The following is a 55,640-nucleotide window of genomic DNA, read 5'->3' as shown; positions in this document are numbered from 1 at the left end:
TTTTTAATGCAGATTTAGGCAAACCTTGATTTTCAAAATCATTGACTTGTTTCCATAACTCAGAATACTCTTGAGGAGTTTGAGCGTTTGAAAAATGAGCAAAGCAAAATATCATTAATAGACTTATAAATGGTTTCATATTTTATTTTTTTGGAAATTTAATCCCATAACTTAGACAATAAAATAACAAATGAGTTATCCTTTCGTTTGGTTTAGGGAAGTTAATAATTTTAACTGTAAACCTGTTATATTTGCTACTTGAAAATCAAAAACAATACCATTTCTTAATATAAAACTTTTGGTATCTTTTTTGCGTACATATTAATATGAGATATCTTATATTTTTTTTACTAGTTCCGTTACTAACGTTTGGTCAGTCTTCGCTCGCTGAGGCAGAACAGTTGCTCAAAGAAAAAAAGTTTGCCAAAGCTGAGCAGATGCTTTCCGAATATATCAAAACACATAAAAATGACGTACAAGGTCTAGAACTTTTAGGAGATGCTTATGGTCATCAAAAAAAATGGGATGACGCGATTACCTTTTATAAAAAGCTCACAATACTTGAACCTAGCAATGCAAATTTTCACTACAAATACGGAGGCGCTTTAGGGATGAAAGCGTTAAGCGTTAGTAAAATAAAAGCGCTTGGGATTATTGGAGATGTAAAAGCTGCATTTTTAAAAGCCGCTGAGTTGGATGCCACTCATATAGATACACGCTGGGCTTTAGTGGAGTTGTACATGCAACTGCCAGGAATTGTAGGAGGAAGTAAGAGTAAATCTTTTAAATATGCCAATGAACTAGAAGCACTTTCAAAAGTGGATGGTTATTTAGCTAAAGGTTATATTTATGAATATGATGATGAGCCCGAAAAGGCCGAAAAATATTATAAACTGGCTATAAATGAAGGTGGTTCTCTAACCTGTTTTGACAAGCTGACAAATTTATATGAAAACTCAAAACAACCCGAAAAAGCGATTTCAAATTTAGAAGCATCTGGAACCAAACATCAAAGAAATGCGATGCATTATCAAATTGGAAAAGTCTGCGCCGAATATAATATTCAATTAGATAAGGGTGAAAAATGCCTAATGGTTTACATTGAAAATTATTCAGCTAAAGATGGTGTTCCTAAAGCCTGGGCTTATTACAGATTAGCTCAAATACAAAAGCATAAAAAAAATAAAGATGAAGCGCTTAAATGGGTAGACAAAGCCATAAGTAACTTACCGAAAATTAAAGTTTTTAAAGAAGAAAAGGCAGATATAGAACGCTTGTAAGTGATACTTTGTTAGATGTCAAATCAGCGTATTTCTATAAAATAAACTTCAGTTTTAGATTGAAAAAATAGTCGTGAGTTCTTCGTAAAACTACTATATTTGAAGGTCTGCAAAATATAAATAATGAATGTACATTTTATAGCTATTGGTGGAAGTGCGATGCATAATCTAGCTTTAGCATTACACAATAAAGGATATCGAGTTACAGGAAGCGATGATACTATTTTTGAACCTTCAAAATCAAGATTAGAAGCGAAGGGTTTACTACCAGAAAGCTTTGGATGGTTTCCAGAAAAAATTAGCTCAAGTTTAGACGCCATTGTTTTAGGAATGCATGCTAAAGCCGATAATCCAGAACTATTAAAAGCTCAGGAACTCGATTTAAAAATTTATAGTTATCCCGAATTTTTATACGAACAATCCAAACAAAAAACACGTGTCGTTATTGGAGGAAGTCATGGAAAAACGACCATAACCTCAATGATTCTGCATGTTATGCATTATCATGATCGAGATGTCGATTATATGGTTGGAGCTCAGTTAGAAGGCTTTGATGTCATGGTGAAGCTCACTGAAGATAATGATTTTATTGTGTTAGAAGGAGATGAGTATTTAAGTTCACCAATTGACAGGCGTCCAAAATTTCATTTATACAAACCTAATATTGCATTGTTGAGCGGGATTGCCTGGGATCATATTAATGTGTTTCCAACCTATGAGAATTATGTCGAGCAATTCTCCATTTTTGTAGATAGTATTGTTCAAGGCGGAAGCATTAATTATAATGAGGAAGATCTTGAGGTTAAAAGAGTTGTTGAAGCCAGTGAGAATCCTATTCGAAAATTAGCTTATCAAACTCCTGACTATCGTGTTGAAAACGGACAAACATTATTAGCAACTCCTGAAGGAGATTTACCTATAGAAATTTTCGGAAAACATAACCTTAATAATCTGGCTGGTGCTAAATGGATCTGTCAGCATATGGGTATTGATGAAGATGATTTTTATGAAGCAATTTCAACATTTAAAGGCGCCAGTAAACGTTTAGAAAAAATAGCAGAGAGTCCGCAAAGTGTTGCTTACAAGGATTTTGCACATTCACCAAGTAAAGTTGAGGCTACTACAAAAGCAGTTAAAGAGCAGTATGAGGACAGAACTTTGGTGGCTTGCTTAGAATTACATACGTATAGCAGTTTAAATGCCGAATTTTTAAACGAATATAAAGGTGCTCTAGATGCTGCTGATGTTGCTGTAGTGTTTTATTCGCCTCATGCTGTGGAAATTAAAAAACTTGAAGAAGTTACTCATGAGCAGATTTCCAATGCCTTCAAACGTGATGACTTAATTATCTACACCAATCCTGAGGACTTTAAAAACTATCTCTTTTCGCAAGATTTTAATGATAAAGCCTTACTACTGATGAGTTCTGGTAATTATGGCGGTTTGGATTTTGATGAGGTAAAGGACTTGATTACGTAAGTGTCGTTTCGGTTTGGCTAAGGATTTGTTTTTATTAGTAAAGCAATAAACATTTGTGTGTAGCGTTATTCTTGCAGTTAACCAAGCCAAACTATTCTATAGTACATCTTTACGTTTATTAATCAATTAACCTTAAACCAATTATTATGAAACGTATTTTGCTTTTTGTATGTACTCTTTTATTCGCTTTTTCTTGCTCAAATGATGATTCGACTTCACCAGAAACACTAGAGGCTAACTTTTATGCTTTAACAGTTGGAAATTCCTGGGTGTATAAAAATTATAGGTATAATATGAATACGCAACTTTACGAAGACACTGGTGTTATTGATTCTGTTAGTATTGTATCTACTGAAAACATATCTGGAGAAACCTACTTTAAATTTAGACGTTTAACTACGGGAAATGAAGATGGTATTACTTTTTGCAATCCAAATGGGGAACATTTTGAATATTTAAGAGAAGACAACGGAAACCTAGTTAGAAGTGATGGTAATGTTAAATTTACCAATAATGATTTTTCACTTCGGGTTTTAAGTCAGAACGTTTGGGGAATTATTGTAGAGCAATTAATTGAAGGAGAAAGTACGATGAATGTAGAAGCAGGAAGCTTTACCTGTGTCAACTCCGAACGTTATGCCTTATTATCACCAAACAATGATCCGTCTCCAGGATTAGATCGCTTTTATTATTCGGATGGTTTTGGATTAATTTACGACACGTCTTCCTATGTAAGCAATGATATACCATCAATTATTAGACGTTTAGACACGTATGTTATTCAGTAGTAAGCTGAAATCGTAATACCGTTATTAGTTTTTCAGGCGCTACTTTTCTAAAATCGGAAATATAGATTTCACGATGTATTTTAGACAGTCTTGAAAGCTTATGGACTTCAGCAAAGGCTTCCATAATTTGAAAGCTAGCAGGCTCATCGTCATAACTACCAATATGCATCATTTGAATACACTTCCCTTCGGAAATGGTCTCAAATTTAACTTGGTCTAAAAGAGGATTTGGCTTTTTCTTTTTTGTGACTTCAAGCATCTTGCTGAAGAATGTGTCATTCACAAAATCAGGTTGTCTTATCATTAAGGTAAACACCAGGTCGTCTTTATTAAGTTGGCCGTTGTAGTGTTTCTTAGCCTCGTCATTAATATCCCAGACACCTTCCAAAGGATACACCGTATAATCCGTATAACCTTTAGGTTGAGTTTGTAACGTTTTGAGATTCATTTTAATAGCATATGCGATGCTGTAAAGTGCTTCAATGTGCTTTTTAAAATGGTCTGTATTTGGGTTGCCTTCACCACTAATCGTAACAAATTTAAAGTCAGGAACATCTATAACTTCAGGTTTTGATTTAGGTAAATAGATGTTTTTTTCTGTCTTACGCCATTCGTGTTTCATAGCACTACCATATTTATAACGTATCTAAACTTCTAAATGTTTTTTAAAAAAAGCAATGGTTCTTTCCCAGGATAGATTTGCTGCATCTTTATCATAACGAGGTGTTGTATTGTTATGAAATCCATGATTTACACCAGGATAAATATAAGCCTCATATTCAATAGTATTAGCTTTTAAAACAGCTTCAAAAGCAGGCCATCCAGCGTTAACTCTTGAGTCTAACTCTCCGTACTGTAATAGTAAAGGACTCTTTATTTTAACAGCGTCTTCGTCAGAAGGTTGTCTGCCGTAATAAGGTACTGCAGCGCCTAAATCGGGTAGACGTACAGCCATCATATTAGAAATCCAGCCACCAAAGCAAAACCCTACGACACCAACTTGACCATTACAGTCTTTATGAGATTTGAGATACGTATAAGCCGCAATAAAATCTTCAAGCATTTCATTTCTATCACGTTTCTTTTGTAAGGTTCTTCCATCATCATCATTCCCAGGGTATCCGCCTAAAGGTGTTAAGGCATCTGGTGCTAAACTTATAAAGCCTTCTTTTGCAGTACGTCGACCAACATCTTCTATGTAAGGGTTTAGACCTCTATTTTCGTGAACAACCACAACACCAGGTAACTTTGTTGTGATGTCTTTTGGTTTGGATAACAAACCTTTTATGGAGCCTCCTCCCTTAGGAGAATCATAGTGTATGTAGTTTGAATCTAATGTTGGGTCATCAGGTTCAACCAGTAAATTATCTATATAATTTGGAGATATAAAGCTTAAAAGTGATGCAACTGTAACTCCACCAACAGCATATAGCGATAGTTTTTCAACAAATTGCCGACGATTAAGTTTGTTATGCGCATAATCATCATATAAATCGAAAACCTCTTGACTGATATGTTCTTTTTTTAATTCTTTCATGATTTCTAGGTATTAAACCATTAATTTACAAATTATTAAATACGTTATCTAAAAATTGTTTAATACTTTCCTGATTTGATTTTAATAATTCTTCCCTTGCATTATTGATGTCTTTAGGTTTCTTGTCTTGCGAGAGCTTAAACTTTCCTTCCCAATTTGAAATCGTAATTTCAAACATTGTAATGTAGTCTAAGTTTCTGTCTAACCTAGGGTTTTTAGGATCTAAGATGTATTTGTGATTCGGAGCTTCTAAAAATTCAGTCATAGTAATCAATGACTGCTTTAAAGATGCTTTACTTTCAATAGCTTTGACATGTCCTTTGAGATGTACCTTGATGTAATTCCAGGTTGGTAATTGAGTAGTACTGTAAATACTGGGTGAAATGTAACATTGCGGACCTGAGAATATCACAGTAACATCATTATCATCTTTTAGTAGCCTCGCTTGAGGATTGTAAATATCTATGTGGCCAATGAGTTTTCCAGAATCAAAGATTAATGGTAAATGACTAATAAAAGGCGTGTTGTCAGCAATAGAAATTACTGTAGCTAACGGATAAGCTTTAATGACTTCAATCATGTGATTTTGGTCATTATCTTGATGATGAGGTGGCGGATATTTCATAAGGCCCATTATGTTAAAAGCGTATTGTGCTTTAACTTGTTTTTATTAGGTTTGATTTACTGTTATACGCCAAATTGTCTAAAATGATGATCTAAATGTTTATACTGCATTTGTCCCCATTGATCGGCTGTGAAATAGCCAAATCCAGGATGAGGTTTCCATTCGGTCTTATCACGATGCGAATAGGCTTCATTGATAAGTTCGGTCAATTTTCTTTTTTCAGTGCTAAAATCTTTGTCCTCTTTAGGTTTTAAAAACTTAGCTGTAGGAAGGTTTTTTCTCCATGATTTATCATTATATAATGATTTTTTGAAAAAAACCTTTGCGAACCAATTTGGCTTTAATCCGTAATCATTTTTTTCTAACATGATGTTTAACGGACCTTGACAATGCCATGTCATCTGACCAACATTCATTTTTCCCCAATTGGCCTGAGCAGCCTCATCGAGTTGTTCTAATCGGTTCATGATTTCTTCATGTGTTTCTTGTTGAAATAAAGATTTCATAATTGTATAGTATTTTTTCTATATAATGATTTAAATTTATTGACAAGAAAGTTACAATATATATTTTTATAATATGACAAAAAAAGCAGCTACGTTTTCAATAAAACACTGGTCACAAGATGATCAACCGAGAGAAAAATTAAGAGACAAAGGCAAGTCAACCTTGAGTGATGCCGAATTATTAGCAATTTTAATTGGTTCTGGTAATAAGGAAGAAAGTGCTGTTGCTTTAAGCAAACGTATTTTGGCCAGTGTAAATCATAATCTTAATGAACTTGGAAAACTATCATTAAAGCAACTAATACAATTTAAGGGTATTGGAGAAGCTAAAGCTATTTCGATTACTGCAGCCATGGAATTAGGTCGACGTAGGCGAGGAGAAGCAGCTATAGATAAACAAAAAATTAACTCAAGTGTTTCAGTTTTTGAACTTATGCAACCTCTCATTGGAGAATTACCTCATGAAGAATTTTGGATTATTTACCTTAATAATTCTAATAAAGTAATTCAAAAACACCAGTTGAGTAAAGGTGGTATTACAGGCACATTAGTTGATGTACGTTTGGTTTTTAAAAATGCTTTAGAGTTAGGAGCAGTGGGTTTAATTTTAGTTCATAACCATCCATCGGGTACATTAAAACCAAGTGAAGCAGATAAAAATTTAACCCAAAAGTTAAAAGGTGCAGCGCAAAGTTTAGATATTAAAGTTTTAGATCACCTTATTGTCACCGAAAAAGCATATTTTAGTTTTGCCGATGAAAATATCTTGTAATAAAAAATAAAAACTTGCTATTAGTTTATACTCATAAAATTACTCCAAGACTTAGATATACGTTTAAGCATTTGTGTACCCGAATTTTGGGAGTTCCTGTATCGTTTACAACCACTATTGAAGAGTTTATAGCGCACGACAGTTTAAAAATGTCTTATACAAAACAGCCTTTGAGTAATGAGGTTTTTATAAGAAATCACGATTTACTTTTTGAACAGGGATTATCAGATGTTGATATCAATGTTCAAAGCTGGAACCACACTAAATGTTTTTTTCCAACAGGAGAAAAGAGTGCATTGCCATTCGATATTTTTGCTGCATCGTTTTATTTATTGAGTCGTTACGAAGAGTATTTGCCGCATGTAAAAGATGAGTACGGACGTTTCACAGCTACAGAAAGTCTGGCATATAAAGAACATTTCTTAAAGCAGCCTGTGGTCGATATTTGGGCTTATGAACTCAAAAACCTTTTAGAACAGCGGTTTGAAGGTTTTACATTTCCTAAACGTAATTATAAAATAGCTCCTGTGATAGACGTACCAATGGCATTTTATTTTAAGCAAAAGGGATTGTTGCGAACTGTTGGAGGTGCTCTTAACGATTTATTTCAACTTAAACTAAGACGTTTTTACCAACGCTTCTTGGTATTATTTGGTTTTAAGCGTGATCCCTATGATACCTTTAAATGGATTATTAATAAGCAAAAACAGTTTAAATTTAAATTTGTTGTCTTCTTTTTAATTGGCGATTATTCAACTTATGATAAAAATATTAACATCAATAAAAAGAAGTTTGTCTCACTTATCAAGTCTGTCGCAGATTATAGTAAAGTCGGTTTAAAAGTGTCCTATTTTGCTTTAGACGATATTTCTATCCTAAAAAAAGAAAAGAAAAAAATAGAGAACATAACCAATTATGAGTTAGAGTCTACAAGGCATTCATTTTCAAAAATTAATCTTCCTACATCCTATCGAAATTTAATAGAATTAGAAGTAAAGCAAGATTTCACAATGGGATACCTTAACCAAACAGGATTTAGAGCTGGTACATGTACGCCGTTTTTATTTTATGATTTAGATTATGAAACACAAACACCATTACTTGTCAATTCATTTCACTGTATTGATCATGCCCTTTTAAAACATCAGTCGCAATTAGATAAAAAACAAGAGTTGCAACGATTAATGAGTTCGGTTAAGCAAGTAAACGGAATATTTACACCGGTTTTTCATAACTATTCCTTCGGAAATGAGCCTAAATGGAAAGGCTTTAGAAAATTATTCACACAAATATTAGAATCGGTAGATGAAGGAAAAAGAGATTAAACACGTTTTTTTTGATTTAGATCATACACTTTGGGATTTTGACAAAAATTCGGCCCTAACGTTTGAAAAGATTTTTGAAGTTCATAAGCTCAATATAGAATCTGCCCTGTTTTTATCAGTGTATGAGCCTATAAATCTTAACTATTGGAAACTTTACAGAGAGGAAAAGATAGATAAAGTAAGTTTGCGATATAAGCGCTTAAAGGATACATTTGATTCTATTAATTATAAAGTGTCTGATGATATTATAAACAAGCTTTCTGATGATTACATCACATACCTAACAACCTTTAATCATCTTTTTGATGATACCATAGAGATTTTAGACTATTTAAAACCCAACTACAAACTTCATATCATTACGAACGGGTTTGAGGAGGCACAACAGAAAAAAATGGATAATGCTAATATCACTCATTATTTTGATACTATAACCAATTCGGAAGCGGCTGGCGTTAAAAAACCAAATCCTATAATATTTAATCATGCTTTACATCTTGCAGACGCAATTCCTGAAGAAAGTTTAATGATTGGAGATAATTACGAAGCTGATATTTTAGGTGCTGAAGCCATAGGTATGGATGTCATTTTATTCAATTATCATAATGACAATGCAGACAAGCATATTAAGCAAGTGAAATATCTCAGTGAGCTGAAAAATTACCTATAACATACTTAATCTGTATCTTAGTCGTTGTTATACTAAGTTATAAGCATTATGAAAACATTAAATTTCGTTGTCTATTGTCTTTTGTTTTTCTGTGTTATGCTGGTAACATCTTGTGTTAGCGATACCGATTTTGAGCAGGCTGAAGATATTTTACCTACACCAACTTTTGAATCTAGTTTGATTTTCTCAAACTTAACAGCATCCAATTTTGTTGATAGTGAGACACAGCAAGAAGTTGTTGTGTTGACTGATACAACACGTTTGGAATATATTAATTCTGATTTTTTTGTAGATCAACTTTTAAAAACTAACCTGACATTTCAATTCACAAATAGCTTAGATAGAAATTTCAATATTGATTTCGAATTTGTTAATGATGCTGACGAATTAAAGTATTTAGCTCAGGTACAAGTACCATCAGGTCAAATTGATAACCCAGTTTTTGTTGAAGCTAACTTTCTAATAGAAGAGCCAGAGCTGAGTACATTTGAAGATGCTACAACTTTGATTTATAAAATTACATTACCTCCAACTACAGCACCAATAGAAGCTGAAACACAAGGCCTTTTGAAATTAGAATCAAAAGCCACTTTTTATTTTGAACTCTAAGTGAATGCGTAAAATCACTTACATAGTATTATTTTTAGGTGTATGGGTTCACAGCCAGAATAAAGAGTTGCTATACGATTTTAATGATGTGCCACAAGCGCTTAACCAAAATCCGGGCGCTTTAGTGACCTTCGATAAACACTTTGGTATTCCATTACTTTCGCAAATTCATTTCAACTTTGGGAGCTCAGGTGTGTCTGCCTATGATATTTTTAAAGATGATGGAGTAAGCATCAATACTAAAATTAGTAATGTTATCATGTCATTATCCAATCGCGACTATGTAGCGTTCAATCAACAGTTAGATATCATAAATGGTGGATGGCGAAAAGATGAAAATACCTATTTTTCCTACGGAATTTACGAAGAAGCGGATTTTATCTCCTATATCCCTAAAGATATAGCAGTATTGCTATGGGAAGGTAATGCCGATTATATCGGACGCTCATTTTCATTAGGTGATGTTAACTTTAAAGGCGAGCTATTATCAGTATTTCACTTCGGTATAAATAAAAAGCTTAGTAAAAAATTAACCGTAGGTGCAAGAGGTAAAATTTATTCTAGTATAGCCAACGTGAACAGTACTAATAATTCAGGAACTTTTACAACTCGATTGAGTAGCACAGGAGATAATATTTATGAGCATGTGTTTCAATTTTTAGACGGAACCCTTCAAACATCTGGTATTGCGTCTCTTTTAGAAGATGATAATTCAGACTTCAGTAAAGACATTAAAACACTCCGGAAGCGTGTATTATTTGGTGGGAATTTGGGACTTGGGATAGATTTAGGTTTTACATATCAACCAGAAGATCAACATGTGATTACTGGAAGTTTACTCGATATAGGAGCTGTTTTTCACTCTAAAGATGTTGAGATGTATCACTTAAATGGAAGTTATACAACTGAAGGTATAGGTCTGGTGTTTCCTCAATTGATTAATGAAAATGGAACGACCCCTTACTGGGAAAATTTAGAAGATGAGTTTAATGGAAGTATTAAAATCGACACCTTAAAAAGCAATTATACGACCTGGCGCTCTACTAAGTTTAATGCGTCTTATCGCTATAACTTTGGAAAGACTAGTGGTGATGACTGTGATTGCTACGCTGGAAGCAAACCATATCTCAATAGTGTTGGTTTACAAGTGTTTTCCATATTTAGACCACAACAACCTCAGTTTGCAGCTACCGCATTTTATTACAGGCGTTTATTCGATTTTTTAAAACTCAAAGCGACTTATACAGTAGATGACTTTTCGTATCACAATATTGGTTTTGGTGCTTCAATGCATTTTGGTAATTTTAATATGTACCTCATGGGAAATAATTTGTCTGAATTACAAAATATTTCTAGAGCACAAAGTGTATCTTTACAATTTGGAATGAACTTAATTTTTGATTCAGATGAATAAATTTTGCTACCTATTATTACTTTTATTGATTACGCAATCTTATGTGACTGCTCAAAACTCTGTTAACGACTACAAGTATATTGTTATACCTAAACAGTTTGAATTTCAGAAGTATGAAGATCAATATCAACTTAACTCGCTTACCAAATTTTTATTTAATAAATATGGATTTACCGCTTTTTTTGAAGACGAAAGTGTGCCAGCTGATTTAAATCAAAACCGATGTTTAGGATTGAAATCTGTAGTTAAAAAGGTTAAAGGTTCATTTTTGAGAACTAAGGTTCAAATTGATTTAAAAGACTGTAAAGGCAATATCGTCATGAGCTCTCAAATTGGTGATACCAAAGAAAAAGATTTTGCAAAAGCATATAACTTAGCCATAAGAGAAGCATTTCAAACTTTTCAGTTAATGGATTATTCATACGTGCCTAATGAAAATATATTGCAAGAGTCAACGACATCAATAGCCGTTAAGATGTCCGAAGAAAAAGAACGTGAAGCTCAAAATGAAATTGAACGTTTAAAAAAGGAAGTAGAAGCACTAAAGGAAAAAGAAAAACTTGAAGCGGTTGAGGTTGAAACTAAACCGACTGAGGTTACAAATAGTGAACCTAAAAAGGAAGACACTAAGAAAGCAGTAGAAGCATTACAACCTATCGAAGCTGTTGATGCAGTAAAAGAAGATATGTTGTATGCTCAACCTATTGTTGGCGGATTTCAAGTGGTAGATACTGAACCTAAAAAAGTGATGATTTTACTGCACTCTGGAATTCCAGATACGTATCTCGTTCAAGGAAAAGATGCTATGGTTTATAAGCAAAAAAATACCTGGGTTTATGCTGAAAATGATGGAAAAAACCTTGTTGTTAAAGGTGTAAATCTGAAATTTTAATAATCATATTTATCTTTCCAGCGGGCTTTTAAAAATGCTCTTTGTGCCTGTTCTCTTGTATTGTTTCCTGGTTCATAGAGTTTGGTGTTTTTAATTTCATCAGGCAAAAACTCATGCGCCACAAAATTATTTTCATACTTGTGAGCATATTGATAATTATCACCATAGCCCAATTCTTTCATAAGTTTAGTTGGTGCATTTCTTATAGATAGTGGTACTGATAAATCACCCGTTTCTCTAACCAGTTGCTGAGCTTTTCCTATGGCTTCATAAGCAGCATTGCTTTTAGGAGAAGTCGCCAGATAGGTGGTACACTGACTTAATATAATTCGAGATTCAGGATGTCCTATGACCGACACTGCTTGAAATGCATTGTTTGCTATAACCAAAGCTGTCGGATTCGCATTACCAATATCTTCACTGGCTAAAATTAATAAACGTCGAGCGATAAATTTCACATCTTCACCACCTTCAATCATCCTTGCTAACCAGTACACTGCAGCATTTGGATCACTACCTCTTATCGATTTGATAAATGCCGAGATAATGTCATAGTGTTGTTCACCAGTTTTGTCATATCTCACTGTATTACTTTGAACACGTTTAGAGACTATATCATTGGTGATTATAATGTCCTCATTTTCATCAAATGAGGTCACTATAAGTTCGAAGATATTTAGAAGCTTTCTGGCATCGCCTCCCGAAAGTCTTATCAAAGCTTCAGTGTCTTTAAGTTGTATTTTACGCTTTGATAATTGATCATCGGTTTTAAGCGCTCGATGCAATAGGGCTTCTAAGTCACTTTTCTCAAAAGAATTTAAAATATACACCTGACAACGTGAAAGCAGTGCAGGTATGACTTCAAAACTCGGGTTTTCTGTTGTGGCTCCAATTAAGGTGACCCAACCTTTTTCTACAGCTTGCAACAGTGAATCCTGTTGAGATTTACTAAAACGATGGATTTCATCAATAAATAGAATCGGATTTTTTGTGGTAAATAGTCCGCCACTTTGTTTGGCTTTATCGATAACCTCTCTAATGTCTTTAACACCAGAGTTTATAGCACTTAATGTGTAAAACGGACGCTTAGATTCATTAGCAATAATTGTTGCTAATGTCGTTTTTCCAGTACCTGGTGGTCCCCAAAAAATCATTGACGCAATCACTCCTTGTTGTAACTGCTGAGTTAAAACACCAGTTTTACCAACTAAATGCGACTGACTCAAATAATCGTCAAGGGTTTGTGGACGTAATCGTTCTGCTAAAGGTTCGTTCATAATGTAAAATTACAAAAAACGATGTGACAATATTTCATAGTTTTGATAAATGGAGAGCAATTTGCTAATTAAGTTTTTAATATGAGTAATAATCAACAGCAATTTAGATATTCTACAGGAGTCATTGCTTATCCTTTGTTTTTTGTACTTTCTATATGGATTGTATTTTGGATACAGGTACGCTTTTTTCCGTCCATTAAGCGATTAGGTGTTTACCCTCAAAAGCTTGAAGGTCTTCTAGGAATAATTACAAGTCCGTTTATCCATTCCGATATAGAACATTTGTATCATAATAGTATTCCTCTGTTTATACTGTCTGTAGCCTTATTTTATTTCTATCGAAAAATCTCATGGAAAGTAATTCTCTATGGCATATTACTTTCTGGTTTATTTACATGGATTATTGGGCGACCAGCTAACCATATTGGTGCCAGCGGATTGGTATATGTTTTAGTGAGTTTTATTTTCTTTAAAGGCATTTTTGCAAAGCATTACAGATTAGTGGCTCTATCTTTAATTATCGTTTTTCTCTACGGAAGTATGATTTGGTATGCATTTCCTGTTAAAGAAGGAATGTCTTGGGAAGGTCATTTAGGCGGTCTTATTTCAGGATTTATATTTGCACTAATATTCAGAAAAGCAATCGCTAAGCCTGAACGCTATGTATGGCAACAGCCCGATTATAATGAAGATGATGATCCATTTCTCAAACATTTTGATGAAGATGGAAATTTTATTGAAAACATTGAGCCCGAAGTAGAGGAGGAGCCACTTTCCGAAGAACAACATCCTAATATTACGTATACGTTTAAGGAGAATAAAGATTAGCGACGTTGTCTTATAGCTTCATATAAAAATGCACCACAAGCTACAGAAACGTTTAAAGATTCTATCTCGCCAAGTAACGGAAGTTTTGCTTTTTCATCTACCACTTTTAAGACAGAAGGATTAATCCCTTTTCCTTCAGAACCCATTATTATGGCACATGGTTCGGTAAAAGAAACATCATAGATGGTGTTATCAGTTTTTTCGGTAGCAGCAATGACCTTTATTCCACTGGCTTGCATGTAAAACACAGCGTCTTTAATATGATCTACTTTGCAAATAGGCATTTTAAAAAGCGCACCAGCACTGGTTTTAATGGCGTCTCCATTTACTGGAGCACCTCCTTTTTTCTGAATTATAATACCCGAAACACCAGTACATTCAGCCGTGCGAACAATAGCACCAAAATTACGAACATCACTTAGTTGATCTAATAATAGAAATAAAGGCGTTTTTCCAGATTCTATAACCTTAGTTACTAAGTTTTCAATGCTGTGAAAAGTAATTGGTGCAATTTGAGCAATAGCGCCTTGATGGTTCTTTTTAGATAGTCTGTTTAGTTTTTCAACAGGAACATAAGAACTATTCAAGCGTTCTTTTTTTAAGAGTTGCTCTAGTTCTGAAAATAACTCACCTCTAAGCCCTTTCTGTAAAAATATTTTGTCAATATTTTCACCAGATTTAATAGCTTCAATAACTGCTCTAATACCAAAAATGGTAGTTTCTTTTTCCATGGCTCAAAGGTATAAAAAAACCATTCTACTTTTAGAATGGTTTTAATCAATTCTGTATAGTACTAATGCTTGATTATTTTTTTACTTATGCGTTTATGTTTAAAATGTATTTGTAAAAAATATACTCCAGATTTTACTGCGGAAACATCTATAGAATTACTTAATGTCACCTCATGAACTTTCTTGCCTAAAACGGAATACAACTCCAATTTATCTACAGGATATTGTGATGTGATATGGATGTAATCGGATGCTGGATTAGGATAAAGAGAAATAGAACTTATATCAATATCTGTAGTGCTTAAGTTTTGACACGCTGTAATATTAGGGTTAAACTCAAGTGGAGGACTAGGGCTGAGGTCTCTTCCTGCAAATGCTGGGAAATCAGGAGCATATTTTGTTGCTCTAAATAAAGAATTAATACTTGGTCTTTCGCCTCCTTGCATACTAGCCGTTCCATCTACGCCATCGATAGGGTTTATGTATTCCCAAACAATATTTTCGTTGTCATCAATTTCAAAAATTTCTCCAAATCTGCCTTCGCAAACTAATGTGTTGCCGTTGGGTAAACGTTGCGCACTACTCAAAATAGAGGAGTAAAACTCTGAAGGATCCGTAGATTGGTCAGAGTAGGAATAATCACTAGATGTTGGTCCGTATGCTGTATTGGTAGTGTAGCTGTAAAATCCGGGAGAGGATGTAGGTGGATTTACTATGAGAACTTCAGAATATTCTGGAGTTCTTCCATTACCATTATTAAAAATCATAAGTTTTCCAGCGTCATTCAGACCATCTGGGATATAATGCGGATAATGTTGTCCGTATAAAACTCGGTCTGTCTCAGAACCTTGACGATATGCCTGAGGATTTCCCCACCGATATAAAAAATCTCCGCCACGTCCATAATTACCACCAGAATCTGTTGCAGCTTCTGCAGTAGTTGTAGAATGGTCGATGATATAAATTTCACTCAAATTACGTGAACTGATTACAATTTGATCTAGATTTTGATCGTATTGAATTGAATTAACATGCAGCCAGTTTGAACCACCATTGCCACCATTTAAAAAGTTGATGTCCAGCTTTCCAGGAGTTAAAGCAACATCTCCAAAGTTAGCTTTAGTATTGTCAAAATCTTGAATTAGATGATCTTTAAAGTTCCATTCCCAAACAATATTACCTTGATTGGCGCCAATGGGTTCAACTTCAATTATTTGTTCGTTAAAAAGTCTGCTTTGACTTAATAAATTTGGATCTCTTCCAGCAGCTATAGCCTCAGCTTCAGTAAGTACAGTAGCTGCAAGAATTAATATGTTGCCATTTGTCATTGGAAATACATCATGATGCTGTCTGAATTCATTGGTACTGTAAGTGTATGACCATATAATATTTCCGTCCCAATCAAACAGTTCAATAATACCACCTAAACCTCCAAATATAATGTTGCTACTTCCGTCTTCTAGTCGACCGGCTCTAAGCAAATTTCCGTTGGGTAAAAGGTATACAGCATTTCCGGGTAAATAAGAACTATTCCATTCGTTAATTACTTCACCACAATTATTAATGAGGTAAGCTTTCGTGTGAATGCTAATAAGCGTATAAGCTTCAAAAGCTTCTTCAGTTATAGAAACAGTTCCTACAGTATTTTGAGCAACACTTAAGCTAGAGATAAATAGTGAAAAACCAAACAGTAGCTTTTTTATCATAATTACAGTTTTAAGCAGTTTAACAAATGTAACATTTCTATAATTGAGAAGTGTTTTGTAGTTAAATCGTAAAGAATAAAAATAAAAAAAGCCTCTTATATGAAAGAGGCTTTTTAAGCTTATTTAAAATGAACGATATTATTCATTACATAAATTAATTGCAATTGGACCAGCAGAAGCTCCAGCAGCACCAGATGCTACTAAGTTACCACTAGGTGCATAAATCTGGAATGACATTTCTCCCCAGAAATCACCAGCGAAAAAGAAATCGGCAGATTCAGTTCCTTCAGGAATTTCAAAAGTTTGAGTACCACTACTAAATTCTGGAACACAGTCATAACCAGGATCTTCGTATGGTGTACAAAGTCCTAACTCAATCACTTCTCCAGTATTTAAAGTAATGATAATTCCTGGTCCACCACCATCTCCGGTAAGTGGTTGCCATCCATCACCATAAGAATCGGCCATATCTACCGACCATGTTCCTGCTGGAGGAGGAGCGATACAAACTACAGTAGATCCAAATGTATGATCAGCAGACTGATTATCAAAGTTAGCACTAACATCACTAAAGGTGCCATCTTCATTAGTAAACGCTAATCTATAGCTAAACACATCACCACCTTCTAAGGCTGTTTGTGGTAAGCTTAGCGCAGCTAAAATATCAGCTCCGTTATAATTAATTGTTACTTCAGGATTTGTACCACCATTATCAAAACTTGATGGATCAATTGAATACAGTAAAGCTTCGTCTGCAGTTGTTGTTAATCCTGCAAAACTTACAAATACTGATAAATTTGTAACGTCAAAGCCATCATCTAAAGAAAATAGTTGGTATGTCTTTGAGAAACTAGAAGAGGCTGGATCTAACTTATTGATGTTAGTTGAACCTTCAGAACTAATTTCTGTTGCAAATGGCTGACCTGTCACATTAAGATCATCGAAATCAACAGGTAATTTGTCATCATCTGAGCATCCAGTAATTCCTACTGAAATGAGCACAGACATAAAAATTGTTTTTAATATTCTATTTTTCATAATTTAATTTTTTATTGAATGAAACCTGCAGGGTTATTATCCCAAAATACTTGTACACCTAAACCAGGTTTTTGATTGATGTTCGGGTTTCTATCTACAGATACACTTGGATATAAAAATGATCTAGGGAATTCTCCTGTACCTAAATATGTAGGTTGTAAATTGATAGGAGTACCAGTTCTTCTGTAAAGGTTGTAACCTTCAACACCATTACCATACATAGCAATCCAGTATTCTTTAGCAATTACAGCCATTCTTTCGTCTGGTCCTGTAGCAGCATCATATAAAGATAAAACTTCAGCTACGTAATCATCAACATCACCACTGTCAGGTACATTGTCAAAAGAACCTGGATTAGGAAGTGTTCCCATCACAGTTGATATAGAATTTCTAACACCTTCTTCAAGCATAGCACGAGGATCATCAGTAGTTCCTAAGTAGATAGCAGCTTCAGCTCTCATAAAGTATACAAATGAATTCATCATTATTGGCCAGATTCCTGCACCATTTAGTCCATCTCCGGCATCAATACCAGAAGCTTGTCCGTCATCAAAAATACCTCCAGCTGGATACGTACCAAATGTCATTCTTTTATCATTATCAGGTGGAATACCATCATTTTCAGAATGATCTCTTCCCCAATATCCATCACCTCTATCAAAAAGAGAACAGAATGGTAACGGAACTGCAGATATTGCATCAATAGGAGCGTAAGTGTCAGGTCGTGGATCATTCCAGCAATCAATCTCATTGTTTAATACAGCTGGATCAGAAGGGAAAGCACTCACTTGTCTGTAGATGTAGTATCTCAGTCTTGGATCATCAATTCCTTTTTCTTCTGTTAAAGCCCAAGCTAAGTAGTTAGGAATATACTCACCTGTATTAGCTGCTTCATACTCTTCAACATAATATTGGTGCTTACTTTGTGGGTTATTTGATGTTCCAGCTTGCCAGAAGAAATCATCTGAACTGTCAGAGATAAAATTATCTTCCATCAAAATGGCAGCAATACCAGCAGTAGCACCAGCTTCATCAACTAATCGTCTAGATAAATGATATTTTAACTTTAAACTATTAGCTAGACGTGTCCATTTGCTAACATCTCCGCCGTAGAATAAATCTGAAGCGTCTGGTGTTAAATCATCGTCAATATTACTAAAATCAACTAAAGCATCATTTAAATCATTAAAAGCTTGAGTATATACATCAGATCCAGCATCAACAGTTGGGAAGTTGTCTCCTCCATTTAATGCATCTGAGTAAGGAACATCACCAAAATAATCTACAAGTGTCATCAATGTATACGCTCGCATTATTTTTAATATTCCTAAATGTTGAACTCTTCCTGTTTCAATAAGAGTAGGTTCAATTTTGCTAATTTCGTTAAGGATATCAGTGTATGCGATTGTCCACATGCCACTCAGGTTAACATTAGCATTGTTGAAGTTTACCTGATAAGTGTCAAACATGTACTCTAAACGTACAGCTTCTCCACCTGCTTCGGTAGCTTCTTCAAAAAATTCTGATAAGCTATATGCTACAAAATTTAAATTTGTATCTGGGTCTAGGCTTTCAGCAGAAGGTAAGTTAGGGTCAACTAACAAATCTAATTCTGTTGTTTCACATGATATGAATAAAATCAGTGATAACGCCCAAAATATTTTAATATTTATTTTTTTCATTGTTTTCTTTTTTTAGAATGTTACTTTAACGCTCATACCATATCTTCTTGAATTCCAAGATGTAAGATAATCAAACCCTTGTGAATTCCCTACACCTAAACTGTTAAGCTCTGGATCATAATTAGTTTCTTTAGGAACATTGAATGCTCTAACGAAAAGGTTTTGACCAGCTAAAGTAAGTGATACGTTTCCAAATGGTGTTTTGTCTAACCATTTTTTAGGTAAATTGTAGCTTAGAGAAGCTTCTCTTAATCTGATATGAGATGCATCATAAACTAATAATTCATCAACACCAAAACCAATATTGTTAAAATAAGCTTCAGTAGCAGTTAATTGAATATCATTTGGTAAGCCAGTACTTTGACGTACACCAGGAAGGATGATTCCTTGAGAACGATCAAAATCTCCAACAACACCTCTACCTACTAAGGCACCTACAGTAGTTGCAAGAATATCTCCACCACTTTGGTATTCCCACTGCATGTTAAATGTCCAGTTTTTATAGCTAAAGCTATTATTGATAGTTGAGAACCAGTCTGGGTTTGGATCACCGATGATTCCGTTTTCAGGATCTTGAATCCAGTATCCATTTTCATCAACTAAACGATTTCCTTCGTCATCTCTTAATATACGAGTTCCGAAGATGACACCTAATTGCTCACCATTGATTGCTGCGTTAGCTGGTGTTGAAAAGATACCACCATAAAGAATTTGCTCACCATCATCTAAACCTTGCACTTCACTTTTGTTTTGTGAGAAGCTACCAGAGATTTTCCAGTTGATGTCATCAGTTCTAACAGGTGTGATATCAGCTGTGATTTCAAAACCTTTGTTGATAACATTACCAATGTTTGTGAATTGACTAGTGTATCCTGTTTCAGGTGCTAGAGGTCTTAAGATAATTTGATCTTCAGTATCTCTGTTGTAATATGTAAATTCAAATCCAACACGATTGTCTAATAATCTTGCATCAACACCAAATTCGAATTCTTTTGATAATTCTGGTTTTAATGCAGGGTTTGGTAAGAAGTTAGGAACACTAGTTGTTGTTGTTCCATTTCCAGCAGCATTTTGGAAAACGTTAGGTACTAAAGATGTTACACCTCTTGTATTATAAGGACCAGGGAAACCAGGAGAGGTTCCGTAACCAGCTCTTAACTTTAAATAGTTTAACCCATTAGTAGATCGGATACCTTCAAATGCACTTGTTGGAATAAATGAAGCACTTATTCCTGGTGAGAACTGAGATCTATTCTCTGTTTCTAGGGTAGAAGTCCATTCATTTCTTAATGATGCATTAAGATATAAGAAACTTTTGTACCCAACAGTTGCAGAAGCGTATAATGCGGCATTATTTTCTTCACTAAATTGTTGGTATGCAGTATTGTTACTAGCGAATAGTGTACCTTCAATGATTGTACTTGAGTTGACAAAATTTAAGTGATTTTGAAGACCGAATATAATTTGGTCTCTACTTTCAGATCCATCTCTTGTGAATTCTCTTCTTTGAGTTGTTGCACCTACAGTAGCTTGTAAATTAAAGTCCTCAGATAATTGAGCATCAATGTTTGCTAATAATGAATGATCCCAAATAGTAAATCTAGACGATGTCGTTTGTAAATAACCATTTGGATGAATACCATCATTAGCACCTTTATTGATAACTCTCATGGTTCTGTCATTAGTGTTATCAATACCAAGTCTGTAACTAAGCTTTAGCCAGTCGGTAAAATCATAAGAGGTAATGAAGTTACCAAATACTCTATTTGTATTGTTTTCATCTTTAGTATTATCAACTACCCAAAGTGGGTTCATACGATCGTTTCCACCTCTGTACCATAAACTTTCACCTGTTGTAGGGTGTTGGTAAGGTGTATCTAAGGTAACACTACGTGGTACGTATAGTACATTCCATACAGATGCAATACCACCTGTACCTGCAGTAGAAATTGATACATCACTACCAGTAGAAGCATCAGTAAAAGGTGATACTAAATCGGTAACAGCAAAACTAAGTTTACCACTTACTGTAAATTTGTTATCCATTTTATAAGATCCACCAAGTGAAAAGTTATTTCTATTTAAGCTGTTTCCAGGTATAAAAGATTCATCATCAACATGACTGTACGCTAAACTAATCGTTCCTTTATCTCCAAGTCCACCAGCAACAGTTACAGATGTATTAGAAATAACTCCAGTTCTGAAAAAATCTTCCTGGCTATCAATAGGTCTGTATGGAACAGTAGGTGAATCTAGCTCAGGTCTGTTAGGAAATAATACTGAAGGTTCAACTCCAAAATTATTTAAGAGCATAGTTCTAAATGCATTGTCAATTGTTTCTTGACTACTAAATGGTGCTCCCCAATTACTAAAGAAAGGACCATACACATTTTGGAAACCACCACCATAAGTGTCTTGGTAATCTGGCAAGTTAATTTCATTAAAAAATACAGATTGACTAACTGTAACTTCAGTCTTTTTTGATGCTTCATTACCTGATTTTGTTGTAATTAAGATTACACCATTTCGTCCTTCTCCACCATATAATGCTGTAGCACTTAAACCTTTTAAGATACTAACACTCTCAATGTTGTTTGGGTCTATATCTGCAAATCCACTTCTAACGTTTCCAGATTGAAAGGCAGATGAACTTGAAGATTGGTTTGCTCCACCTGTAGAACCATCAAAAGGAACACCGTCAACAATAAATAACGGTTGGTTTCCACCAGTAATAGAAGAGAAACCTCTAATAATAATGTTAGATCCACTTCCTGAAACACCTCCAGTTCCTGTGATTCTAACACCTGCAGCTTTACCACGGAGAATTTTACCAATATCGGTATCTGCTTTTTGTTCTATATCTTCACTAGAAACAGTAGAAACAGCATAACCTAATGCTTTTTTCTCTTTTCTAATACCTTGTGCAGTTACAATAACCTCGTCAAGCACAGAGGCATCCTCCTGCATTGTAACATTTATGGTGTTGTTAGCACCGACGGTTACAGATTGGTTTTTCAAACCTACGTAGGAGAATACTAATACATCTCCTTGGTTAGCATTGATGGTGTATTTCCCATCAAAGTCAGTTTGAGTACCATTTGTGGTTCCTTGCACCACAATGTTAACTCCAGGAAGGGGTAGGCCTGATACGTCAGACACGATCCCTGAAATCGATTTTTCTTGCGCAAAGCATATTTGCACAGCGAACACTAGAATTAGTGTCAAAATTCCATTAAACTTTGTTTTCATACTTTAATTAATTTGAATTAGTCTCAACCAAATATCTTAATTAAATGTTAAGAAAACAATATTATGTGTTAAAAATTTAAGATATTTTTAATCATTCTTAGTAATGGTTTTTATGGTTTTTTTATAAAAACTTGATTAATAGAAAATAAAGAGGCTTAATTATATCAAAACCTTGTAGTTAGACTCAAGTGTATTTTAGAATCAGATAACCTGAATTTTTGATTTTCAGTTTTTCCACTTGTATAATTAAACCGAAATAATCCTGCCTTTGTGAGCAGGCCAAATCCGAACCCAAACCCAAAGAGTTTTTCCTTTTGATTTGCGATTTGATTTTCAAAATAGGCCGCATCAATTACTGAGTGTATATATATGGTGTTGTTTAGTTTGTATCTATACTCTGTATTGAGTACAGCATATAGATTAGCAACAAGACTATTTTCTTCAAAACCTCTGATGGAATTTATCCCGCCAAACCGAGGTAGTTCGTTCTCCAAATAACTATCTGAAACTAAATATTGAGAACTTACCCTTGTGTAAATGCTGTTTTTATCATTTAAATTAAAAATTTTAAATGTATTCAGAGAGAAATTAGCTTGACGCTCATCTGTGTTTTCGTAACTTCTATTTCCAAATCCAGTGCTAATATCAAACACAAAGTTTAAAGGAAATAAGAAATCATAATTTTGTCTTCTAGTGAAAGTGTAATTTATGAGGTATTGATTGGATTTATAATCGGTAATTGTAGCGGTACTTAAGTCTAGTAAATCTGTAGAGGTTACAGTGTTTATTCCTGCAGAAACAACATGTTTGCTGTTAATTTGGTAGTTGATTTTTGCAGCCTGGCTCACGGTGATAAATGACGAATCTCTTTTGAAAATATTTAGGTTTAAATCCACTCCTACTGGAGAGTTAAATATATATGGTGCATTTAATTTTAAATCAAATGTTTGTTGTTCGTTTTCATCACTCTTGTACAAGAGTTTTAACGACTCGCCATAATTAAGGTTATTTGTTAGATTCAGGTCTAAATAACCATCAAACTCAATTTTATTTGTCGTTTCATTTGTTCCAAAACCTAAAAAGCCATCAAAAGTATTACTTCTGGCTTTTTCAATATACATATATAATATGGTAGAATCTTGAGTAAAAAGCACTTCGGGATCTTTAATTTGATTGGCAAAAACTAAATCATTTAGAGCAGCTGTTTTTTCTTTTATCTTTTCTAAGCTGAAAGTTTGTCCCGTTTTGATTTTTAGATAGCGTTTTACGAATGACTTTGGAAATTTTTCATAGCCTTTCAATATGAGTTGGTCTATAGTTCTCGATTTTGGGTCTGAAATCGACAATGAGCCACTCAGTGTGTCCTTGCTGATTTTTGTAATATTATTTAGTGTTAGTGAACTAAAGGGGTTGCCGCGATTTGCTATTTCAGAATTGATAGATTGTAATGTGCTTTCTACATTTTCAATAGGAATAATTAACTGTTGTTTTTTGTTTAAATAGCCCGTTAATTTTAAGATTGACAAATCGACTAATCCACGATGTTCGACAATGATAGATCTGTATTTTTGTTTTAAACTGAAATTTGCTACATAGGAAGAATCGTTATTTTTTTTTAAATCTATCAACTCGTTTTCAATATAGCCTATAGAAGTTAATCTTTTATGAAGGTTTTTAACTTCAAGGTCAAGTGAGGTGAAGTTTTGAAACACACTTTGATATCCTAGAGAGTCAATTGTTTTAGTTTCTTTTTCTGAAGCACCAATAGCAGTTAAAGATAAATTTTGGGCAAACAATTCCGTAGACCATAATATATATAGGAGTAGTAAAAAAGGACTAATTTTTCTTGACATTAATAGAAATATTATTCAAATCTAACGGAAATTAATCAGTAAAAATATCTGACACTAAAAATAAATTGTAAAACTTTGAAAAATTAATCGTTATGGGTTTGAATAATTGATATTTATTTCTACCTTTGCAGCCCTCTAAAGAGAGGGTTTAATAAAAATTATATAGTAATATATGCCAACAATTTCACAATTAGTACGAAAAGGAAGAGCCAAAATAACCAAGAAGAGTAAATCGGCTGCTTTAGATTCGTGTCCACAAAGACGTGGTGTGTGTACTCGTGTTTACACGACGACTCCTAAAAAACCTAACTCAGCAATGCGTAAGGTAGCAAGGGTTCGTTTAACAAACGGAAACGAGGTTAATGCATACATCGGTGGGGAAGGACATAATCTACAAGAGCACTCGATAGTATTGGTTAGAGGTGGAAGGGTAAAAGATTTACCAGGAGTTAGATATCACATCGTTCGTGGTGCTTTAGACACAGCAGGTGTTGCAGGTAGAACACAACGTAGATCTAAGTATGGTGCAAAACGCCCTAAGAAGTAATTTAAAACTTTAAGAAGAAGACATGAGAAAAAGAGCAGCAAAAAAGAGACCGCTTTTACCAGATCCAAGATTTAACGATCAGTTAGTAACTCGTTTCGTTAATATGATGATGTGGGATGGAAAGAAGTCTGTCGCTTTTAAAGTATTCTATGATGCAATTGATATCGTAGAGTCAAAAAAGACTGATGACGAAAAAACAGCTTTAGAAATCTGGAAAGATGCCTTATCTAACGTTATGCCTCACGTAGAAGTACGTAGCCGTAGAGTTGGTGGAGCGACATTCCAAATTCCAATGCAAATTCGTCCAGACCGTAAAGTATCTACAGCTATGAAATGGTTGATTAGTTACTCAAGAAAAAGAAACGAAAAATCTATGCCTCAAAAATTAGCTGCTGAAATTTTAGCTGCAGCTAAAGAAGAAGGAGCAGCTGTTAAAAAGAGAGTTGATACTCACAAAATGGCAGAAGCAAATAAGGCATTCTCACACTTTAGATTTTAATTTAAGATGGCAAGAGATTTAAAATTCACAAGAAACATAGGAATTGCTGCACATATTGATGCAGGAAAAACGACAACTACTGAGCGTATTCTTTATTATACAGGAGTTTCTCACAAAATTGGTGAAGTACATGATGGTGCTGCAACAATGGACTGGATGGAACAAGAGCAGGAAAGAGGTATTACAATTACTTCTGCTGCAACAACTTGTACATGGAACTTCCCAATGGAGAATGGTCAGCCAACTCCAGATACTAAAGGATACCACTTTAATATTATTGATACTCCAGGTCACGTTGATTTTACGGTTGAGGTAAACCGTTCTTTACGTGTACTAGATGGTTTAGTATTTTTATTTAGTGCAGTTGATGGTGTTGAGCCACAATCTGAAACTAACTGGAGATTAGCTGATAACTATAAAGTACCTAGAATTGGTTTTGTTAACAAAATGGACCGTCAGGGATCTAACTTTTTAGGTGTTTGTCAGCAAGTAAAAGATATGTTAAAGTCTAACGCAGTGCCAATTGTATTAAATATTGGTGATGAAGCAGATTTTAAAGGTATCATTGATTTAGTAAAAAACAGAGCTATCGTATGGCATGACGAAACTCAAGGGGCAACTTTTGATGTTATCGATATTCCAGAAGAAATGAAAGCTGAAGCGCGTAAGTATCGTGCCCTTTTAATTGAAGAGGTTGCAACTTATGATGAAGATCTTTTAGAAAAATTCATGGAAGATGAAGATTCAATTACAGAAGAAGAAGTGCATGCTGCACTTAGAGCTGCTGTAATGGATATGGCTATCATTCCAATGATTTGTGGTTCTGCATTTAAAAATAAAGGTGTACAGTTTTTATTAGATGCTGTATGTCGTTACTTACCTTCTCCAACAGATAAAGAAGGAATTAGAGGAATCAATCCAGATACAGAAAAAGAAGAATTACGTAAGCCAGATGTAAAGGAGCCATTTGCTGCTTTAGCATTTAAAATTGCTACAGATCCTTTCGTAGGTCGTTTAGCATTTTTCCGTGCTTATTCTGGTCGTTTAGATGCAGGTTCTTACATCTTGAACAATCGTTCAGGTAAAAAAGAACGTATTTCACGTATCTACCAAATGCACTCTAACAAACAAAATGCTATCGATTTTATCGAAGCAGGAGATATTGGAGCAGCAGTTGGATTTAAAGATATTAAGACAGGAGATACAATGTCTGATGAAAAACATCCTATTGTTTTAGAATCTATGGACTTCCCAGATCCAGTAATTGGTATTGCGGTTGAGCCTAAAACTAAAGCAGATGTTGATAAGTTAGGTATGGCTTTAGCGAAATTAGCTGAAGAAGATCCAACATTTACAGCAAGAACTGATGAGGCTTCAGGACAGACGATTATTTCTGGAATGGGTGAGCTTCACTTAGATATTATTGTTGACCGTTTGAAGCGTGAGTTTAAAGTTGAAGTTAATCAAGGTCAACCTCAAGTAGAGTACAAAGAAGCGATTACTCAACGTGCTGAACACAGAGAAGTTTATAAGAAACAATCTGGTGGACGTGGTAAATTTGCTGATATCGTATTTACATTAGAGCCAGCAGAAGAAGGAAAAGTTGGTTTAGAATTCGTTTCTGAAATTAAAGGTGGTAACGTTCCTAAAGAATTTATCCCTTCAATTGAAAAAGGATTCAAAATGGCAATGGTTAACGGACCATTAGCAGGATATGAAGTTGATGCTATGAAAGTAACATTAACTGATGGATCTTACCATGATGTAGATTCTGATCAATTATCGTTCGAATTAGCAGCGAAGCTCGGATTTAAAAATTCGGCAAAAGCAGCTAAAGCGGTAATCATGGAGCCAATCATGAAACTTGAAGTTATTACACCTGAAGAAAACATGGGTGATATTGTAGGTGACTTAAACCGTCGTCGTGGTCAAGTAAGTGATATGGGTGATAGAGCTGGAGCAAAAACTGTAAAAGCTACTGTACCATTATCTGAAATGTTCGGTTATGTGACAACATTAAGAACATTATCATCAGGTCGTGCAACATCAACAATGGAATTTTCACATTATGCTGAAACTCCTTCTAACATTTCAGAAGAGGTTATCAAAGCAGCTAAAGGCGTAGAAGCTTAAAACTAAAAGAAAATGAGTCAGAAAATTAGAATAAAATTAAAGTCTTACGATCATAATTTAGTTGACAAGTCTGCTGATAAGATTGTAAAAACAGTAAAAAGTACTGGTGCTGTTGTAACTGGACCAATTCCATTACCAACACACAAAAAGATTTTCACTGTATTACGTTCACCACACGTAAATAAGAAGTCAAGAGAACAATTTCAATTAAGCTCTTACAAGCGTTTATTAGATATTTACTCTTCATCTTCTAAAACAATTGATGCCTTAATGAAACTTGAATTACCAAGTGGAGTTGAAGTAGAGATTAAAGTGTAATGAAACTCCTGCTTACGTAGGAAGTAGAAATGTCCCACCGATGCGGTCGAGGGAAAAACGGTAAAAATACAATTCAAGGTCGAATGTATTTTCGGCCTTGAATTTTAATAAATAGTAATAATAAATAAATTAATAATTATGTCTGGGTTAATAGGAAGAAAAATCGGTATGACCAGCATTTTCGATGAAAATGGAAAAAACATTCCATGTACAGTAATCGAAGCTGGACCATGTATCGTTACCCAAGTCAGAACCGAAGAGGTCGACGGGTACAATGCCCTTCAACTTGGTTTCGATGACAAGACAGAGAAAAGTGCTACAAAAGCCGAAATTGGTCACGCCAAAAAAGCTGGTACTTCTGTTAAAGCAAAAGTCGCGGAATTTCAAGGATTTGAAGGAGATTACAAATTAGGAGATGCTATAACAGTAGAGCACTTTATCGAAGGTGAGTTTGTTGATATTGCAGGAACTTCTAAAGGTAAAGGTTTCCAAGGTGTTGTAAAACGTCATGGATTTGGTGGAGTTGGACAAGCAACGCATGGTCAACACAACCGTTTAAGAGCTCCAGGTTCTATTGGTGCTGCTTCATATCCTGCGAGAGTATTCAAAGGAATGAAAATGGCCGGAAGAATGGGTGGCGAAAGAGTGAATGTTGAAAATTTAAGAGTCTACAAAGTAGTTCCTGAAAAGAACTTACTTGTGGTTAAAGGATGTGTTCCAGGACACAAAAACTCTTATGTAATTATTCAGAAGTAATGAAAGTAGCAGTTTTAGATATAAACGGAAAAGACACAGGTAGACAGGTAGACCTTTCTAAAGATGTGTTTGCTATTGAGCCTAATAATCATGCGGTATACTTAGATGTTAAGCAATATCTTGCTAACCAACGTCAAGGAACGCATAAGGCTAAAGAAAGAGCAGAAATTGCAGGAAGTACACGTAAGATTAAAAAACAAAAAGGTACTGGTACTGCAAGAGCAGGTAGTATCAAATCTGGTGTATTTAAAGGTGGTGGACGTATGTTCGGACCAAGACCTAGAAACTATAGCTTTAAATTGAATAAAAACCTGAAGCGTTTAGCACGTAAATCAGCGTTAACTATGAAAGCTAATGATAAAGATATCGTTGTATTGGAAGACTTCAATTTTGATGCTCCAAAAACGAAAAACTTTACAGCAGTATTGAAAGCACTTGATATTCAAGACAAAAAATCATTGTTTGTGTTGGGTGCGTCAAATAATAATGTATATTTGTCATCACGAAATTTTAAAGGCTCTGAAGTTGTAACTAACTCGGAATTAAGTACTTATAAAATTTTAAACGCAAATAAATTAGTTCTTTTAGAGAGTTCTTTAGAAGGAATTGAATCGAATTTAAGTAAATAAGAAGACAATGAGTATCTTAATTAAACCTATCATCACTGAAAAAGCGACAACAAATAGTGAGTTGAATAACTGCTTTACATTTCAAGTGAACACCAAGGCGAACAAGGTAGAAATCAAAAAAGCAGTTGAAGCTGCTTATGGTGTCTCTGTTGAAAAAGTTCGTACTATAAATGTCCGTCCAGATCGTAGTACCCGTTACACAAAAACAGGTATTCAACATGGTAAAACAAATGCTGTTAAAAAAGCAATTGTACAACTGGCGGAAGGTGAAGTAATTGATTTATACACTAACATGTAATTAGACTAGAATGTCAGTAAGAAAATTAAAACCAATCACATCAGCTCAGCGTTTTAGAGTAGTCAATGGATTCGATGCCATAACTACTGATAAGCCGGAAAAGAGTTTGCTCGTTCCGAATAAAAGATCTGGTGGTAGAAACAATCGAGGAAAAATGACCATGCGCCAAATTGGTGGAGGTCATAAGAGAAAGTATCGTATTATCGATTTTAAACGTAACAAAACAGGAATTCCTGGTGAAGTTAAGTCTATCGAGTACGATCCAAACAGAACAGCATTTATCGCATTATTGAATTATCAAGATGGAGAAAAGCGTTACATCATTGCACAAAATGGTTTACAAGTTGGGCAAAATGTAGTTTCTGGAACAGAAGGAATAGCACCAGAAATTGGTAATGCTATGCCATTAAGTGAAATTCCATTAGGTACAATCATTTCTTGTATAGAATTACGTCCTGGACAAGGAGCCGTTATGGCAAGAAGTGCTGGAGCATTTGCTCAATTAATGGCAAGAGATGGAAAATTTGCTACTGTTAAATTACCATCTGGAGAGACAAGAATGATTCTTTCAGAATGTTTGGCTACTATTGGAGTAGTTTCTAACTCTGATCATCAATTGACAGTATCTGGTAAAGCAGGTAGAAGTCGTTGGTTAGGTAGAAGACCAAGAGTAAGACCAGTAGTAATGAATCCAGTTGATCACCCAATGGGAGGTGGTGAAGGTAAGTCTTCAGGAGGACACCCAAGATCAAGAAATGGTATTCCAGCTAAAGGTTATAGAACACGTTCTAAGTCTAAAGCGAGTAATAAGTATATTGTAGAACGTAGAAAGAAATAATTGAGATAATATGGCACGTTCATTAAAAAAAGGACCTTACATCCATTATAAATTGAGTAAAAAAGTTGAAGCAAATGTAGCTTCTAACAAAAAGACAGTAATCAAAACGTGGTCTAGAGCCTCTATGATTTCTCCAGATTTTGTTGGACAAACAATTGCAGTACACAACGGACGCCAGTTTGTTCCAGTTTACGTAACTGAAAACATGGTAGGTCATAAGTTAGGAGAATTTTCACCAACACGATCGTTTAGAGGTCACGCAGGTGCAAAAAATAAAGGAAAAAAATAGTAAGCTATGGGAAGTCGTAAAAAACAAATGGCAGACGCTATTAAGGAAGACAGAAAAAAAGTTGCATTTGCAAAACTTAATAACTGTCCTACCTCACCAAGAAAAATGCGTTTAGTTGCAGACTTGGTAAGAGGAAAAGAAGCAGAAAAAGCATTACAAATCTTAAGATTTAGCCAAAAGGAAGCGTCTAGACGTTTAGAAAAGTTGTTGTTATCAGCAATTGCAAACTGGCAAGCTAAAAATGAAGATGCTGATATGGAAGAGGCAGATTTATTTGTTCAAGAGATTAGAGTTGATGGCGGATCTATGTTAAAAAGATTACGTCCAGCACCTCAAGGTCGTGCTCACAGAATTAGAAAAAGATCTAATCACGTAACTGTTGTGATTGGAGCTAAAAATAACACACAAGCTTAAATAGAGATATGGGACAAAAGACAAATCCAATCGGAAATCGTTTAGGAATTATCAGAGGATGGGAATCTAACTGGTATGGTGGAAATGATTATGGAGATAAACTTGCTGAAGACGATAAAATCAGAAAGTATATCCATGCTCGTTTATCAAAAGCTAGTGTATCTAGAGTTATTATTGAGCGTACGCTTAAACTTGTAACCGTTACTATCACTACTGCTAGACCTGGTATCATTATCGGAAAAGGTGGTCAAGAGGTAGACAAGTTAAAAGAAGAGCTTAAGAAAATTACTGGAAAAGAAGTTCAGTTAAACATCTTTGAAATTAAAAGACCTGAACTTGATGCGTTTTTAGTAGGATCAAGTGTTGCTCGTCAAATTGAGAATCGTATCTCTTACAGACGTGCAATCAAAATGGCAATTGCTGCTGCTATGCGTATGAATGCTGAAGGAATAAAAATTCAAATTAGTGGTCGTTTAAACGGAGCTGAAATGGCACGTAGCGAGCACTATAAAGAAGGACGTATTCCTTTATCTACATTTAGAGCCGATATTGATTATGCTTTAGTTGAAGCACATACTACTTATGGTAGATTAGGTGTTAAAGTATGGATCATGAAAGGTGAAGTGTACGGAAAAAGAGAACTTTCTCCATTAGTTGGCTTGTCTAAGAAACAAGGTGGCAAGTCTGGAGGACGCGGTGGGAATAATAACAAGTCTCGTCGTAGAAAGTAATTTTTAAAGAAAAGTAATAATGTTACAACCGAAAAGAACAAAATTTCGTAAAGTCCAAAAAGGACGTATGAAAGGAAATACCGGAAGAGGTCATACACTTTCTAATGGTATGTTTGGAATAAAATCTTTAGATGCTAATTTTTTGACTTCTCGTCAAATCGAAGCTGCACGTATTGCTGCAACTCGTTACATGAAGAGAGAAGGTCAATTGTGGATTAAAGTATTTCCAGACAAACCAATTACTAAAAAACCATTAGAAGTACGTATGGGTAAAGGTAAAGGTGCTGTAGAGTATTGGGTAGCTGTAGTGAAACCAGGAAGAATTATCTTCGAAGTTGGTGGAGTACCAATGGAAGTTGCTAAAGAAGCCTTAAGATTAGCTGCACAAAAATTACCTGTGAAAACTAAGTTTTTAATGGCTAGAGATTACGAAGCTTAATTTATTTGATATTATGAAACAATCAGAAATTAAAGAATTATCAGTAGCTGAGTTACAAGAGAAACTTGGTGAAACTAAAAAGAGTTATGCAGACCTGAAAATGGCACATGCTATCTCTCCATTAGATAACCCAATTCAGTTACGTAACGTTAGACGTTCAGTAGCAAGAATTGCAACAGAATTAACTAAAAGAGAAATACAATAATTGTATTCTGGCTGAAAGATGGAAAAAAGAAACTTAAGAAAAGAGCGTATTGGTGTAGTTACTAGTAACAAAATGCAGAAATCAATTGTGGTTGCTGAAGTTAAAAAAGTAAAACACCCTATGTACGGAAAGTTCGTTTTGAAAACAAAGAAATATGTTGCTCACGACGAAACAAATGACTGTAACATTGGTGACACTGTAAAGATCATGGAAACACGACCTTTAAGTAAATCTAAATGTTGGAGATTAGTAGAAATAATTGAAAGAGCGAAGTAATTATGGTACAACAAGAATCAAGATTAAAAGTAGCTGATAACACTGGAGCTAAGGAAGTATTAACTATCCGTGTTCTAGGTGGTACAAAAAGAAGATACGCTTCTATTGGAGATAAAATTGTTGTCTCAGTTAAAGATGCTACTCCTAATGGAAACATTAAAAAAGGAGCAGTATCAACAGCAGTAGTTGTTCGTACTAAAAAAGAAGTGAGACGTCCAGACGGATCTTATATTAGATTTGATGATAACGCATGTGTACTTTTAAATCCAACAGGAGAAATGAGAGGAACACGTGTATTTGGACCAGTAGCTAGAGAACTTCGTGATAGACAATTCATGAAAATCGTTTCATTAGCACCTGAAGTGCTTTAATGACTAATAAAATGACAAAGTTTAAAATTAAATCAGGAGATACTGTAAGAGTAATAGCTGGAGACCATAAAGGTACCGAAGGTAATGTACTTAAAGTATTAAAGGATAAAAACAAAGCCATCGTAGAAGGCGTGAACATGGTTAAGAAACATACAAAACCAAGTGCACAAAACCCTCAAGGAGGCATTGTAGAAAAAGAAGCACCAATACATGTGTCTAACTTATCATTGTTAACTTCTAAAGGAGAAACAACAAGAGTAGGTTACAAAATGGAAGGTGATAAGAAAGTAAGATTTTCAACAAAATCAAATGAAGTAATATAGTTATGGCTTATATTCCAAGATTAAAACAAGAGTACAAGGACAAAGTAGTTACTGCTCTTACAGAAGAATTCGGATATAAAAACGTAATGCAAGTTCCTAAACTTAAAAAGATAGTAATATCTAAAGGTGTTGGAGCTGCTGTTGCAGATAAAAAATTAATTGATCATGCTATTGATGAATTAACAATGATATCTGGTCAAAAAGCTGTTGCTACATTATCTAAAAAAGATGTTGCCTCTTTTAAATTACGTAAAGGTATGCCAATCGGTGCACGAGTTACGTTAAGAGGAGAGCAAATGTATGAGTTTTTAGATCGTTTAGTTACTTCTGCATTACCACGTGTTAGAGATTTTAATGGTATCAAAGCAACAGGTTTTGATGGTAGAGGAAATTATAACTTAGGTGTTGTTGAACAAATCATCTTTCCAGAAATAAACATTGATAAAATCAACAAAATTTCTGGTATGGATATTACTTTTGTAACATCTGCAGATACAGATAAAGAAGCAAAATCGTTATTAACTGAATTGGGATTACCTTTTCAAAAGAACTAAGATATGGCTAAAGAATCAATGAAAGCCCGTGAGGTAAAAAGAGCAAAAACAGTAGCTAAATATGCTGAAAAACGTAAAGCTTTAAAAGAAGCTGGAGATTATGAAGCATTACAAAAGTTACCAAAAAACGCTTCTCCTGTACGTCAACATAACCGTTGTAAGTTAACAGGAAGACCTAAAGGGTATATGAGAACTTTTGGTATTTCACGTGTGACATTCCGTGAGATGGCTAACCAAGGTTTGATTCCAGGTGTTAAAAAAGCATCTTGGTAGACCAAATCGTTTAAAAACGATTCAAAAAAAGAATTATAAATTGGTTTTAGGTTCGATATGTATATCGAAAACCACTACCGCAAATTAATATAAATGAATACAGATCCAATTGCTGATTTTTTAACAAGAATCAGAAATGCAGTAAAAGCCAACCATAGAGTTGTTGAGATTCCTGCATCTAATTTAAAGAAAGAGATGACTAAAATATTATTCGATCAAGGATATATTTTAAGTTATAAATTTGACGACTCTACTGTACAAGGAACAATCAAGATTGCTTTAAAGTACAACAAGGAAACTAAAGAGTCGGTTATCAAAAAAATTCAAAGAATCAGTACACCAGGTTTACGTAAGTATGCTGGCGCTAATGAAATGCCAAGAATCCTTAACGGATTAGGTATTGCTATTGTTTCTACATCTAAAGGTGTAATTACAGGAAAGCAGGCGCAACGCGAAAATGTAGGCGGTGAATTATTGTGTTACGTTTACTAATTTAAAGCAGAAAGAACATGTCAAGAATAGGAAATAATCCAGTTGCAATTCCAGAAGGAGTTACTGTTGATGTTAAAGATAGCGTAGTTACAGTAAAAGGTAAATTAGGTGAATTAACACAACCATATGATACTGTTGAAATTAAAGTTGAAGACGGAAACGTGCTTGTAACAAGATCAGCAGACAATAAAGAACAAAAAGCTAAACACGGTTTATACAGATCTTTAATGCACAACATGATTGAAGGTGTATCTAAAGGATGGACTAAAGAATTAGAACTTGTTGGTGTAGGTTATAGAGCTTCTAACCAAGGTCAGAAATTAGACTTGGCTTTAGGATTCTCTCACAACATTATTTTAGATGTTGCACCAGAAGTTAAAATTGAAACCATTTCAGAAAAAGGTAAAAACCCAATAGTTAAATTAACATCTCACGATAAACAATTAGTTGGTCAAGTAGCTGCGAAAATTCGCGGATTTAGAAAGCCAGAACCTTACAAAGGAAAAGGAATCAAGTTTGTTGGTGAAGAATTAAGAAGAAAAGCAGGTAAATCAGCTTAAAAAATTAGTTATGGCATTAACAAAGAACGAAAAAAGACTAAGAATAAAAAGCAGAATACGTAAGGTTGTCTCTGGAACAGAAGCAAGACCTCGTTTAGCTGTTTACAGAAGTAATAAAGAAATCTATGCTCAAGTAGTAGATGATGTAACAGGTAAAACTTTAGCTGCAGCATCTTCAAGAGATAAAGATGTAGCTTCTGCAAAAGGAACTAAATCAGAAAAAGCTGCCTTAGTAGGTAAAGCTGTAGCTGAAAGAGCAATTAAAGCAGGTATCAATACTATTTCTTTTGATAGAGGTGGATACCAATATCACGGAAGAGTAAAATCATTAGCTGAAGGCGCACGCGAAGGCGGACTTAAATTCTAAGACACTATGTATCAAAAATATAAAAACGCAGAATTAGTAAAACCAAGTGGAATTGATCTTAAAGATCGTTTAGTTGGTGTACAAAGAGTTACTAAAGTAACAAAAGGTGGTAGAGCCTTTGGTTTTTCAGCGATCGTAGTGGTTGGTGATGAAGCCGGAGTTGTAGGTCACGGTTTAGGAAAATCTAAGGATGTAGCTACAGCAATTGCTAAAGCAGTTGAAGATGCTAAGAAAAACTTAGTGAGAATTCCTATTATCAAAGGAACCTTACCTCATGAACAAAAAGGAAAATTTGGTGGAGCAAGAGTAAATATCATTCCTGCTGCTCCTGGTACAGGTGTTATTGCTGGTGGAGCTGTTAGAACAGTTTTAGAAGCAGTTGGTGTACATGATGTATTATCTAAATCTCAAGGATCTTCTAACCCTCATAACGTAGTAAAAGCAACTTTTGATGCATTATTACAATTAAGAGATGCAAATTCAATTGCAAAGGATAGAGGAATTTCTCTTGAAAAAGTATTTAACGGTTAATCAATAGGACGATGGCAAAGATTAAAGTAACAAAAGTAAAAAGCGCAATCAATCGTACGCAAAACCAAAAGAGAATTTTAGAATCTTTAGGTTTAAATAAAATTGGTCAAACCAAAGTACACGATGCGTCTCCAAGTATTCTTGGGATGGTAAGTAAAGTTTCACATTTAGTTTCTGTTGAAGAAACAAAATAATAAGATACAATGAACTTAAGTAATTTAAAACCAGCAGAAGGTTCTACAAAGAATCAAGGTAAAAGAGTAGGTCGTGGACAAGGTTCTGGAAAAGGTGGTACTGCAACACGTGGTCACAAAGGAGCTAAATCTCGTTCAGGATACTCTAAGAAATTAGGTTTCGAAGGTGGTCAAATGCCACTTCAAAGACGAGTTCCTAAATTTGGATTTACAAATATTAACCGTGTAGAATATCAAGGTGTCAACTTAGATAAACTTCAAGAGTTAGTAGACAACAAGAAAATAAAGGATGCAGTTGATTTTCAAACACTAGTTGATCTAGGTTTGGCGGGAAAGAATGAATTAGTAAAAATTCTTGGTCGTGGTGAATTAAAATCAAAATTAACAGTAACTGCTCATAAATTTACTGCTTCAGCAAAAGCTGCAATCGAAGCTGCAGGTGGAGAAGCTGTAACTTTATAAGAACACTTTAGTATGAAATTTATAGATACATTAAAAAATGTTTGGAAAATAACTGAGTTGAAAGACAGAATCATGCTTACGCTTGGTCTGCTTTTAGTATACCGTTTTGGTGCTCAGGTTGTTTTACCAGGTATTGATGCAAATCAACTGGGAGGTTTATCTCAAGGCGCTAACGATGGTATATTAGGAATTCTTAATATGTTTACTGGTGGAGCTTTTGCGAATGCTTCTGTTTTTGCATTGGGAATTATGCCATACATTTCAGCATCTATTGTTGTACAGTTAATGGGAATTGCTATTCCGTATTTACAAAAACTTCAAAAAGAAGGTGCTAGTGGTCAAAAGAAAATTACTCAGATTACACGTTGGTTAACCATCGTGATTTGTTTATTCCAAGCACCAGGTTATGTAGCAAGTTTGCCAACATTATCTGGAGCAGGATCATTGAGTACATTATTAGTTCCAGGATTCTCTACAACTACGTTTATGATATCATCTGTAATTATATTAATAACAGGATGTATCTTCGCGATGTGGTTAGGTGAAAAGATCACAGATAAAGGTATTGGTAATGGTATTTCATTATTAATTATGGTTGGTATTATTGCAACCTTACCAGCATCATTTATACAAAATGCAGCATCTCGTTTAGATGGTGGAGGAAATGGTGGATTGATGATGATCTTAATCGAACTTGTCGTATGGTTCTTGATTATCCTAGCTTCTGTAATGCTTGTCATGGCTGTACGTAAAGTTGCAGTACAGTATGCTAGACGAACAGCTTCTGGAGGATATGAGAAAAATGTATTTGGATCTCGACAGTTTTTACCACTAAAGTTAAATGCATCAGGAGTAATGCCAATTATCTTTGCACAAGCGATTATGTTTGTACCAAGTTTAATAGGTAAATCTTTTGGGTCTTCTAGTGAAATCGGTCAGTGGATGCAAGCAGAATTCGGTAACCCATTTGGGTTATGGTATAACGTAGTGTTCGCATTGCTCATTATCATATTTACTTATTTCTATACAGCTATTACTGTTCCTACGAACAAAATGGCAGACGATTTAAAACGAAGTGGAGGTTTTATTCCAGGAATTAGACCAGGAACAGAAACATCAGAATATTTAGATAAAATAATGTCGCAAATAACATTACCAGGTTCTATCTTTTTAGCACTAATCGCTGTGTTCCCAGCAATTATTGTACAATTGATGAATGTTCAAGGTGGATGGGCATTATTCTTTGGTGGCACATCGCTACTAATTATGGTTGGAGTTGCAATAGATACAATGCAGCAAATCAATTCATACTTGCTCAATAAGCACTATGATGGTTTGATGAAAACAGGTAAAAACAGAAAAGCAGTAGCTTAAATGTAATACTAATTTAGAGGGAAATCTTCGGAAAAAAAATTAGGCAAGGTATTTGCTCTTCCAAGATGAAACACTAAAATATATAATATGGCAAAACAAGCAGCAATAGAACAAGACGGATCAATTATAGAAGCATTATCAAATGCAATGTTCCGTGTTGAACTAGAAAATGGTCACATAGTGACAGCACACATTTCGGGTAAAATGCGTATGCATTACATTAAGTTGTTACCTGGAGATAAAGTAAAATTAGAAATGAGTCCTTACGATTTAACTAAGGCTCGCATAACTTATAGATACTAATACGATGAAGGTTAGAGCATCAATTAAAAAAAGAAGTGCAGACTGTAAATTAGTCCGCAGAAAAGGTAGACTTTACGTCATTAACAAAAAGAATCCTAGATTCAAACAAAGACAAGGGTAATTATGGCAAGAATTGCAGGTGTAGACATACCAAAACAGAAAAGAGGAGTGATCTCATTAACTTATATCTACGGTGTAGGTAGAAGTAGAGCACAAGAAATTTTAGCAGCAGCTAAAGTAGACGAAAGCATCAAAGTACAAGATTGGACAGATGAGCAAATTGGAGCAATCCGTGACGCTGTTGGAACTTATACAATTGAAGGTGAATTACGTTCTGAAACACAATTAAACATTAAGCGATTAATGGATATTGGATGTTACAGAGGTATCCGTCATAGAGCTGGACTTCCTTTAAGAGGTCAAAGAACTAAAAACAACTCTAGAACTAGAAAAGGTAGAAGAAAAACTGTTGCTAACAAGAAAAAAGCAACTAAATAATAATAGTCTTTAGTCTTTAGACGTTGGAAAGAATCTGTTTGAAATTTAACGGTTTAGGATTCTAGCGACTATTACTAAAACTAAAAGCTAAAAAAATATGGCAAAGTCAAGTACAAAAAAACGTAAAGTTATTGTAGATGCTGTAGGAGAAGCTCACGTAGCAGCCTCTTTCAACAATATCATTATCTCTTTAACAAACAAAAAAGGTGACGTTATTTCATGGTCATCAGCTGGTAAAATGGGATTTAGAGGTTCTAAAAAGAACACCCCTTATGCTGCTCAATTAGCTGCTGAAGATGCTGCTGGAGTTGCAAAAGAAGCTGGACTTAAAAAAGTGAAAGTTTACGTTAAAGGTCCTGGTAACGGTAGAGAATCTGCAATTAGATCAATTCATAATGCAGGTATCGAAGTAACAGAAATTATCGATGTTACTCCATTACCACATAATGGATGTAGACCTCCAAAAAGAAGAAGAGTATAATTTATCTCAAATAAGAATTAATATCAACTGTTTTTAATAGTTGATATTAATTTTTTATGTGTAAATTTGCAAACTGAAAAATAATAAACAAGTATCAACGAGAGATCAACGTTCGTCGAAGGATAAGATTAAGACCTTAATTCACAAACACTCTCAAAACAAATTTTAAAATGGCAAGATATACTGGTCCTAAAACTAAAATAGCCCGAAAATTCGGTGAAGCTATTTTCGGAGATGATAAAGCATTCGAAAAAAGAAATTATCCTCCAGGTCAACATGGTGCAAACAAGCGTCGTGGAAAAAAATCTGAATACGCTATCCAGTTAATGGAAAAGCAAAAAGCTAAATATACGTATGGTATATTAGAAAAGCAATTCAGAAACATGTTCAAAAAAGCAACAGCTGCTCAAGGTATTACAGGTGAAGTTTTACTTCAACTTTGTGAGTCTCGTTTAGATAATGTTGCATTTAGAATGGGATTGTCTCCATCTCGTAGTGGTGCAAGACAATTAGTTTCTCACAGACATATCACTGTAAATGGTGAAATCGTAAACATTCCTTCTTACCAATTAAAAGCTGGGGATGTTGTTGCTGTAAGAGAAAAATCAAAATCTTTAGAAGCTATCCAGAATTCATTAGCTAATTCTAGCAATGTATACGAATGGATCACATGGAATAACGATACTAAGGAAGGAACTTATGTTTCTATTCCTGAAAGAATCCAAATTCCAGAAAATATCAACGAACAATACATCGTTGAACTTTACTCTAAATAATAATTAATCATATTGGGATTTAGCCAAAGGGTTTATTAGTCTTCTTCAAACTTTTAAACCGCGCAACTAAATAACAATTAAAACGAAGAAAAATGGCAATATTAAATTTTCAGAAGCCCGACAAAGTAATCATGATTGATTCAACTGAGTTCGAAGGTAAATTTGAGTTTAGACCTTTAGAACCTGGTTACGGATTAACAGTAGGAAACGCTCTCAGACGAGTGTTATTATCTTCTTTAGAAGGTTTCGCAATTACATCCATTAGAATAGAAGGCGTAGATCACGAATTCTCAACTATATCAGGTGTTGTTGAAGATGTTACAGAAATGATCTTAAACTTAAAGCAAGTTAACTTTAAGCGTCAAATCGATGAAGTTGATAACGAATCAGTTTCAATTTCTATTTCTGGACAAAATCAAATCACTGCTGGTGATTTCCAAAAATTCATTTCTGGATTCCAAGTATTAAACAAAGACTTAGTCATTTGTAACTTAGATCCTAAAGTGAGCATTAACATGGAAATTACTATCGAAAAGGGTAGAGGTTATGTTCCTGCTGAAGAAAACAAAAAAGCTTCTGCACCTATCGGAACTATCTTTACCGATTCAATTTATACACCAATTAAAAATGTAAAGTATAGTATTGAAAACTTTCGTGTTGAACAAAAAACAGATTTTGAAAAATTAATTTTCGAAATTCAAACAGATGGTTCAATCGCACCTAAAGATGCTTTAACCGAAGCTGCTAAAATATTAATTCACCACTTCATGTTATTCTCTGATGAGCGTATCACTCTTGAAGCTGATGAAATTGCACAAACTGAAACTTATGATGAAGAATCACTTCACATGAGACAACTATTGAAAACTAAATTAGTTGACATGGATCTTTCTGTACGTGCATTAAACTGTTTAAAAGCAGCAGAAGTAGATACACTTGGAGACTTAGTATCATTCAATAAAAATGACTTAATGAAGTTCCGTAACTTTGGTAAGAAATCGTTAACTGAGCTTGAAGAGCTTGTAAATGTTAAAGGTCTTAACTTCGGAATGGATTTAGCAAAATATAAATTAGACAAAGATTAATTTTTAACAATCATATTTTGCTCCTCGATTTTACGAGTTTGGTAGCAAGATGATAAAACAAACGTCATGAGACACGGAAAGAAATTTAACCATTTAGGAAGACAGACTGCTCACAGAAAAGCAATGTTAGCTAACATGGCATGTTCATTAATAGAGCACAAACGTATCAATACTACAGTTGCTAAAGCAAAAGCTTTAAAACAATTTGTAGAGCCTATGATTACTAAATCTAAGGAAGATACAACACACAACAGACGTATCGTTATGTCTAGATTAAGACAAAAAGATGCAGTTACTGAATTATTCAGAGATGTTGCTGTAAAAGTTGCAGACCGTCCAGGTGGTTATACACGAATTATCAAATTAGGAAACAGACTTGGTGATAATGCCGATATGGCAATGATAGAATTAGTTGATTACAACGAGATCTACAATGCAGGTAAAAAAGAGAAGAAAACGACGAGAAGAAGTCGTAGAGGAGGCTCTAAACCAGCAGCTGTTGCTCCAGTTGAAACTAAAGCAACTAACGAAGAAGAGTAAAATGCTAATACAAAAGCGAGTCAAATTTGAAATCATTACAGATAGTAAAATTAAACTGGCTTTTATATTATTTAAATCTCGATTAACGAGTGTTAATAAGCATTTAATATATAAAGGATAATCTATTTTAGATTATCCTTTTTTTTATGCAATTTTGTAAAACTTTTCAAATAAAATGATATATCAAAAACGTAAAAGAGCTATAATTTTACTAGCTGATGGAACAATTTTTCACGGAAAATCTATAGGTACAGAAGGTTCAGCCTTCGGTGAAGTTTGTTTTAATACTGGAACAACAGGCTATCAGGAAATTTTCACAGACCCTTCCTATTATGGTCAGTTAATGGTTACCACTAATGCTCATATTGGAAACTACGGAACAAAAGAAGATGAAGTTGAATCTGACTCAATTAAAATTTCTGGATTAATTTGTAAAAATTTTAGTTTCAATTACTCGCGTCCATCTGGTGATAAGTCACTGGAAGAATTTTTAAAAGACAATAATCTGCTCGCTATTTCTGATGTCGATACTCGTGCACTGGTAAGCCATATTAGAGATCATGGCGCTATGAATGCCGTTATTTCAACTGAAGTAGATAATATCGAAGGACTAAAAAAACAACTAGCCGAGGTTCCAAGTATGGAAGGCTTAGAGTTAGCCTCTCAGGTATCAACTAAAGAACCGTATTATTTTGGTGATGAAAGTGCAACTTATAAAATCGCTGCGCTTGATATCGGAATAAAAAAGAACATTCTGCGCAACTTAGCCAAACGTGATGCCTATATTAAAGTGTTTCCTTATAATTCTAAATTTGAAGATTTAGAGGCATTTCAACCTGATGGTTATTTCTTATCTAATGGTCCAGGTGATCCTGAACCTTTAGTTGAAGCTCAAGCTGTAGCTAAAGAAATTATCAAAAGAGATTTGCCATTATTTGGAATTTGTCTAGGTCATCAGGTCATTGCATTAGCAAACGGAATTTCAACATATAAAATGCATAACGGACATCGAGGCATAAACCATCCGGTGAAAAACCTTGTAACGACTAAAGGTGAGATTACCTCTCAAAACCATGGCTTTGCTATCAATAGAGAAGAAACAGAAGCGCATCCTGAAATTGAGATTACGCATGTGCATCTTAATGATCATACGGTTGCAGGAATAAAAATGAAACATAAAAATTGTTTTTCGGTACAATATCATCCTGAAGCAAGCCCTGGACCAAACGACTCAACCTATTTATTTGATGAGTTTATCCAGAATATCAAAAATAAATAATGATGAAATGTCAAGGAAACTTAAGTTTTTTTGACATTTCTGTTTTACGAAAACATTATAGTAGAGATTTAATGTAATTCTACTTTATCATCTTACTTTATAGACCACTATTTTGTAAATTTGAACTTCAAATTTTAATAACTTAAACCAAACATAATGAGCATTATAATTAATATTCATGCAAGACAAATTTTAGATTCAAGAGGAAATCCAACAGTAGAAGTCGATGTGGTAACCGAAAATGGTGTTATGGGAAGAGCAGCAGTGCCTTCTGGAGCATCAACAGGCGAACATGAAGCAGTAGAGTTGAGAGATGGAGGAAAAGCTTATATGGGAAAAGGTGTAACTAAAGCTGTCGACAATGTGAATTCAGTAATCGCTCAAGAGCTATTAGGCGAATCGGTGTTTGACCAGAACAGAATTGATCAGTTAATGATTGATTTAGATGGTACACCAAACAAATCGAATCTAGGTGCTAATGCTATCTTAGGTGTGTCTTTAGCTGCTGCTAAGGCTGCTGCAGGTGAGTTAGGGATGCCTTTATATAGATATGTTGGTGGTGTATCAGCAAATACATTGCCAGTACCAATGATGAATATCATCAACGGTGGATCTCATAGTGATGCGCCAATCGCATTTCAAGAGTTTATGGTCATGCCAGTAAAAGCAAAAAACTTTACGCATGCGATGCAAATGGGTACAGAGATTTTCCATAACCTTAAAAAAGTGTTACACGACAGAGGCTTAAGTACAGCTGTAGGTGATGAAGGAGGATTTGCTCCAAACTTAGAAGGTGGGACAGAAGACGCTCTAGAAACTATTGCTAAAGCTGTAGCAAATGCTGGTTACAAGTTAGGTGACGATGTCATGATTGCTTTAGATTGTGCAGCTGCCGAATTTTATAAAGATGGCAAATACGATTATACCATTTTTGAAGGCGAAACAGGTCAGGTGCGAACTAGTCAGGAGCAAGCTGATTATTTAGCGCAACTCTCAGAGAAATATCCAATCATTTCCATAGAAGATGGGATGGATGAAAACGATTGGGATGGCTGGAAATACTTAACTGAAAAAATCGGAGATAAAGTACAACTCGTTGGTGATGATTTATTTGTGACTAATGTAGAGCGTTTATCACGTGGTATTGAAAATGGTATCGCTAATTCTATCTTGATTAAAGTGAATCAAATCGGAACCTTAACTGAGACGATTTCCGCAGTTAATATGGCTCATAATGCAGGATATACTTCTGTAATGTCTCATCGTTCAGGTGAAACTGAAGACAATACAATTGCCGATTTAGCGGTTGCTTTAAATACAGGGCAAATTAAAACTGGATCTGCATCGCGTAGTGATCGTATGGCCAAATACAACCAGTTATTACGTATTGAAGAAGAATTAGATTCGACGGCTTATTTTCCTGGCTTAAATGCTTTTAAAGTAAAATAAGATATTCTAAATATTGCTATTAAAACCTATTTGTTGATTCAAATAGGTTTTTTTTTAAAACGTATACAATAACCCATTGGTCAATTCAAATTGAGTCTTCGGAATTGCGGCACTTACAGGGAAGGCATCATAGAAATAATTAAAATTAGTCTTAAAAGCCAAATCTTTAAATATTTCAAACAGGAGAGATGTATTGCTTGAAAAACGATAATCACTAAAGGCGTCAATTTTTGGTTGATAATAAGTCGTACCTATTACACTGATATTTTCCGTAGGATACATACTAAAGGATAGGTAAGCACTTCCTCTAACATCATTTTGTTTTCGGTTTTCAATAACATTAGAGGCTTTTTCATATTCATACATGAGTAACGTACCTAAATAAAACCGGTAATTCTCATGTTCTGATAATTTAAATCGCGGACCAGTTCCTAGCAAACCTCTAAAATCAATTTCTGAAATCGCATCGTATTGCGCTTGAGCAAAAGCTTCCCATTTAATGCGAGGCGATAGTCTTCTGTTATACCTTAAATGCTGAGTACCTCTATTAACTAGTGAGTTGCCTTCTATTTTCTGAAAATTTAAATCATTGACTAAAAGCCATAAATTGGTATGGTCATTATACTGAACATGAGCCTTGTTAGCTACTCTAAAAATATCATTGGTGTTTTTTATCAGAGATAAATCCAAACTGACAGATCCTGTCCATTTAGCAGAGTCTGTAGCTTTACGTAAGGTTTCAACATTAATCACCTGAGACAACGAAGTCATTGAAACAAAAAACAGTAAATAAGTAAAATATCGCATAGCTAATAATTAATGTGGCAAAATTAATAATTAAGGCTACTAATTCAAGAGAAATTTAAATTTGGTACTAGTATTATTATAACAAACCTTAAGTCATTAATAATATCTATTTTATGAATAGTATAATTGTTAAAACCATTATAATATCACTTCGTAAATCCTAAGATATTTCGTAATTTAGCAATCCGCAAAAACAAAATAAATTCTCAATATATATGTCAGACAAAGCTACACTAGAAATTAATGGTAAGAAATACGAATTTCCATTAGTTACAGGTACAGAAAACGAAGTTGCAATTGATATCAAAACACTTAGAGGTGTTACAGGTGGTGTTACTACTGTTGATCCTGGTTATAAGAATACAGGTTCTTGTGAAAGCGCTATCACGTTCTTAGATGGAGAAAAAGGAATTTTAAGATATAGAGGCTATTCTATTGAAGAACTAGCTGAGAAAGCAGATTTCCTGGAAGTCGCATACCTTTTAATTTTTGGTGAATTACCAAATCAGGAAGAATTAGATAAATTTCACTCTGATATCAAAAAGCATGCTGTAGTTGATGATGACATCAAGAAAATTTTAGATGCTTTTCCAAAGTCAGCACATCCAATGGGAGTGTTAGCATCATTAACGAGTGCTTTAACGGCTTTTAATCCAACATCTGTGAATGTTGATTCTGAAGAGGAAATGTACAATGCTATTGTTAGAATTTTAGGTAAATTTCCAATTCTAGTTGCTTGGACAATGCGTAAAAAACAAGGGATGCCATTAGATTATGGTAGTTCTTCTTTAGGCTACGTGGAGAATATCTTACAGATGATGTTTAAGCGTCCTGATGAAGATTATACGCAAAGCAAGATTTTAGTAAATGCTTTAGATAAATTATTAATTCTTCATGCCGATCACGAACAAAACTGTTCAACATCAACAGTAAGAATTACAGGATCATCACATGCTGGATTATTCGTATCGCTTTCTGCAGGTATTTCAGCACTTTGGGGACCGTTACATGGCGGAGCAAACCAAGCGGTTTTAGAAATGTTAGAGGCCATTAAGGAAGATGGTGGTGATACTAAAAAATATATGGCTAAAGCCAAAGACAAAAGTGATCCGTTCCGTTTGATGGGATTTGGACATCGTGTTTATAAAAATTTCGATCCAAGAGCAAAGATTATTAAAGTTGCTGCCGATGAAGTATTGAGCGACTTAGGTGTTGATGATCCAATTTTAGACATTGCTAAAGGTCTTGAAAAAGAAGCTTTAGAAGATCCATATTTTGTTGATAGAAAATTATATCCTAACGTCGATTTCTACTCAGGAATCATATACAGAGCGATGGGTATTCCTGTTGAAATGTTTACCGTTATGTTCGCCTTAGGACGTTTACCAGGCTGGATTGCGCAATGGAAAGAAATGCGTACACGTAAAGAACCAATCGGACGTCCACGTCAATTATATATTGGTGAAACTTACAGACCTTTTAAATCTATAGATAAAAGATAAACACTGTTTTATACAATCAAATTAAAGCTTCATATTACTGTGGAGCTTTTTTTATATTTGTAATTATGATAACACCTCACATACAAAATGAAACTGCGCGCTTGAGAGCAGTAGTTTTAGGAACAGCAGAAAGCATAGGTCCAATACCAACTCTTGAAGAGGCTTATGATCCAAAATCTGCCGAACATATCAAAGCAGGAACCTATCCTAAAGAAGCTGATATGGTTAAAGAAATGGATGCTGTTGCCAAAGTATTTGAACGCTATAATGTGAAAGTATATCGACCAAAAGTTATTGAAGATTACAATCAGATTTTTGCAAGGGATATTGCTTTTGTGATTGAGAATAAATTTATAAAGGCTAATATTTTACCAGATCGCGATCGTGAAATTGAAGCGATTGAACATGTGTGGAGTCAGATCCCTAAAGAATTACGAATCAAACTTCCGGAGGAATGTCATGTTGAAGGTGGCGATGTCATGCCTTGGAATGATCATATCTTTATTGGAACCTATTCTGGTGAAGATTATTCAGATTATATTACGGCACGAACCAATATGGATGCTGTTATTGCTATTCAGGAATTGTTTCCTGAAAAAACAGTAAAATCGTTTGAGCTAAGAAAATCAAATACGAATGCTAAGGATAATGCATTACACCTCGATTGCTGTTTTCAACCTGTTGGAAAAAATAAAGCTATTCTACATAAAAACGGATTTCTTGTAGAAAGCGAATACAATTGGCTTGTAGAGTTCTTCGGAAAAGAAAACGTCTTTGAAATTAGCAAAGAGGAAATGTACCATATGAATAGTAATGTGTTTTCAATTTCTGAAGATGTCATTATATCTGAACGAAACTTTACGCGATTAAATACGTGGTTACGCGAACAGGGTTTTACAGTCGAAGAAGTCCCTTACGCCGAAATAGCCAAACAAGAGGGCTTGTTACGCTGTAGTACCTTACCTTTGATTAGAGATTAGATTATTATATTAAATATTAGTTTTTCACGTTCCAATAGGCGCAAACTTGCCCAAACTGAAAGTGAATAGGATTGTGAGCAGGATCATTTTTCCATAAATAGAGATCAGGATTTTTCTGAAACAATAATATGGTGTCTGATCCTCCAAACATAAATTTTCCAAATTCATCTCCTTTTTTAATCTGTTTTCCTTTGAGTTTAGTGTACATATCAACTCCTGAAACTTGTGCCATACCAATTGGTACTGCCGCAATTAGACCAACTGTCTCTCCAGCATCGATAACAAAAACACCTCTGGCTTGTTGAAATTCATAACCGCCTTCCGAACTGTCTGGTGCATGAAACTCACCATCAGAATTAAGAGTCACATCTAAAAACACTTTACCACGAACAGCTTTGCATTCTTTTACTTTTCCATTAACAGGTGAATGAAATCTATGATAATCAAATGGACTCAAGAAATAATGTACAAATGTACCTCCTTTAAAAGCTTCGGCCAGTTCGTCATCTTGTAGCAGTTCATTAATTGAATTCACAGTATGTGTGCCCTTTAAAGTCATACTAGTTGGTTGGCCATTTAATCCAAGTACATTACCATGATCATCAATTGGATACATCATTTTATAAGTGCAGTCTGCAGGAGAAGTAATAACATTATTATTATCAGGCTCTGCAATTGGTCTTAACGGTGTGTGCCCTTTTTTATTCGCTCCATTAAACTCACGATAGAAAAACTCATTAAAGGTGTTCCATTTCTTAGAGTTTTCACTATAAAGCGGGATATTGTACATTGGATCAATGATAAACGAGGTCATAGCAGACAAAGGAAGCGATTCTTTTGTATCTAGGAATAGACCCCAATCTACAGCAAAATCTCTTAACCAGTCGGCAAAAATAAAGTCCCCTTTTTTATAACTCTGTAAAATGATGTTCATTGAAGGCAATTGCTGATCGACCAGAAAATAGAATTGGCATAACAAATCATAAACTTTTTGATTATGTCCATTTTGCGTATCATCGCTACTCCAGGCATCTGGATAGATTGGATCATCAATTTCGTTAGGTATTAAAACCAAGTAATGTTCTACATAATCTAAATAAGCGTCTGGCGTTGTTGGCCATCCGTTGCCATCAAATACATTATCTAACGCATGATAAAGGTCTGGATGCAATTCATTCCAAGCTCTTTTTTTTGCAATCATCAAAGATGTTTGAAGTGCGATTCGAAAATTTTTATCATTCTTAATCTGACTTTTTAATGCTTTATACGACGTTGTGGTTTTTGGCCACTTTGGATTGGAATGCTTCATCTTTATGGTTTATTATGTAAAACAACTTAGGGAGTCCCAAGTTTTCTACAATAAAAATAAAGTAAAAGGATTACCCACTTCCGCGTAGAATTACGTGTATTTTAAAACCATTATTCTAGTACAAATCCATCCCAACGTTTCATATAAGCTATAAAGTTGGGGCCTAAGCCTTGGTTTTTAAGATAGGCTTCCGAGACTGGTAATTGTGTCGGAGAGAAATTCAGATTGTTGAGTACCTGTAAAGGAAAATCATAATGCAAAATCGCTGATCGACCAATAGAAACAAAATCTACACCAGCATCAAGTACGTGTTGAACATCATTTCCACTTCTAATGTTTCCGGCTACGGTCCATTTCACATGCTTGTAATTGAGTTCTGCGAAATGTTCTAGTAAGGATTGATGTTGATGTTTCTCTTCTTCAGGCAGTTTAAACACATCCCAAAGCGAGATATCTAAAAAGTCGATATTGTGGTCGTCAATTAATTGTTGTGATATGGTTTTGACTTCTTCTAATTGCATTCCGAAGCGTTCAGGTGAAAGACGAACACCTAATAGAAATTCTGGTCCGCAAGCGGTTCTAATACCATCAACAATTTCAAACAGTAATCGTGCTCTATTTTGTAAACTACCACCATAGTCATCTTTGCGGAGGTTAATTTTAGAACTCAAAAACTGAGTGAGGATATACCCATGAGCACCATGAACTTCAACACCATCATAACCCGCTTGTTTAGCGCGTACCGCAGCTGCAATAAAATCGTTGCGTAATTCATGAACTTCGTCTAAGGTTAAGGCTCTTGCATTGTGTTTTTCACTATCAGATGGGCATACGGCTTTTTGTTGAATGACTTCATACGGAGAGCGCATACCTGCATGATGCAATTGAATTACAGCCAAACTTCCGTAAGCTTTAATTTGGCTAGCAAGGCGTTGATGACCTTCAATATGCATATCTGCATATATGCCTAACTGACCAGGAAATCCTTTGCCAACTTGTTGTACATGAGAGGCACAAGTCATGGTAAGTCCGAAACCACCTTTAGCACGCATAGTGAGCCAATGGTACTCATCGTCACTCAATGTACCATCGTTATGACTTTGAGTGTTTGTCATTGGTGCCAGCATAAAACGGTTAGGCATTAAGATTCCGCATTGGAATTGAATAGGTGTTTTGGGAGAATGTGTCATTTAAAGAAGAGTTCTATTACTTTCGGTATAAAAAGTAATTATCAACGAGGTCGATGTAAATACGTTTAGCTTCATCTTCAGAAACATCTTGAACCTGAAATAAGGCATTAGTTTTAAATGCATTTATGATAGGTTTACTGCTGCTTGGTCGACCATAGTTGTTAGTCGCTTTTTTGTAATAGGCGTAGAGACGCAATAGGAAATCGGCAGGAAATGGCTCAGTGTGAGCGTTGATGCGTTCTACTGCTTCTTGGAATAATATGTCTAATTCTTCTGAAGTCATAACTTTTCAGCAATAATACTTTCACCACCTCTCACTTTTTGATTGAGTGCTACTTTGATATCAGCATCAAGTGGTAGAAACAAATCTACTCGTGATCCAAACTTAATAAATCCTGAATCTTTTCCCTGAATGGCTTTATCTTCAGCTTTTGCGTAGTTCACGATTCGTTTTGCCAGCGCTCCAGCAATTTGTCGGTAAAGCACTTTTCCGAAGAATTCATTTTCAACAACGACAGTAGTACGTTCGTTTTCTTCACTAGCTTTTGGATGCCATGCCACAAGATACTTTCCTGGATGATACTTGCTATAGGTTACATTTCCGCTGATAGGATAACGCGTTACATGAACATTTATTGGTGACATAAATACCGAAACCTGAATGCGTTTATCATTAAAAACTTCTTTTTCAAAGACCTCTTCGATAACTACAACTTTACCATCTACAGGCGATACTACAGTATGGTCTTCGAGTTGAGTTAGTCGTTTAGGATTTCTAAAAAACTGAAGGATGAGCACTAAAAAGATCAGCATTCCGATCATGAGTGCAAGTCGTAACCAAGGAATGTCAATAAAGCGATCGATTGCAAAAATTGATGCTATAACGACAACAAGGGTAATGAGTATGATTTTATAACCTTCTTTATGAAACATAAGTAACGAGTCTTAAAAATAAAAATATAAATGGTGCAGCAAAGATAATACTATCTAAGCGATCTAATAAACCGCCATGGCCTGGCATAATGACGCCGCTGTCTTTGACATTAGCTTGTCGCTTAAACTTAGATTCAATTAAATCACCAAGAGTTCCAAAAACACTAACAATGATACTCAAAATAAGCCAGCTTGTAAACGTTAAAGTCTCGGTAAAATACCAAATAAAATAACTGGCAATACAAGCAAAAAAGAGACCGCCTAAAAAGCCTTCAACCGTTTTTTTTGGTGAAACACTAGGAAATAACTTCTGTTTGCCAAAGTTTTTTCCGACGATAAAGGCAAAGGTATCATTAATCCAAACTAATATAAATGAGCCTAGTAGGAGTAGTGGTGTAAAGTTTTGATTAAAATTAGCGATACAAATTAAAAATACGAAGCCACTAGATAGATAAAAAGTGGTAATGATAAACCGTTTAGAGCTAAATAGCGGTATTGTTTTTTCTGAAAATAGATCTTTTATTAAAATGAGCAATACAAAAATTGAAACTGCTAATAATATTTGAGAAGCTTCATCAAATCCTTTGTCAGAATTAGCTATAATTTTCCAATAGGCAAAACCTAAGTATAATAGGATAAATACAATGTAAGGTGAATAGCTTTTTAATTGAATGAGTTTTTTGAATTCAGTCATACAGATTAAACCAAAAATAAAAAAGAGGGCAATTAAAGCATTTTGCCAATATAAAGAAGCAATAAGAAGAGATACGTATAATAGGCCAGATAATGCTCTTGTAATGTATTCTTTCATTTATAAATCTTCTAGTAGCAACAAATATAGGTTTTTTGAGCTGCTTCCGTAGGTAAGAAAGTCTTTGTCTTCAACAGTTTTAAAATGCTTTATCGTTGTAATGTTTGTTGGTATTTTATCTCTGTTTTTACCTTTAATACCTCTCAAGCCTTCTCCAATATTTTGTACAAACTGACTTGTGGTAGCGTAGATGATAAAATTATCAGGAAGCTCTTTTAATTTTTTTTCAGCAATTTGGTTAGATGAGATTAATAGCGAACCATCATCAGATATTAAATACTCACAGGTAGAAAAGAAATATGTGCTTTCAGAAATTCGTTTAGTGGTGTTGAAGTTAAAATCTTTAAATACATCACTCAAGCGTTCGTCAAATAGCAATACTTTATCATTTTGCCATTTATTTTCTTCTAAAATAGAATTTAGGCTGTCATGAATTTCTTGCATATTTTCACAATAGAGAAATTTACCACCATTAGCTTTGAAATTTATAGTAAATTGTTCATCTACTGGCAGCTTTATTTCAGGCATGTATTTGCCTCTCTCTTCGCTTTTTATGTTGTCTTCTGGTGTGTTTTTTAAACCGAAGATTTTACGAAATAGACTCATGTATAGGGATTGCTATTAACCTAATTGAATTAATGTATTTCTCAAATATAAAAAAACTTAAACTAATGCTATATTAATTTAAGTTTTTTATATGATTATTCGTTGAGGGAATGTTTATTCTTCTTCCTCGTTTTTTGGAGATTCTATTAATCGTTCTTCAATTTCTTTTTTGAACGGACGCTCTCCAAAAATTTTCTCTAAATTATCCTTGAAAATAACTTCTTTTTCAAGGAGAACTTCTGCAAGTTCTGTGAGTTTATCTTTATTTTTTTCTAATAAAGCAACTGCTCTTAAGTATTGTTTTTCTATGATGTCTGAAATCTCTTTATCAATCAATTCAGCAGTTTGTTCACTGTAAGGCTTGGTAAAACCATATTCAGATTGCCCTGAAGAATCATAATACGTTAGATTTCCGACTTTATCACTTAATCCATAAATCGTCACCATGGCTCTGGCTTGCTTTGTTACTTTTTCAAGGTCACTTAAGGCACCAGTAGAAATTTTATTAAAAATGACTTTTTCGGCAGCACGACCTCCAAGAGCAGCACACATTTCGTCGAGCATTTGTTCGGGTCTAACAATCAGGCGTTCTTCAGGTAAATACCATGCAGCACCTAAAGATTGTCCACGAGGAACAATAGTTACTTTTACTAATGGCGCAGCATGTTCAAGCATCCAACTTACAGTGGCATGTCCAGCTTCATGGAACGCGATAGCTTTTTTCTCGTCTTTAGTAATGATTTTATTTTTCTTTTCTAAACCACCAACAATTCGGTCAACAGCATCTAAAAAGTCTTGTTTGTCAACAGCTTTTTTCCCGTTACGCGCAGCGATTAAAGCAGCTTCGTTACATACATTTGCTATATCTGCTCCAGAGAATCCTGGTGTTTGTTTTGCTAAGAAATCGACATCTAATTTTTCAGATTGTTTGATTGGTCTTAGGTGCACTTCAAAAATTTCTTTACGCTCTCTAACGTCAGGAAGGTCAACAAATATTTGTCTGTCAAAACGTCCAGCACGCATTAAGGCTTTATCAAGAACATCGGCTCTGTTTGTTGCCGCTAAAACAATCACATTTGTATTGGTTCCGAAACCATCCATTTCTGTGAGTAACTGGTTAAGAGTATTTTCACGCTCATCATTTGAACCAGAGAAATTACTTTTTCCACGAGCTCTACCAATAGCATCTATTTCATCTATAAAAATGATCGCAGGCGATTTTTCTTTAGCTTGTTTAAACAGGTCACGCACACGCGAGGCTCCAACACCAACAAACATTTCTACGAAATCAGATCCTGAAAGCGAGAAAAACGGTACTTTAGCTTCTCCTGCAACCGCTTTTGCAAGTAATGTTTTACCAGTTCCTGGTTGTCCAACAAGAAGAGCTCCTTTTGGGATTTTTCCACCAAGAGATGTGTATTTTTCTGGGTTTTTTAAGAAGTCTACAATTTCTTGAACTTCCTCTTTAGCACCTTCTAATCCAGCAACATCTTTAAACGAGGTTTTTACATCTGTTTTTTCATCAAACAGCTTAGCTTTAGACTTTCCAATATTGAAAATTTGTCCGCCAGCGCCACCTCCAGAACCTCCAGACATACGTCTCATGATAAAAATCCAAACACCTATAATTAGGATAAAAGGGAGTAATGAGAATAATAAACTTCCGAAGTAATTTTCTTCAGTAGTAAAATTTGTAGGTACGAAAATATCATTATCAGCATCATTAATGCTTTCAATTTTTTTCTGAAAAAGCTCTTGCTCACCAAATTCGAAAGTGTAATTAGGTTGTGCGGTTACACTTGGAATAATATTGTTGGGCTTTGCATTTTTATGCGCCTCTTTTGATAAAGCATCTTTTGTGAGGTATACTCTAGCTTCACGTCCGTTGACTATGTCAATTTTTTCAACATCGCCAGCTTCCATAAAAACAAAAAATTCGGAAGGGTTTATTTTCTTTGCATTAGAACCACCAAATCCTCCAGATAATAATTGAATTGCAAGAAATGCTGCAATAACAAATCCGTAAATCCAATAGGGACTAAATTTTGGTTTTTTATTTAAATTTTTATTGTCTTTTGCCATCTATAGTTACCACAAATGTGGTTTTTTATTTAATAGTTTAATAACTGGTTTCAATGATAGTCGTTTTGGCGTCACCCCAAAGACTTTCGATATCGTAATATTCTCTGATATGTTTTTGAAAAACATGAACAACTACATTTACATAATCGATTAAAACCCATTCAGCGTTATCACTTCCTTCGACATGCCAAGGATTATCTTTATGTTCTTTACTGACTTTTTTCTGAATAGAGTTTACAATGGCGTTTACTTGTGTATTAGAAGTTCCTTCACAAATAACGAAGTAGTCGCATACTGTATTTTCAATTTCTCTTAAATCTAAAATTGTAATTTCTTTTCCTTTTACATCTTCAATTCCAGCAATAACTGTACTTATGAGTTGATCTGGACTCGTATTTTTTTTCGCCATTAAATTGATTTAATTTTGTGCAAAGTTATTATTTTTTTACGTCTTATAAAGAGTTATTCTTCATAAGAAATTTATAATTTTTTTTAACACATTACTATGCATATAATCAAACTTGATGCCATCGACTCCACCAATACATTTTTAAGGCATTTGAGTAGTGAAAAAACAGTAGAAGATTATACGGTTGTGGTAGCAAATTCACAGACTAAAGGACGTGGGCAAATGGGAACGGTTTGGGACTCTCAACCTAATAAAAACCTTATGGTCAGTGTGTTTATAGATGTTTCCTTTTTAAAAATTGAAAACAGCTTTTATATCAGTATGGCGACTTCATTAGCTATTTCAAATGCTTTAAAAGCATTTCAAATTAAGCCTGTAAAAGTGAAATGGCCTAACGACATTTTGGCAGACCAGAAAAAGATTTCTGGAGTTTTGATTGAAAATGTCATAAAAAACAATCAGCTTC

68 protein-coding genes (2 of these 68 cut by a window edge) are annotated in these 55,640 nt (G+C 34.6%); 47 read left to right on the top strand and 21 right to left on the bottom strand.

From position 1 onward, the window contains the following. On the bottom strand, positions 1-139 hold the 5' portion of the coding sequence (locus H7350_RS12940; RefSeq protein WP_235989346.1) for an alpha-2-macroglobulin family protein. Its footprint begins 6,263 nt before the window's first position; only the first 139 of its 6,402 coding nucleotides appear in the window; its start codon is at positions 137-139; its stop codon lies beyond the left edge, outside the window. A gap of 187 nt (positions 140-326) precedes the next feature. Here H7350_RS12940 and H7350_RS12935 point away from each other — a divergent pair, with 187 nt between their 5' ends. From H7350_RS12935 to H7350_RS12925, 3 genes are all read left to right on the top strand, one after another. Continuing rightward, positions 327-1,280: a tetratricopeptide repeat protein gene (locus H7350_RS12935; protein ID WP_204346339.1), complete on the top strand. Its 954-nt coding sequence runs from the start codon at positions 327-329 to the stop codon at positions 1,278-1,280. Positions 1,281-1,403: 123 nt separating this feature from the next. Beyond that, entirely contained in the window at positions 1,404-2,759 is a 1,356-nt protein-coding gene (locus H7350_RS12930) for a UDP-N-acetylmuramate--L-alanine ligase (RefSeq protein WP_204346338.1), read from the top strand. Between the two features lie 146 nt (positions 2,760-2,905). Then, entirely contained in the window at positions 2,906-3,547 is a 642-nt protein-coding gene (locus H7350_RS12925; RefSeq protein WP_204346337.1) for a hypothetical protein, read from the top strand. Here the strand turns inward: H7350_RS12925 and H7350_RS12920 are convergent. The 4 genes from H7350_RS12920 to H7350_RS12905 all read right to left on the bottom strand — a co-directional run bounded on the left by H7350_RS12920 (position 3,537) and on the right by H7350_RS12905 (position 6,215). Then, entirely contained in the window at positions 3,537-4,169 is a 633-nt protein-coding gene (locus H7350_RS12920; RefSeq protein ID WP_204346336.1) for a GyrI-like domain-containing protein, read from the bottom strand. The two genes, H7350_RS12925 and H7350_RS12920, sit on opposite strands and share 11 nt — an antisense overlap. A 24-nt stretch (positions 4,170-4,193) precedes the next feature. Further along, positions 4,194-5,084, bottom strand: coding sequence for a dienelactone hydrolase family protein (locus H7350_RS12915; protein WP_204346335.1), 891 nt, complete (start codon positions 5,082-5,084; stop codon positions 4,194-4,196). A 25-nt stretch (positions 5,085-5,109) separates the two neighbouring features. Further along, on the bottom strand, positions 5,110-5,709 hold the full coding sequence (locus tag H7350_RS12910) for an FMN-binding negative transcriptional regulator (RefSeq protein ID WP_204346334.1): 600 nt from the start codon (positions 5,707-5,709) through the stop codon (positions 5,110-5,112). 62 nt (positions 5,710-5,771) lie between these two features. Continuing rightward, positions 5,772-6,215: a DUF1569 domain-containing protein gene (locus H7350_RS12905; RefSeq protein ID WP_204346333.1), complete on the bottom strand. Its 444-nt coding sequence runs from the start codon at positions 6,213-6,215 to the stop codon at positions 5,772-5,774. A gap of 73 nt (positions 6,216-6,288) precedes the next feature. On the opposite strand from H7350_RS12905, the gene radC reads away from it, so the two are divergent. Genes radC through H7350_RS12875 form a run of 6 tightly spaced genes read left to right on the top strand, consistent with a single transcriptional unit; the run spans position 6,289 to position 11,897 of the window. After that, positions 6,289-6,987: a RadC family protein gene (gene radC / locus H7350_RS12900; protein ID WP_204346332.1), complete on the top strand. Its 699-nt coding sequence runs from the start codon at positions 6,289-6,291 to the stop codon at positions 6,985-6,987. Between the two features lie 14 nt (positions 6,988-7,001). Further along, positions 7,002-8,312 carry a polysaccharide deacetylase family protein gene (locus H7350_RS12895; protein ID WP_204346331.1) on the top strand — a complete coding sequence of 437 codons (1,311 nt, stop codon included), beginning with the start codon at positions 7,002-7,004 and terminating at the stop codon, positions 8,310-8,312. Continuing rightward, positions 8,293-8,982: a YjjG family noncanonical pyrimidine nucleotidase gene (locus H7350_RS12890; RefSeq protein WP_204346330.1), complete on the top strand. Its 690-nt coding sequence runs from the start codon at positions 8,293-8,295 to the stop codon at positions 8,980-8,982. The genes H7350_RS12895 and H7350_RS12890 overlap by 20 nt, the downstream gene beginning before the upstream one ends. A gap of 48 nt (positions 8,983-9,030) precedes the next feature. Beyond that, the gene (locus H7350_RS12885) at positions 9,031-9,591 is read left to right on the top strand and encodes a hypothetical protein (RefSeq protein WP_204346329.1); all 561 of its coding nucleotides are present in this window, start codon (positions 9,031-9,033) and stop codon (positions 9,589-9,591) included. A gap of 4 nt (positions 9,592-9,595) precedes the next feature. Then, the gene (locus H7350_RS12880) at positions 9,596-11,005 is read left to right on the top strand and encodes a DUF5723 family protein (RefSeq protein ID WP_204346328.1); all 1,410 of its coding nucleotides are present in this window, start codon (positions 9,596-9,598) and stop codon (positions 11,003-11,005) included. Continuing rightward, a complete protein-coding gene (locus H7350_RS12875; protein ID WP_204346327.1) occupies positions 10,998-11,897 on the top strand; it encodes a hypothetical protein in 900 nt (299 codons plus the stop codon). The genes H7350_RS12880 and H7350_RS12875 overlap by 8 nt, the downstream gene beginning before the upstream one ends. Here H7350_RS12875 and H7350_RS12870 read toward each other — a convergent pair. Further along, on the bottom strand, positions 11,894-13,174 hold the full coding sequence (locus H7350_RS12870) for a replication-associated recombination protein A (protein ID WP_204346326.1): 1,281 nt from the start codon (positions 13,172-13,174) through the stop codon (positions 11,894-11,896). The two genes, H7350_RS12875 and H7350_RS12870, sit on opposite strands and share 4 nt — an antisense overlap. An 81-nt stretch (positions 13,175-13,255) precedes the next feature. On the opposite strand from H7350_RS12870, the gene H7350_RS12865 reads away from it, so the two are divergent. Next, on the top strand, positions 13,256-14,002 hold the full coding sequence (locus H7350_RS12865; RefSeq protein WP_204346325.1) for a rhomboid family intramembrane serine protease: 747 nt from the start codon (positions 13,256-13,258) through the stop codon (positions 14,000-14,002). Here the strand turns inward: H7350_RS12865 and rlmB are convergent. The 6 genes from rlmB to H7350_RS12835 all read right to left on the bottom strand — a co-directional run bounded on the left by rlmB (position 13,999) and on the right by H7350_RS12835 (position 24,261). Further along, positions 13,999-14,733 carry a 23S rRNA (guanosine(2251)-2'-O)-methyltransferase RlmB gene (gene rlmB / locus H7350_RS12860; RefSeq protein ID WP_204346324.1) on the bottom strand — a complete coding sequence of 245 codons (735 nt, stop codon included), beginning with the start codon at positions 14,731-14,733 and terminating at the stop codon, positions 13,999-14,001. The genes H7350_RS12865 and rlmB overlap by 4 nt on opposite strands. Positions 14,734-14,795: 62 nt before the next feature. Next, entirely contained in the window at positions 14,796-16,439 is a 1,644-nt protein-coding gene (locus H7350_RS12855) for an aryl-sulfate sulfotransferase (RefSeq protein WP_204346323.1), read from the bottom strand. Positions 16,440-16,577: 138 nt separating this feature from the next. Next, complete coding sequence (locus H7350_RS12850) at positions 16,578-17,477, bottom strand: hypothetical protein (RefSeq protein WP_204346322.1); 900 nt, start codon at positions 17,475-17,477, stop codon at positions 16,578-16,580. A gap of 11 nt (positions 17,478-17,488) precedes the next feature. After that, on the bottom strand, positions 17,489-19,159 hold the full coding sequence (locus tag H7350_RS12845) for a SusD/RagB family nutrient-binding outer membrane lipoprotein (RefSeq protein WP_204346321.1): 1,671 nt from the start codon (positions 19,157-19,159) through the stop codon (positions 17,489-17,491). Between the two features lie 12 nt (positions 19,160-19,171). After that, positions 19,172-22,408, bottom strand: coding sequence for a SusC/RagA family TonB-linked outer membrane protein (locus H7350_RS12840; RefSeq protein WP_204346320.1), 3,237 nt, complete (start codon positions 22,406-22,408; stop codon positions 19,172-19,174). 164 nt (positions 22,409-22,572) lie between these two features. Then, positions 22,573-24,261, bottom strand: coding sequence for a POTRA domain-containing protein (locus tag H7350_RS12835; RefSeq protein WP_235989345.1), 1,689 nt, complete (start codon positions 24,259-24,261; stop codon positions 22,573-22,575). 172 nt (positions 24,262-24,433) lie between these two features. On the opposite strand from H7350_RS12835, the gene rpsL reads away from it, so the two are divergent. From rpsL to eno, 34 genes are all read left to right on the top strand, one after another. After that, positions 24,434-24,808, top strand: coding sequence for a 30S ribosomal protein S12 (gene rpsL, locus H7350_RS12830; RefSeq protein WP_008269190.1), 375 nt, complete (start codon positions 24,434-24,436; stop codon positions 24,806-24,808). A gap of 22 nt (positions 24,809-24,830) precedes the next feature. Further along, positions 24,831-25,307, top strand: a complete 477-nt coding sequence (gene rpsG / locus H7350_RS12825) for a 30S ribosomal protein S7 (protein ID WP_204346319.1) — start codon at positions 24,831-24,833, stop codon at positions 25,305-25,307. Positions 25,308-25,313: 6 nt separating this feature from the next. Further along, positions 25,314-27,440, top strand: a complete 2,127-nt coding sequence (fusA, locus tag H7350_RS12820; protein WP_204346318.1) for an elongation factor G — start codon at positions 25,314-25,316, stop codon at positions 27,438-27,440. Positions 27,441-27,452: 12 nt separating this feature from the next. After that, entirely contained in the window at positions 27,453-27,758 is a 306-nt protein-coding gene (rpsJ, locus tag H7350_RS12815) for a 30S ribosomal protein S10 (RefSeq protein WP_007650482.1), read from the top strand. Positions 27,759-27,896: 138 nt separating this feature from the next. Continuing rightward, the gene (gene rplC / locus H7350_RS12810) at positions 27,897-28,514 is read left to right on the top strand and encodes a 50S ribosomal protein L3 (RefSeq protein WP_204346317.1); all 618 of its coding nucleotides are present in this window, start codon (positions 27,897-27,899) and stop codon (positions 28,512-28,514) included. Next, positions 28,514-29,143: a 50S ribosomal protein L4 gene (rplD, locus tag H7350_RS12805; RefSeq protein ID WP_204346316.1), complete on the top strand. Its 630-nt coding sequence runs from the start codon at positions 28,514-28,516 to the stop codon at positions 29,141-29,143. Before rplC ends, rplD begins: the two co-directional genes overlap by 1 nt. A gap of 7 nt (positions 29,144-29,150) precedes the next feature. Continuing rightward, a complete protein-coding gene (gene rplW, locus H7350_RS12800; RefSeq protein WP_204346315.1) occupies positions 29,151-29,441 on the top strand; it encodes a 50S ribosomal protein L23 in 291 nt (96 codons plus the stop codon). 10 nt (positions 29,442-29,451) lie between these two features. Next, entirely contained in the window at positions 29,452-30,279 is an 828-nt protein-coding gene (rplB, locus tag H7350_RS12795) for a 50S ribosomal protein L2 (protein ID WP_204346314.1), read from the top strand. A gap of 10 nt (positions 30,280-30,289) precedes the next feature. After that, positions 30,290-30,568 carry a 30S ribosomal protein S19 gene (rpsS, locus tag H7350_RS12790; protein WP_033960826.1) on the top strand — a complete coding sequence of 93 codons (279 nt, stop codon included), beginning with the start codon at positions 30,290-30,292 and terminating at the stop codon, positions 30,566-30,568. Positions 30,569-30,574: 6 nt separating this feature from the next. Next, positions 30,575-30,982 carry a 50S ribosomal protein L22 gene (rplV, locus tag H7350_RS12785; RefSeq protein WP_204346313.1) on the top strand — a complete coding sequence of 136 codons (408 nt, stop codon included), beginning with the start codon at positions 30,575-30,577 and terminating at the stop codon, positions 30,980-30,982. An 8-nt stretch (positions 30,983-30,990) separates the two neighbouring features. Beyond that, positions 30,991-31,713 carry a 30S ribosomal protein S3 gene (gene rpsC, locus H7350_RS12780; RefSeq protein ID WP_204346312.1) on the top strand — a complete coding sequence of 241 codons (723 nt, stop codon included), beginning with the start codon at positions 30,991-30,993 and terminating at the stop codon, positions 31,711-31,713. A gap of 19 nt (positions 31,714-31,732) precedes the next feature. Then, positions 31,733-32,152 (top strand): 50S ribosomal protein L16, encoded by a 420-nt coding sequence (gene rplP / locus H7350_RS12775; protein ID WP_204346311.1) that lies wholly within the window; start codon positions 31,733-31,735, stop codon positions 32,150-32,152. 13 nt (positions 32,153-32,165) lie between these two features. Beyond that, on the top strand, positions 32,166-32,357 hold the full coding sequence (gene rpmC / locus H7350_RS12770) for a 50S ribosomal protein L29 (protein WP_040278737.1): 192 nt from the start codon (positions 32,166-32,168) through the stop codon (positions 32,355-32,357). Positions 32,358-32,375: 18 nt separating this feature from the next. Next, positions 32,376-32,633: a 30S ribosomal protein S17 gene (rpsQ, locus tag H7350_RS12765; protein ID WP_006988541.1), complete on the top strand. Its 258-nt coding sequence runs from the start codon at positions 32,376-32,378 to the stop codon at positions 32,631-32,633. 2 nt (positions 32,634-32,635) lie between these two features. Next, positions 32,636-33,004: a 50S ribosomal protein L14 gene (rplN, locus tag H7350_RS12760; RefSeq protein WP_028871112.1), complete on the top strand. Its 369-nt coding sequence runs from the start codon at positions 32,636-32,638 to the stop codon at positions 33,002-33,004. A gap of 11 nt (positions 33,005-33,015) precedes the next feature. After that, on the top strand, positions 33,016-33,327 hold the full coding sequence (gene rplX, locus H7350_RS12755) for a 50S ribosomal protein L24 (protein ID WP_204346310.1): 312 nt from the start codon (positions 33,016-33,018) through the stop codon (positions 33,325-33,327). A gap of 2 nt (positions 33,328-33,329) precedes the next feature. Then, positions 33,330-33,881, top strand: coding sequence for a 50S ribosomal protein L5 (gene rplE, locus H7350_RS12750; RefSeq protein ID WP_204346309.1), 552 nt, complete (start codon positions 33,330-33,332; stop codon positions 33,879-33,881). Positions 33,882-33,884: 3 nt separating this feature from the next. Then, positions 33,885-34,154, top strand: coding sequence for a 30S ribosomal protein S14 (gene rpsN / locus H7350_RS12745; RefSeq protein WP_040248538.1), 270 nt, complete (start codon positions 33,885-33,887; stop codon positions 34,152-34,154). Positions 34,155-34,247: 93 nt separating this feature from the next. Continuing rightward, the gene (gene rpsH, locus H7350_RS12740) at positions 34,248-34,646 is read left to right on the top strand and encodes a 30S ribosomal protein S8 (protein ID WP_040248540.1); all 399 of its coding nucleotides are present in this window, start codon (positions 34,248-34,250) and stop codon (positions 34,644-34,646) included. 17 nt (positions 34,647-34,663) lie between these two features. Next, entirely contained in the window at positions 34,664-35,206 is a 543-nt protein-coding gene (rplF, locus tag H7350_RS12735) for a 50S ribosomal protein L6 (protein ID WP_204346308.1), read from the top strand. Between the two features lie 10 nt (positions 35,207-35,216). Further along, positions 35,217-35,573 (top strand): 50S ribosomal protein L18, encoded by a 357-nt coding sequence (gene rplR / locus H7350_RS12730; protein WP_204346307.1) that lies wholly within the window; start codon positions 35,217-35,219, stop codon positions 35,571-35,573. 6 nt (positions 35,574-35,579) lie between these two features. Then, on the top strand, positions 35,580-36,104 hold the full coding sequence (gene rpsE / locus H7350_RS12725; RefSeq protein WP_204346306.1) for a 30S ribosomal protein S5: 525 nt from the start codon (positions 35,580-35,582) through the stop codon (positions 36,102-36,104). A gap of 11 nt (positions 36,105-36,115) precedes the next feature. After that, positions 36,116-36,298 (top strand): 50S ribosomal protein L30, encoded by a 183-nt coding sequence (rpmD, locus tag H7350_RS12720; protein WP_204346305.1) that lies wholly within the window; start codon positions 36,116-36,118, stop codon positions 36,296-36,298. Between the two features lie 9 nt (positions 36,299-36,307). Continuing rightward, a complete protein-coding gene (rplO, locus tag H7350_RS12715) occupies positions 36,308-36,760 on the top strand; it encodes a 50S ribosomal protein L15 (protein ID WP_204346304.1) in 453 nt (150 codons plus the stop codon). A gap of 12 nt (positions 36,761-36,772) precedes the next feature. Further along, on the top strand, positions 36,773-38,134 hold the full coding sequence (secY, locus tag H7350_RS12710; RefSeq protein WP_204346303.1) for a preprotein translocase subunit SecY: 1,362 nt from the start codon (positions 36,773-36,775) through the stop codon (positions 38,132-38,134). An 87-nt stretch (positions 38,135-38,221) separates the two neighbouring features. After that, positions 38,222-38,437 carry a translation initiation factor IF-1 gene (gene infA / locus H7350_RS12705; RefSeq protein WP_026753784.1) on the top strand — a complete coding sequence of 72 codons (216 nt, stop codon included), beginning with the start codon at positions 38,222-38,224 and terminating at the stop codon, positions 38,435-38,437. A gap of 4 nt (positions 38,438-38,441) precedes the next feature. Next, the gene (gene ykgO / locus H7350_RS12700) at positions 38,442-38,558 is read left to right on the top strand and encodes a type B 50S ribosomal protein L36 (protein ID WP_081990159.1); all 117 of its coding nucleotides are present in this window, start codon (positions 38,442-38,444) and stop codon (positions 38,556-38,558) included. Between the two features lie 2 nt (positions 38,559-38,560). Then, positions 38,561-38,935: a 30S ribosomal protein S13 gene (gene rpsM / locus H7350_RS12695; RefSeq protein WP_204346302.1), complete on the top strand. Its 375-nt coding sequence runs from the start codon at positions 38,561-38,563 to the stop codon at positions 38,933-38,935. A 97-nt stretch (positions 38,936-39,032) separates the two neighbouring features. Then, complete coding sequence (gene rpsK, locus H7350_RS12690; RefSeq protein ID WP_120202429.1) at positions 39,033-39,416, top strand: 30S ribosomal protein S11; 384 nt, start codon at positions 39,033-39,035, stop codon at positions 39,414-39,416. Between the two features lie 170 nt (positions 39,417-39,586). Then, on the top strand, positions 39,587-40,192 hold the full coding sequence (rpsD, locus tag H7350_RS12685; RefSeq protein ID WP_204346301.1) for a 30S ribosomal protein S4: 606 nt from the start codon (positions 39,587-39,589) through the stop codon (positions 40,190-40,192). 92 nt (positions 40,193-40,284) lie between these two features. After that, positions 40,285-41,277: a DNA-directed RNA polymerase subunit alpha gene (locus H7350_RS12680; RefSeq protein ID WP_204346300.1), complete on the top strand. Its 993-nt coding sequence runs from the start codon at positions 40,285-40,287 to the stop codon at positions 41,275-41,277. Between the two features lie 66 nt (positions 41,278-41,343). Next, on the top strand, positions 41,344-41,817 hold the full coding sequence (rplQ, locus tag H7350_RS12675; RefSeq protein WP_204346299.1) for a 50S ribosomal protein L17: 474 nt from the start codon (positions 41,344-41,346) through the stop codon (positions 41,815-41,817). Positions 41,818-41,992: 175 nt separating this feature from the next. Beyond that, on the top strand, positions 41,993-43,096 hold the full coding sequence (gene carA, locus H7350_RS12670; protein WP_204346298.1) for a glutamine-hydrolyzing carbamoyl-phosphate synthase small subunit: 1,104 nt from the start codon (positions 41,993-41,995) through the stop codon (positions 43,094-43,096). Between the two features lie 156 nt (positions 43,097-43,252). Continuing rightward, a complete protein-coding gene (eno, locus tag H7350_RS12665) occupies positions 43,253-44,545 on the top strand; it encodes a phosphopyruvate hydratase (RefSeq protein WP_204346297.1) in 1,293 nt (430 codons plus the stop codon). A 54-nt stretch (positions 44,546-44,599) separates the two neighbouring features. Here the strand turns inward: eno and H7350_RS12660 are convergent, their stop codons facing one another. Beyond that, positions 44,600-45,352: a DUF481 domain-containing protein gene (locus H7350_RS12660; protein WP_204346296.1), complete on the bottom strand. Its 753-nt coding sequence runs from the start codon at positions 45,350-45,352 to the stop codon at positions 44,600-44,602. Positions 45,353-45,567: 215 nt separating this feature from the next. Here H7350_RS12660 and H7350_RS12655 point away from each other — a divergent pair, with 215 nt between their 5' ends. Further along, on the top strand, positions 45,568-46,854 hold the full coding sequence (locus tag H7350_RS12655) for a citrate synthase (protein WP_204346295.1): 1,287 nt from the start codon (positions 45,568-45,570) through the stop codon (positions 46,852-46,854). Positions 46,855-46,919: 65 nt separating this feature from the next. Beyond that, positions 46,920-47,834 (top strand): dimethylarginine dimethylaminohydrolase family protein, encoded by a 915-nt coding sequence (locus H7350_RS12650; RefSeq protein ID WP_204346294.1) that lies wholly within the window; start codon positions 46,920-46,922, stop codon positions 47,832-47,834. Positions 47,835-47,850: 16 nt separating this feature from the next. Here H7350_RS12650 and H7350_RS12645 read toward each other — a convergent pair whose 3' ends face one another. The 8 genes from H7350_RS12645 to rsfS form a co-directional block, all read right to left on the bottom strand. Beyond that, positions 47,851-49,143, bottom strand: coding sequence for a phosphatidylserine decarboxylase (locus H7350_RS12645; RefSeq protein WP_204346293.1), 1,293 nt, complete (start codon positions 49,141-49,143; stop codon positions 47,851-47,853). 110 nt (positions 49,144-49,253) lie between these two features. Beyond that, on the bottom strand, positions 49,254-50,333 hold the full coding sequence (locus H7350_RS12640; protein WP_204346292.1) for an NADH:flavin oxidoreductase: 1,080 nt from the start codon (positions 50,331-50,333) through the stop codon (positions 49,254-49,256). A gap of 16 nt (positions 50,334-50,349) precedes the next feature. Further along, a complete protein-coding gene (locus tag H7350_RS12635; protein ID WP_204346291.1) occupies positions 50,350-50,616 on the bottom strand; it encodes an acyl-CoA-binding protein in 267 nt (88 codons plus the stop codon). Continuing rightward, entirely contained in the window at positions 50,613-51,266 is a 654-nt protein-coding gene (locus H7350_RS12630; protein ID WP_204346290.1) for a phosphatidylserine decarboxylase family protein, read from the bottom strand. Before H7350_RS12630 ends, H7350_RS12635 begins: the two co-directional genes overlap by 4 nt. Next, the gene (locus H7350_RS12625; RefSeq protein WP_204346289.1) at positions 51,256-52,077 is read right to left on the bottom strand and encodes a phosphatidate cytidylyltransferase; all 822 of its coding nucleotides are present in this window, start codon (positions 52,075-52,077) and stop codon (positions 51,256-51,258) included. The genes H7350_RS12630 and H7350_RS12625 overlap by 11 nt, the downstream gene beginning before the upstream one ends. Then, on the bottom strand, positions 52,078-52,683 hold the full coding sequence (locus H7350_RS12620; RefSeq protein WP_204346288.1) for an LUD domain-containing protein: 606 nt from the start codon (positions 52,681-52,683) through the stop codon (positions 52,078-52,080). Positions 52,684-52,797: 114 nt separating this feature from the next. Beyond that, the gene (gene ftsH, locus H7350_RS12615; protein WP_204346287.1) at positions 52,798-54,765 is read right to left on the bottom strand and encodes an ATP-dependent zinc metalloprotease FtsH; all 1,968 of its coding nucleotides are present in this window, start codon (positions 54,763-54,765) and stop codon (positions 52,798-52,800) included. Positions 54,766-54,802: 37 nt separating this feature from the next. Next, positions 54,803-55,174 (bottom strand): ribosome silencing factor, encoded by a 372-nt coding sequence (rsfS, locus tag H7350_RS12610; RefSeq protein ID WP_204346286.1) that lies wholly within the window; start codon positions 55,172-55,174, stop codon positions 54,803-54,805. A 96-nt stretch (positions 55,175-55,270) separates the two neighbouring features. Between rsfS and H7350_RS12605 the strand changes: the two genes are divergently transcribed. Further along, on the top strand, positions 55,271-55,640 hold the 5' portion of the coding sequence (locus H7350_RS12605; protein ID WP_204346285.1) for a biotin--[acetyl-CoA-carboxylase] ligase. Its footprint extends 362 nt past the window's final position; the window shows 370 of its 732 coding nt (coding positions 1-370); the start codon lies at positions 55,271-55,273; its stop codon lies off the right edge, out of view.

Source organism: Psychroserpens algicola, from assembly GCF_014526325.1.
Taxonomy (GTDB): Bacteria; Bacteroidota; Bacteroidia; order Flavobacteriales; family Flavobacteriaceae; genus Psychroserpens; species Psychroserpens algicola.
Note: the sequence above shows the minus strand (reverse complement) of the source record. Positions and strands in the feature narration are given on the sequence as shown.

What these genes read in the sequence shown, in the direction of transcription:
- H7350_RS12935 (WP_204346339.1), top strand. Translation starts at nt 327, where the DNA reads ATGAGATATCTTATATTTTTTTTACTAGTTCCGTTACTAACGTTTGGT.
- H7350_RS12930 (WP_204346338.1), top strand. Translation starts at nt 1,404, where the DNA reads ATGAATGTACATTTTATAGCTATTGGTGGAAGTGCGATGCATAATCTA.
- H7350_RS12925 (WP_204346337.1), top strand. Translation starts at nt 2,906, where the DNA reads ATGAAACGTATTTTGCTTTTTGTATGTACTCTTTTATTCGCTTTTTCT.
- H7350_RS12920 (WP_204346336.1), bottom strand. Translation starts at nt 4,169, where the DNA reads ATGAAACACGAATGGCGTAAGACAGAAAAAAACATCTATTTACCTAAA.
- H7350_RS12915 (WP_204346335.1), bottom strand. Translation starts at nt 5,084, where the DNA reads ATGAAAGAATTAAAAAAAGAACATATCAGTCAAGAGGTTTTCGATTTA.
- H7350_RS12910 (WP_204346334.1), bottom strand. Translation starts at nt 5,709, where the DNA reads ATGAAATATCCGCCACCTCATCATCAAGATAATGACCAAAATCACATG.
- H7350_RS12905 (WP_204346333.1), bottom strand. Translation starts at nt 6,215, where the DNA reads ATGAAATCTTTATTTCAACAAGAAACACATGAAGAAATCATGAACCGA.
- radC (WP_204346332.1), top strand. Translation starts at nt 6,289, where the DNA reads ATGACAAAAAAAGCAGCTACGTTTTCAATAAAACACTGGTCACAAGAT.
- H7350_RS12890 (WP_204346330.1), top strand. Translation starts at nt 8,293, where the DNA reads ATGAAGGAAAAAGAGATTAAACACGTTTTTTTTGATTTAGATCATACA.
- H7350_RS12885 (WP_204346329.1), top strand. Translation starts at nt 9,031, where the DNA reads ATGAAAACATTAAATTTCGTTGTCTATTGTCTTTTGTTTTTCTGTGTT.
- H7350_RS12880 (WP_204346328.1), top strand. Translation starts at nt 9,596, where the DNA reads ATGCGTAAAATCACTTACATAGTATTATTTTTAGGTGTATGGGTTCAC.
- H7350_RS12875 (WP_204346327.1), top strand. Translation starts at nt 10,998, where the DNA reads ATGAATAAATTTTGCTACCTATTATTACTTTTATTGATTACGCAATCT.
- H7350_RS12870 (WP_204346326.1), bottom strand. Translation starts at nt 13,174, where the DNA reads ATGAACGAACCTTTAGCAGAACGATTACGTCCACAAACCCTTGACGAT.
- H7350_RS12865 (WP_204346325.1), top strand. Translation starts at nt 13,256, where the DNA reads ATGAGTAATAATCAACAGCAATTTAGATATTCTACAGGAGTCATTGCT.
- rlmB (WP_204346324.1), bottom strand. Translation starts at nt 14,733, where the DNA reads ATGGAAAAAGAAACTACCATTTTTGGTATTAGAGCAGTTATTGAAGCT.
- H7350_RS12855 (WP_204346323.1), bottom strand. Translation starts at nt 16,439, where the DNA reads ATGATAAAAAAGCTACTGTTTGGTTTTTCACTATTTATCTCTAGCTTA.
- H7350_RS12850 (WP_204346322.1), bottom strand. Translation starts at nt 17,477, where the DNA reads ATGAAAAATAGAATATTAAAAACAATTTTTATGTCTGTGCTCATTTCA.
- H7350_RS12845 (WP_204346321.1), bottom strand. Translation starts at nt 19,159, where the DNA reads ATGAAAAAAATAAATATTAAAATATTTTGGGCGTTATCACTGATTTTA.
- H7350_RS12840 (WP_204346320.1), bottom strand. Translation starts at nt 22,408, where the DNA reads ATGAAAACAAAGTTTAATGGAATTTTGACACTAATTCTAGTGTTCGCT.
- H7350_RS12835 (WP_235989345.1), bottom strand. Translation starts at nt 24,261, where the DNA reads ATGTCAAGAAAAATTAGTCCTTTTTTACTACTCCTATATATATTATGG.
- rpsL (WP_008269190.1), top strand. Translation starts at nt 24,434, where the DNA reads ATGCCAACAATTTCACAATTAGTACGAAAAGGAAGAGCCAAAATAACC.
- rpsG (WP_204346319.1), top strand. Translation starts at nt 24,831, where the DNA reads ATGAGAAAAAGAGCAGCAAAAAAGAGACCGCTTTTACCAGATCCAAGA.
- fusA (WP_204346318.1), top strand. Translation starts at nt 25,314, where the DNA reads ATGGCAAGAGATTTAAAATTCACAAGAAACATAGGAATTGCTGCACAT.
- rpsJ (WP_007650482.1), top strand. Translation starts at nt 27,453, where the DNA reads ATGAGTCAGAAAATTAGAATAAAATTAAAGTCTTACGATCATAATTTA.
- rplC (WP_204346317.1), top strand. Translation starts at nt 27,897, where the DNA reads ATGTCTGGGTTAATAGGAAGAAAAATCGGTATGACCAGCATTTTCGAT.
- rplD (WP_204346316.1), top strand. Translation starts at nt 28,514, where the DNA reads ATGAAAGTAGCAGTTTTAGATATAAACGGAAAAGACACAGGTAGACAG.
- rplW (WP_204346315.1), top strand. Translation starts at nt 29,151, where the DNA reads ATGAGTATCTTAATTAAACCTATCATCACTGAAAAAGCGACAACAAAT.
- rplB (WP_204346314.1), top strand. Translation starts at nt 29,452, where the DNA reads ATGTCAGTAAGAAAATTAAAACCAATCACATCAGCTCAGCGTTTTAGA.
- rpsS (WP_033960826.1), top strand. Translation starts at nt 30,290, where the DNA reads ATGGCACGTTCATTAAAAAAAGGACCTTACATCCATTATAAATTGAGT.
- rplV (WP_204346313.1), top strand. Translation starts at nt 30,575, where the DNA reads ATGGGAAGTCGTAAAAAACAAATGGCAGACGCTATTAAGGAAGACAGA.
- rpsC (WP_204346312.1), top strand. Translation starts at nt 30,991, where the DNA reads ATGGGACAAAAGACAAATCCAATCGGAAATCGTTTAGGAATTATCAGA.
- rplP (WP_204346311.1), top strand. Translation starts at nt 31,733, where the DNA reads ATGTTACAACCGAAAAGAACAAAATTTCGTAAAGTCCAAAAAGGACGT.
- rpmC (WP_040278737.1), top strand. Translation starts at nt 32,166, where the DNA reads ATGAAACAATCAGAAATTAAAGAATTATCAGTAGCTGAGTTACAAGAG.
- rpsQ (WP_006988541.1), top strand. Translation starts at nt 32,376, where the DNA reads ATGGAAAAAAGAAACTTAAGAAAAGAGCGTATTGGTGTAGTTACTAGT.
- rplN (WP_028871112.1), top strand. Translation starts at nt 32,636, where the DNA reads ATGGTACAACAAGAATCAAGATTAAAAGTAGCTGATAACACTGGAGCT.
- rplX (WP_204346310.1), top strand. Translation starts at nt 33,016, where the DNA reads ATGACAAAGTTTAAAATTAAATCAGGAGATACTGTAAGAGTAATAGCT.
- rplE (WP_204346309.1), top strand. Translation starts at nt 33,330, where the DNA reads ATGGCTTATATTCCAAGATTAAAACAAGAGTACAAGGACAAAGTAGTT.
- rpsN (WP_040248538.1), top strand. Translation starts at nt 33,885, where the DNA reads ATGGCTAAAGAATCAATGAAAGCCCGTGAGGTAAAAAGAGCAAAAACA.
- rpsH (WP_040248540.1), top strand. Translation starts at nt 34,248, where the DNA reads ATGAATACAGATCCAATTGCTGATTTTTTAACAAGAATCAGAAATGCA.
- rplF (WP_204346308.1), top strand. Translation starts at nt 34,664, where the DNA reads ATGTCAAGAATAGGAAATAATCCAGTTGCAATTCCAGAAGGAGTTACT.
- rplR (WP_204346307.1), top strand. Translation starts at nt 35,217, where the DNA reads ATGGCATTAACAAAGAACGAAAAAAGACTAAGAATAAAAAGCAGAATA.
- rpsE (WP_204346306.1), top strand. Translation starts at nt 35,580, where the DNA reads ATGTATCAAAAATATAAAAACGCAGAATTAGTAAAACCAAGTGGAATT.
- rpmD (WP_204346305.1), top strand. Translation starts at nt 36,116, where the DNA reads ATGGCAAAGATTAAAGTAACAAAAGTAAAAAGCGCAATCAATCGTACG.
- rplO (WP_204346304.1), top strand. Translation starts at nt 36,308, where the DNA reads ATGAACTTAAGTAATTTAAAACCAGCAGAAGGTTCTACAAAGAATCAA.
- secY (WP_204346303.1), top strand. Translation starts at nt 36,773, where the DNA reads ATGAAATTTATAGATACATTAAAAAATGTTTGGAAAATAACTGAGTTG.
- infA (WP_026753784.1), top strand. Translation starts at nt 38,222, where the DNA reads ATGGCAAAACAAGCAGCAATAGAACAAGACGGATCAATTATAGAAGCA.
- ykgO (WP_081990159.1), top strand. Translation starts at nt 38,442, where the DNA reads ATGAAGGTTAGAGCATCAATTAAAAAAAGAAGTGCAGACTGTAAATTA.
- rpsM (WP_204346302.1), top strand. Translation starts at nt 38,561, where the DNA reads ATGGCAAGAATTGCAGGTGTAGACATACCAAAACAGAAAAGAGGAGTG.
- rpsK (WP_120202429.1), top strand. Translation starts at nt 39,033, where the DNA reads ATGGCAAAGTCAAGTACAAAAAAACGTAAAGTTATTGTAGATGCTGTA.
- rpsD (WP_204346301.1), top strand. Translation starts at nt 39,587, where the DNA reads ATGGCAAGATATACTGGTCCTAAAACTAAAATAGCCCGAAAATTCGGT.
- H7350_RS12680 (WP_204346300.1), top strand. Translation starts at nt 40,285, where the DNA reads ATGGCAATATTAAATTTTCAGAAGCCCGACAAAGTAATCATGATTGAT.
- rplQ (WP_204346299.1), top strand. Translation starts at nt 41,344, where the DNA reads ATGAGACACGGAAAGAAATTTAACCATTTAGGAAGACAGACTGCTCAC.
- carA (WP_204346298.1), top strand. Translation starts at nt 41,993, where the DNA reads ATGATATATCAAAAACGTAAAAGAGCTATAATTTTACTAGCTGATGGA.
- eno (WP_204346297.1), top strand. Translation starts at nt 43,253, where the DNA reads ATGAGCATTATAATTAATATTCATGCAAGACAAATTTTAGATTCAAGA.
- H7350_RS12660 (WP_204346296.1), bottom strand. Translation starts at nt 45,352, where the DNA reads ATGCGATATTTTACTTATTTACTGTTTTTTGTTTCAATGACTTCGTTG.
- H7350_RS12655 (WP_204346295.1), top strand. Translation starts at nt 45,568, where the DNA reads ATGTCAGACAAAGCTACACTAGAAATTAATGGTAAGAAATACGAATTT.
- H7350_RS12650 (WP_204346294.1), top strand. Translation starts at nt 46,920, where the DNA reads ATGATAACACCTCACATACAAAATGAAACTGCGCGCTTGAGAGCAGTA.
- H7350_RS12645 (WP_204346293.1), bottom strand. Translation starts at nt 49,143, where the DNA reads ATGAAGCATTCCAATCCAAAGTGGCCAAAAACCACAACGTCGTATAAA.
- H7350_RS12640 (WP_204346292.1), bottom strand. Translation starts at nt 50,333, where the DNA reads ATGACACATTCTCCCAAAACACCTATTCAATTCCAATGCGGAATCTTA.
- H7350_RS12635 (WP_204346291.1), bottom strand. Translation starts at nt 50,616, where the DNA reads ATGACTTCAGAAGAATTAGACATATTATTCCAAGAAGCAGTAGAACGC.
- H7350_RS12630 (WP_204346290.1), bottom strand. Translation starts at nt 51,266, where the DNA reads ATGTTTCATAAAGAAGGTTATAAAATCATACTCATTACCCTTGTTGTC.
- H7350_RS12625 (WP_204346289.1), bottom strand. Translation starts at nt 52,077, where the DNA reads ATGAAAGAATACATTACAAGAGCATTATCTGGCCTATTATACGTATCT.
- H7350_RS12620 (WP_204346288.1), bottom strand. Translation starts at nt 52,683, where the DNA reads ATGAGTCTATTTCGTAAAATCTTCGGTTTAAAAAACACACCAGAAGAC.
- ftsH (WP_204346287.1), bottom strand. Translation starts at nt 54,765, where the DNA reads ATGGCAAAAGACAATAAAAATTTAAATAAAAAACCAAAATTTAGTCCC.
- rsfS (WP_204346286.1), bottom strand. Translation starts at nt 55,174, where the DNA reads ATGGCGAAAAAAAATACGAGTCCAGATCAACTCATAAGTACAGTTATT.